Here is a 55,833-nt window from a genome sequence, read left to right on the forward strand (position 1 = left end):
CCGGCAGTCGTCATGGGCTGTCACCCACTGCTGAACACATAGGCAGTGTGGAGGGAACGAGGGGAAGTGAAACATCTCAGTACCCTCAGGAAGAGAAAACAACCGTGATTCCGGGAGTAGTGGCGAGCGAAACCGGATGAGGCCAAACCGTATGTGTGTGATACCCGGCAGGGGTTGCGCATGCGGGGTTGTGGGAATGAGCTTGATCGGTCTGCCGGCCGGTCGGCGAGTCAGAAACCGTTGATGTAGTCGAAGGACATGCGAAAGGTCCGGCGTAGAGGGTAAGACCCCCGTAGACGAAACATCAGCGGCTTGCTTGCTCATCTCCCAAGTAGCACGGGGCCCGAGAAATCCCGTGTGAATCTGGCGGGACCACCCGCTAAGCCTAAATATTCCCTGGTGACCGATAGCGGATAGTACCGTGAGGGAATGGTGAAAAGTACCGCGGGAGCGGAGTGAAATAGTACCTGAAACCGTGTGCCTACAAGCCGTGGGAGCGTCGCGTTGCATGCTTGCATGTAACGTCGTGACTGCGTGCCTTTTGAAGAATGAGCCTGCGAGTTAGCGGTGTGTAGCGAGGTTAACCCGTGTGGGGAAGCCGTAGCGAAAGCGAGTCCGAATAGGGCGTTTGAGTTGCACGCTCTAGACCCGAAGCGGAGTGATCTAGCCATGGGCAGGTTGAAGCGGAGGTAAGACTTCGTGGAGGACCGAACCCACCAGGGTTGAAAACCTGGGGGATGACCTGTGGTTAGGGGTGAAAGGCCAATCAAACTCCGTGATAGCTGGTTCTCCCCGAAATGCATTTAGGTGCAGCGTCGTGTGTTTCTTGCCGGAGGTAGAGCACTGGATAGGCGATGGGCCCTACCGGGTTACTGACCTTAGCCAAACTCCGAATGCCGGTAAGTGAGAGCACGGCAGTGAGACTGTGGGGGATAAGCTCCATGGTCGAGAGGGAAACAGCCCAGAGCATCGACTAAGGCCCCTAAGCGTACGCTAAGTGGGAAAGGATGTGGAGTCGCAGAGACAACCAGGAGGTTGGCTTAGAAGCAGCCACCCTTGAAAGAGTGCGTAATAGCTCACTGGTCAAGTGATTCCGCGCCGACAATGTAGCGGGGCTCAAGCGTACCGCCGAAGTCGTGTCATTGCAGCAATAGGGCCAACGCCCGCTGTGATGGGTAGGGGAGCGTCGTGTGCCGGGTGAAGCAGCAGCGGAAGCTAGTTGTGGACGGTTCACGAGTGAGAATGCAGGCATGAGTAGCGATACACACGTGAGAAACGTGTGCGCCGATTGACTAAGGGTTCCTGGGTCAAGCTGATCTGCCCAGGGTAAGTCGGGACCTAAGGCGAGGCCGACAGGCGTAGTCGATGGACAACCGGTTGATATTCCGGTACCCGCTTTGAAACGCCCAATATCGAATCAGGCGATGCTAAGTCCGTGAAGCCGTTCCGGACCCTTCGGGGAAAGGAAAGTGGTGGAGCCGACGAACCAGACTTGTAGTAGGTAAGCGATGGGGTGACGCAGGAAGGTAGTCCAGCCCGGGCGGTGGTTGTCCCGGGGTAAGGGTGTAGGCCGAGGGGTAGGCAAATCCGTCCCTCATATAAGGCTGAGACCTGATGCCGAGCCGATTGTGGTGAAGTGGATGATCCTATGCTGTCGAGAAAAGCCTCTAGCGAGTTTCATGGCGGCCCGTACCCTAAACCGACTCAGGTGGTCAGGTAGAGAATACCGAGGCGTTCGGGTGAACTATGGTTAAGGAACTCGGCAAAATGCCCCCGTAACTTCGGGAGAAGGGGGGCCATCACTGGTGATCGGACTTGCTCCGTGAGCTGGGGGTGGCCGCAGAGACCAGCGAGAAGCGACTGTTTACTAAAAACACAGGTCCGTGCGAAGCCGTAAGGCGATGTATACGGACTGACGCCTGCCCGGTGCTGGAACGTTAAGGGGACCGGTTAGTGACCTTTCGGGGTTGCGAAGCTGAGAACTTAAGCGCCAGTAAACGGCGGTGGTAACTATAACCATCCTAAGGTAGCGAAATTCCTTGTCGGGTAAGTTCCGACCTGCACGAATGGCGTAACGACTTCTCGACTGTCTCAACCATAGGCCCGGTGAAATTGCACTACGAGTAAAGATGCTCGTTTCGCGCAGCAGGACGGAAAGACCCCGGGACCTTTACTACAGTTTGATATTGGTGTTCGGTTCGGCTTGTGTAGGATAGGTGGGAGACTTTGAAGCCCCAACGCCAGTTGGGGTGGAGTCGCCGTTGAAATACCACTCTGGTCGTGCTGGATGTCTAACCTCGGTCCGTGATCCGGATCAGGGACAGTGTCTGATGGGTAGTTTAACTGGGGCGGTTGCCTCCCAAAGGGTAACGGAGGCGCCCAAAGGTTCCCTCAGCCTGGTTGGCAATCAGGTGTTGAGTGTAAGTGCACAAGGGAGCTTGACTGTGAGACCGACGGGTCGAGCAGGGACGAAAGTCGGGACTAGTGATCCGGCGGTGGCTTGTGGAAGCGCCGTCGCTCAACGGATAAAAGGTACCCCGGGGATAACAGGCTGATCTTCCCCAAGAGTCCATATCGACGGGATGGTTTGGCACCTCGATGTCGGCTCGTCGCATCCTGGGGCTGGAGTCGGTCCCAAGGGTTGGGCTGTTCGCCCATTAAAGCGGTACGCGAGCTGGGTTTAGAACGTCGTGAGACAGTTCGGTCCCTATCCGCTGTGCGCGTAGGAATATTGAGAAGGGCTGTCCCTAGTACGAGAGGACCGGGACGGACGAACCTCTGGTGTGCCAGTTGTCCTGCCAAGGGCATGGCTGGTTGGCTACGTTCGGGAGGGATAACCGCTGAAAGCATCTAAGCGGGAAGCCTGCTTCAAGATGAGTATTCCCACCTCCTTGAGAGGGTAAGGCTCCCAGTAGACGACTGGGTTGATAGGCCAGATGTGGAAGCCCGGTAACGGGTGGAGCTGACTGGTACTAATAGGCCGAGGGCTTGTCCTCAGTTGCTCGCGTCCACTGTGTTAGTTCTGAAATAACGAACAGCTGTGTTGCCGTCCAGTGTTCAAATTTCATAGTGTTTCGGTGGTCATAGCGTTAGGGAAACGCCCGGTTACATTCCGAACCCGGAAGCTAAGCCTTTCAGCGCCGATGGTACTGCAGGGGGGACCCTGTGGGAGAGTAGGACGCCGCCGAACAATCATTGTGGGAAAGCCCCGCACCTTCTGGTGCGGGGCTTTTCTGCGTTCTGGGCCGCTGCGGGGTCCTGTAGGGTCATGGGGCATCGTTCGTACGTTCAACAGTGGAGGCCCCCGGGTGGAGGTCCAGGAGACTCGGGTTCAGACGGACCGAATTTTCACGATTCCGAACATCCTGAGCATGGCTCGCCTCGCCGGCGTGCCCCTGTTCCTCTGGCTGATTCTGGAGAAGCACGACGGATGGGCACTGGCCGTGCTCATGCTGAGTGGGGTCAGTGACTACCTCGACGGCAAGCTGGCGCGGCGCTGGAATCAGATCAGCAACCTCGGCCGGCTGCTGGATCCTGCCGCGGACCGGCTGTACATCCTCTCCACGCTCTTCGGCCTGACCTATCGAGACATTCTGCCGCTGTGGCTCACCGGGGCCCTGGTGGCCCGTGAGCTGATGCTGCTGGTCATGGTCTGGATCCTGCGCCGGCACGGCTATCCGCCGCCGCAGGTCAACTTCCTCGGCAAGGCCGCGACCTTCAACCTGATGTACGCCTTCCCGCTGCTGTTGCTCAGTGACGGTACGGGTTGGTTGGCCTGGATGGGGTCAGTTTTCGGATGGGCGTTCGCCGGATGGGGTACAACGCTCTATTGGTGGGCAGGAATCCTTTACGTGGTGCAAGTCCGTCGGCTTGTGAAGGCGGACGCCACGGCCGATTGAGCTCGCTCGGCGTGGGACTGACGCGGAGGAGTTGCGGAGTCACCGTCCGGGACGGGTGAGGTCGGCGAGAACGTCGTCTCTCAAGGAGGACTCTTCCGACATGAAGGCCGTCGTGATGGCCGGTGGCGAAGGCACCCGTCTTCGCCCCATGACCTCGAGCATGCCCAAGCCGCTCCTGCCGGTGGCCAACCGGCCGATCATGGAGCACGTGCTCAGGCTGCTCAAGCGGCATGGGCTCAGTGAGACCGTTGTTACCGTCCAGTTCTTGGCGTCACTCGTCAAGAACTACTTCGGTGACGGCGAGGAGCTCGGTATGGAGCTCACCTATGCCAATGAGGAGAAGCCACTCGGCACTGCCGGCAGCGTGAAGAACGCCGAGGAGGCCTTGAAGGACGATGCTTTCCTCGTCATTTCCGGCGATGCGCTCACCGACTTCGACCTCACCGATCTCATCCGCTTCCACAAGGAGAAGGGCGCACTCGTCACGGTGTGCCTGACCCGGGTGCCGAACCCGCTGGAATTCGGCATCACCATCGTGGACGAGGAAGGCAAGGTCGAGCGCTTCCTCGAAAAGCCGACGTGGGGCCAGGTGTTCTCGGACACCGTCAACACCGGCATCTACGTGATGGAGCCCGAGGTCTTCAATTACGTCGACCCGGATGTTCCGGTCGACTGGTCCGGCGATGTCTTCCCCCAGCTGATGAAGGAAGGCCGGCCCATCTACGGCTATGTGGCCGAGGGCTACTGGGAGGACGTCGGCACGCACGAGAGCTACGTCAAGGCGCAGGCCGACGTACTCGAGGGCAAGGTCCAGGTCGAGATGGACGGCTTCGAGATCTCGCCCGGCGTGTGGATCGCCGAGGGCGCCGAGGTGAGCCCGGACGCGGTGCTGCGCGGGCCGCTGTACATCGGGGACTACGCCAAGGTCGAGGCCGGCGTGGAGATCCGCGAGCACACGGTGGTCGGCTCGAACGTCGTCGTGAAGAGCGGGGCCTTCCTGCACAAGGCCGTGATCCACGACAACGTCTACATCGGGCCCCACAGCAATCTGCGCGGCTGCGTCATCGGCAAGAACACCGACATCATGCGGGCCGCCCGGATCGAGGACGGCGCCGTCATCGGTGACGAGTGCCTGGTCGGTGAGGAATCGATCATCCAGGGGAACGTGCGCGTCTACCCCTTCAAGACGATCGAGGCCGGCGCCTTCGTCAACACGTCGGTGATCTGGGAGTCCCGCGGTCAGGCGCACCTGTTCGGAGCCCGCGGCGTCACCGGCATCCTGAACGTGGAGATCACCCCCGAGCTGGTGGTCCGCCTCGCCGGCGCGTACGCGACGACCCTGAAGAAGGGGGCCACGGTCACCACGGCCCGTGACCACTCCCGCGGCGCGAGAGCGCTCAAGCGGGCGGTGATCTCGGCGCTGCAGGCCAGCGCGATCAACGTGCGCGACCTGGAGAACGTACCGCTGCCCGTGGCGCGGCAGCAGACCGCCCGCGGTACCGCGGGCGGGATCGTGGTCCGCACCTCCCCCGGAGTGCCGGACTCGGTCGACATCATGTTCCTGGACGAGCGGGGAGCCGACCTCTCGCTGCAGCAGCAGCGCAAGCTGGACCGGGTGTACGCGCGCCAGGAGTACCGGCGGGCGTTCCCGGGCGAGATCGGTGACCTCCAGTTCCCGGGCAGTGTCTTCGACGCCTATACGGGTTCGCTGCTGCGGCGGGTGGACACGAGCGGCGTCGCCGATTCCGGGCTCAAGGTGGTCGTGGACGCCTCCAACGGCAGCGCCGGGCTCGTGCTGCCCAGCCTGCTGGGCCGGCTCGAAGTGGACGCCCTGACGATCAACCCGGGGCTCGACGAGTCCCGGCCCACGGAGACCGCGGAGTCCCGGCGAGCCGGTCTGGTGCGGCTCGGGGAGATCGTGGCCTCGGCGCGGGCCGCCTTCGGAGTGCGCTTCGACCCGGTGGGCGAGCGGATCTCCCTGGTGGACGAGCGCGGGAGGATCATCGAGGACGACCGGGCCCTGCTGGTGCTGCTCGACCTGGTGGCCGCGGAGAAGCGCAGCGGCAAGGTGGCGCTGCCGGTGACCACGACCCGGATCGCCGAGCAGGTGGCGGCGTACCACGGCACGCAGGTGGAGTGGACGACGACCTCGCCCGACGACCTGACGCGCGTGGGCCGGGCGGAGAACACGATCTTCGGCGGAGACGGCCGGGGCGGCTACATCGTTCCGGAGTTCAGCAGCGTCTTCGACGGATCGGCGGCGTTCGTCCAGCTGATCGGGCTGGTGGCGCGGACGCAGCTCACGCTGAGCCAGATCGATGCGCGGATACCGCGAGCCCATGTACTCAAGCGGGACGTGCCGACCCCGTGGGCGGTGAAGGGGCTCGTCATGCGGCGGGTCGTGGAGGCGGCCGGGGACCGGCAGGTGGACACCACCGACGGGGTGCGGGTCGTCGAGGCGGACGGGCGGTGGGCGCTGGTCCTGCCGGACCCGGCGGAGGCGGTCACGCACCTGTGGGCCGAGGGCCCCGACGACGCGTCCGCGCAGGCGCTGCTGGACGAGTGGGCGGCAGTGGTGGACGGCGCCGGGCACTGAGCCCGGGCTCCTGACGAAACGGCTCGGTCCGGTGGGCAGGAAGCGGAGGAGGTTGCTCCCTGTCCACCGGACGGGCGCATTCGGTACGGGCGGCGCCGACATGCGACGATGAGCGGCATGTCGCAGCCGCCCCACAACCGGAGTTCGGCGCCGGCGCCTCCCGCGCGCCCGGACGCGTCCATGTCGCTGCTGACGCACGTGATGGACCACAGTCTCGACGAGGGCTACGCGGAGGCGTCGGCCCGGCGCGAGGCCGACGGAACGGCGGGTCTGCCCCGCACCCTGAAGGCCAAGCTGGCGCTCGCCGCAGGCCTCGTGCTCGCCGCCCTGGTCGTCACGCTGGGTGCCGCCCAGGCGCGGATAGCGGCGCCGGTGCTGGCCAAGGAGCGGCAGGAGCTGATCGACCGGGTGCAGCGGGCCGATGAGCACGCGGACGGCCTGGAGCGGGACATCGAGCGGCTGCGGGCGGACGTCGCGAGCCGCCAGCGCGAGGCGCTCAAACAGCACGGCGGGGACCAGGGCCAGCTCGTGGCGCTGCTGTCGGGCGCGACGGAGGTCCAGGGACCGGGGCTGAAGCTGGTCGTGGACGATGCGAAGGGCTCCTCCTCGGGCGGTGGCGGCAAGCCGCGCGAGAACGCGGGGTTCTCGGACACCGGCCGTCTGCGGGACCGCGACATGCAGAAGATCGTCAACGGGCTGTGGCAGTCCGGGGCCGAGGCCATCTCCATCAACGGGCAGCGGCTGACGGCGTTGTCGGCGATCCGCGCCGCGGGTGACGCGATACTGGTCGACAACAGGCCGCTGGTTCCGCCGTACGAGGTGCTGGCGGTGGGGGACAAGAAGCGGCTGGGGACGGCCTTCCAGGACTCCGCGGACGGTCAGTACCTGCACGCCCTGCAGGAGAACTACGGGATCCGCGCGACTTCGTCCCCGGCGGACGCGCTGCGGCTGCCGGCCGCGTCGAGCCTGACCGTACGTACAGCTACAGCAGAAGAGCCGAAGAAGGGTGCATCGTGATCGCGGTACTGGGCCTGGTGGCCGGAGTGGTGGTCGGACTTCTGGTCCGGCCCGAAGTGCCGGCCGTCGTCGAGCCGTATCTGCCGATCGCCGTGGTGGCGGCGCTGGACGCGGTGTTCGGGGGTCTGCGCGCGATGCTGGACGGCATCTTCGTCGACAAGGTCTTCGTGGTGTCGTTCCTGTCGAACGTGGTGGTGGCGGCGCTGATCGTCTTCCTCGGTGACAAGCTGGGCGTGGGCTCGCAGCTGTCCACGGGTGTGGTCGTGGTCCTGGGCATCCGCATCTTCTCCAACGCCGCGGCCATCCGCCGGCACGTCTTCCGGGCGTGAGGCCGATGAGTACGAACGACAATCCGCCCGAGGAGCCGATGGGCTCGGAGCTGCCGCCGCAGGACGAGCCGGCGAGGTCCGCCGCAGCCCCCGCGGCGGCCGGTGGGGAGGACCGGGCCGCGAAGCCCGCCGCGCCCGCGCGCAGCGGTCGGCAGCGGCTGGCGGAGGCGGTCTGGCCGCCGCGCGCGAGCCGGGCCCAACTGATCGTCGCGCTGCTCCTGTTCGTCCTCGGGCTGGGCCTGGCCATCCAGGTGCGCTCGAACAGCGACTCCAGCGCGCTGCGCGGGGCCCGTCAGGAGGACCTCGTACGGATCCTCGACGAGCTCGACGGGCGGACCAAGCGCCTGGAGGACGAGAAGCAGCGGCTGGAAGACCAGCGCAAGGAGCTGGAGAGCAGCTCGAACCAGGCCGAGGAGGCCCGGCGGCAGACGGTCGAGAAGGAACGCCAACTGGGGATCCTGGCCGGTACGGTGGCAGCGCAGGGACCCGGCATCGTCTTGAAGATCACCGATCCCACGGGCCAGGTGCAGTCGGACCAGCTGCTGGACACCCTCCAGGAGCTGCGGGCGGCCGGGGCCGAGGCGATCCAGGTCAACGGTGTGCGCGTCGTGGCGAGCTCTTTCTTCTCGGAGGAGGGCGGCGGGATCGCGATCGACGGTAAGAAGATCACACAGCCTTATGAGTTCAAGGTGATCGGCAAGCCGCAGGATCTGGAGCCCGCCCTGAACATCCCCGGCGGTGTCGTGCAGACACTGGAGAAGGAACAGGCCACCGTCGCCGTCACACGACCGGCGAAGATCGTTGTGGATGCCTTGCGGGCTGCGAAGCAGCCTGACTACGCTCGGTCGTCATCGTCGTGACGCGGAACCGGGCGCGAACGGGCTCACGCGGGCTGATGCCTGCGGGGGGTCGACGCACCGAAGTCGTGCCGCGTGGTGGAAACTGTCTGGTGGTTACGGACGTTGTGAGAATGTCCGGGTCGGCAGGTGTGTGCATTCGGAGTTCGTCCTGCCCCACGGGCGGGTCTGTTTCGTTCAAGGGGAATCGCCCGTGAAGTTGTTTGAGAAGTTGTTCGGCAAGAAGAACCGTGAGGAAAGCGGTGCGGCCAAGCACCGTGCGGGGCAGGGAGAGGTGGAAGGGCAGGGCGACCGGCCGCTCTTCCGTGACGAGGTCGCCGGCGCGGGGGATGTTTCGGGCGCGCCGGGCGCGTCGTCTGTTGACCCTGCCGGTTCCGGACGCATAGGTTTCGGTGAACCATCAACCTCAAGTTCGGGTGGAGGGTTTGCCCCCGACCCGTATGCCACCAATGCCTCCGCGGGGCAGCCGCGGCGCGAGGAGCCGTCCATGTCGGCCGAGCAGGTTTGCAGCAGGTGCGGACACCGCAGCGATGCGGCCAGCCGGTTCTGCTCCAACTGCGGCGCGCCGCTGCGGGCGGGCCTGACGCCGGAGCGTGCCTCGGAGACCACGTCCACCATCTCGATCTCGGGCCTGGAGGCCTACGAGGCCGAGGTGTCGGGACAACAGCACGTGTCGTCCTCGCTGTCCCCCGAGGCCCAGGCCGCGGTGGAAGCCCTGCCTCCGGGTTCCGCTCTGCTCATCGTGCGGCGCGGCCCGAACTCCGGCAGCCGCTTCCTGCTGGACGGTGAGCTGACCACGGCGGGCCGGCACCCGCAGAGCGACATCTTCCTGGACGACGTGACGGTCTCCCGGCGGCATGTCGAGTTCCGCAGGAGCCAGGACGGTGGCTTCACCGTCTCCGACGTGGGCAGCCTCAACGGCACGTACGTGAACCGTGAGCCCATCGACTCGGTCGCCCTGCACAACGGCGACGAGGTGCAGATCGGCAAGTACCGGTTGGTCTTCTACGCGAGCCTGCGGGGCATCTGACCGTCCCCTGGGCTCCGCCTGGGGGACCCGCACCCCGGACCCCGTCCGGGGGACACCCCCACAGGGAAGGTCCCATGCTGCGTATCCCCACCGGCGGTGCCCCGAAGAGCGGCACCGCCGGCAGCTCCGGCTCGGCCGGGCGGCTGGTGAGCATCGGCACGGTGCTCACGCTGCTGCGCGACGAGTTCCCCGAAGTCACGATCTCGAAGATCCGCTTCCTGGAGGCGGAGGGGCTGGTCGAGCCCAGACGCACACCTTCCGGATACCGCAAGTTCAGTACGGAGGACGTCGAGCGGCTGGCCCGCATCCTGCGATTGCAGCGGGACCACTACCTGCCGCTGAAGGTCATCCGCGAGCAGCTGGACGCGCTCGCCCGGGGTGAGCAGATCCGTATCCCCGCGCCCACGGCGCACGGGGATGGCGCGGATCCCGCGAGCCCGTCCGCCGTCTACGGCGAGGTGGGCCGGGAGCGGGCCGCCTCGGCCCGGGTGGGGCGCGCCGAGCTGCTCGCCGCGGCCGAGGTGGACGAGGCGCAGCTCGCCGAGTGGGAGTCGTACGGACTGGTCGGCGAGGCCCCGGACGGCGGATTCGACGCGGAGACGGTCACCGTGGCCCGCCTGGTGGCGGATCTGGGCCGCTTCGGGCTGGAGCCGCGCCACCTGCGGGCGATGAAGGCCGCCGCGGACCGCGAGGCGGGCCTGGTGGAGCAGGTCGTGGCACCGCTGCGCCGCCACCGCAACCCGCAGACCAGGGCGCATGCGGAGGCCACCTTGAAAGAGCTCGCGGGGCTCTCCGTACGGCTCCACGAGGCCTTGGTGCAGACCGCTCTCGGGGTCCGTCTGCGCTGAGCTCGGGGACCCCCGAGGGGGGCCCGACTACCCAAACCTGCCGGGCAGGTCCTAGGGTTGCTGTGTGAACGAGCTCGACGTTGTGGGTGTCCGGGTGGAAATGCCCTCCAACCAACCGATCGTGCTCCTGCGTGAAGTGGGAGGCGACCGGTACCTCCCCATCTGGATCGGACCAGGGGAGGCGACCGCCATTGCCTTCGCGCAGCAGGGCATGGCCCCTGCCCGGCCGCTGACGCACGACCTGTTCAAGGACGTGCTGGAGGCGATCGGCGAGGAGCTCACCGAGGTCCGGATCACGGATCTGCGGGAGGGCGTCTTCTACGCGGAGCTCGTCTTCGCCAGCGGGGTCGAGGTGAGCGCGCGGCCTTCCGACGCCATAGCGCTGGCCCTGCGCACCGGGACGCCGATCTACGGGAGCGACGGGGTGCTGGACGACGCCGGAATCGCCATTCCGGACGAGCAGGAGGACGAGGTGGAGAAGTTCCGCGAGTTCCTCGACCAGATCTCCCCGGAGGACTTCGGCACCGGCCCGCAATGAGCCGCAGGGCGCGTCCGCCGTGCCGTCAGCGCCGCGTGTCCACGGGGTACATCAGCCCATTCGGGCAGTCCTTCCCCGTTACAGGTCACGGGAAACCACTCTCAGGGTGATTATCACTCGGCGTGCCGAGTGTGGCGATCGTTGACGCACCCCTGGTGACTGCCTACCTTCGAGGGGGCAGGTCAAGGACGGAGGGTCGGCGTGAGAGTCACGGGCGACGGTACGACCGGGGGCATCCCCGTGCGGAGTGACGGTGGGCCGTACCCGCTCCACGGCAGTGCGGCGGGATCCGCGCGCCGTCAGCCGGACAGCACGCCGGTCGCACCGGTGGGCGCGGATCCGGCGCCCGAGCAGGTCGGCTACCGGGGACCGACCGCGTGCGCCGCGGCCGGGATCACCTACCGCCAGCTCGACTACTGGGCGCGCACCGGGCTGGTGGAGCCCACGGTGCGCCCCGCGTGCGGGTCGGGGACGCAGCGCCTGTACAGCTTCCGGGACGTGGTCGTCCTCAAGATCGTCAAGCGTTTCCTGGACACCGGGGTGGCGCTGCAGAACATCCGGACCGCAGTCCAGCACCTGCGTGACCGCGGTTTCTCGGACCTGGAGCGCATGACGCTGATGAGCGACGGCGCCACCGTCTACGAGTGCACCTCGCCGGACCAGGTCGTGAGCCTGCTCCAGGGCGGGCAGGGCGTCTTCGGCATCGCCGTGGGCGTGGTCTGGCGCGACGTGGAGAACGCGCTGTCGCAGCTGCACGGCGAGCGGGTCGACACCGGCGAGACGGTGGTCGGCCACAACCCGACGGACGAACTGGCGGCGCGGCGCAACCGGGCCGGCTGAGTACGCGTCCCGGCGGGGCCGTGATCCGAAGGAGACGGCCCGGCCCCGGCCGGATGTCAGTGGCATGAGGCAGCATCGGGGCTGTGAGAGCAGCCCCGACCATCCTGCATCTGGACATGGACGCCTTCTACGCCTCCGTGGAGCAGGCGTCGAAGCCGAGCCTGCGCGGCAAGGCCGTGATCGTCGGCGGGCTCGGGCCGCGCGGGGTCGTCGCCACCGCTTCGTACGAGGCCCGGCGCTTCGGGGTGCATTCGGCGATGCCGACGGCCCAGGCGCGCCGGCTCTGCCCCAACGGCGCGTACCTGATCCCCCGCTTCCGGCTGTACCAGGCGGTCAGCGAGGTGGTCATGGGGCTGCTGAGGGAGCTGTCCCCGCTGGTGGAGCCGCTCAGCCTGGACGAGGCCTTCGTGGACCTGGAGGCGGGCGGGACCGCGTTCGACTCGGAGAGCGCCCGGGAGACGGGTGAGCGGCTGCGGGCGGACATCCGGGCCGCGACGGGGCTGAGCGGGTCCGTGGGGCTGGCGGGGTCCAAGATGCTGGCCAAGGTGGCGTCCGAGGAGGCCAAGCCGGCCGGGCTGCTGCTGATCGAGCCGGGGACGGAGAGGGAGCTGCTCGCCCCGATGTCGGTGCGGACCCTGCCGGGGGTGGGGCCCGTCACCGGGGAGCACCTGCGGCGGGCCGGGATCACCACGGTCGGGGAGCTGGCCGAGGCCGGCGAGGACGAGCTGGTGCGGATGGTCGGGCGCTCGCACGGGGTGGGGCTGTACCGGATGGCGCTGGGGCTGGACGACCGGCCGGTGGTCGCCGAGCGCGACGCGAAGTCGGTGTCGGTGGAGGACACCTTCGACGTGGACCTGCACGACCGCGTGCGGATCCGGACCGAGGTGCAGCGGCTCGCCGACCGGTGCGTGCAGCGGCTGCGCGGCTCGGGGCACTCGGGGCGGACGATCGTGCTCAAGGTGCGGCGGTACGACTTCTCGACCCTGACGCGCTCCGAGACGCTGCGCGGGCCCACGGACGACCCCGCGGTGGTGCGGGAGGCCGCGGCGAGGCTGCTGGAGGCCGTGGACACCACGGGCGGGGTGCGGCTGCTGGGAGTGGGCGTGACGGGCCTGGCGGACTACACGCAGGAGGACCTGTTCGCGCAGTCCATGGCGGCGGAGGAGGCGGCCGCGGCGGAGGCGGCTGCCGGGGCTGCCGAGGCCGCCGGAGAGGGTGCCGCAGGGGCTGTGGGCCAGGAGGGGGGCGCCGCGACGGGGGCTGGTGCGCCGTCGGGGTCAGCGGGGCCTGGAGGACTTGAAGGGCTTCGAGGGCCCGCCGAGGCCCCTGGGGCCGGGGGGTCGGCCGGGGAGCCCGAGCCGGCCCCGGAGCGGCGCTGGGCGGCCGGGAGTGACGTACTGCACGCCGTCCACGGGCCCGGGTGGGTGCAGGGCAGCGGGGTCGGGAGGGTGACCGTCCGGTTCGAGCAGCCCGGATCGCCGCCGGGCCGGGTGCGCACCTTCCGGGTGGACGACCCCGAGCTGGAGCCCTCCGACCCGCTGCCCCTCGTAGGACAGGAAGATCCGCGGAGGCCCTAGGGGGTGTCCTCCCCGTTCGCCAGGCGGCCGAAGTCGCGCTGGATGTCCGACGGGAGGGAGACGTCCAGGCCGTAGTGGTGGTAGAGCTGGAGTTCCTGCTCGGGGGAGAGGTGGCGGCCGACGCCGAAGTCCGGGGCGTCCTTGATGAGGGCCCGCTCGAAGGGGACCCGCAGGGTGTCGTCGACGACCTCGCTCGGCTCCAGCGGGACGAACGCGTCCCGGCTGAACAGGCCCGTCCGGACGGCCGCCCATTCGGGCACGCCCGTGGCATCGTCGAGGTACACCTCGTCCACGGTGCCGATCTTGGTTCCGTTGCGGTCGAACGCCTTGCGGCCGATCAGGCTGCGCGGATCGATGTCGGTCTGCACGGTCCCTCCATATGGTCGCAACTCCTCCGTAATGACTACAGAAGGGCATTTCCGCAGTGCGGGCCACTCGAAGCGAGGGCCAGAACCTCGCTGGTAGGCTGGGTGACGGCTGTTGACCCTGTGCGGGAGAGTCCTCCGAGTGAGTACGACGGAGGCGCCGAAGGAGCAAATCCTCCCCGGAATCTCTCAGGCATACGTACCGCACGTGACGAGGCCACTCTGGAAAGCAGGGGCGGGTACCGGGCGCGCAGTGCCGGTTCCCCTCCTCACCGACGGTGAAAGCCGGAATCAGCGGGCCACCCCCGCGACTCCGGTGAAGCTCTCAGGTTGAGATGACAGAGGGGGAGGCCGTCCGGGTGCCCGCGCCGTGGTGCCCCTCGCAGGTCGTACGACCCAGGAGGCCTCCGTACATGACCGCCAACCGTATTCCGCTCTCCCAGCTGGAGCGAGGCATCCCCTTCGAGCAGCGCCACATCGGCCCGGATGCCGAGGCGCAGGCGAAGATGCTCGCCCACGTGGGCTACGGCTCGCTGGACGAACTGACCGCCGCCGCGGTACCGGATGTGATCAAGACCGCCGAGGCGCTGAACCTGCCCGAGGCGCGGACCGAGGCCGAGGTACTGGCCGAGCTGCGCTCGCTCGCCGACCGCAACCAGGTCCTCACCCCGATGATCGGTCTCGGCTACTACGGGACCTTCACGCCTCCGGTGATCCTGCGCAACGTCATGGAGAATCCGGCCTGGTACACGGCGTACACGCCCTACCAGCCCGAGATCTCGCAGGGCCGCCTGGAGGCTCTCCTCAACTTCCAGACCGTCGTCGCCGACCTCACCGGCCTGCCGACCTCCGGCGCCTCCCTGCTCGACGAGGGCACCGCGGCCGCCGAGGCCATGACGCTGGCCCGCCGCGTGGGCAAGGCCAAGGGCAACGTCTTCCTCGTCGACGCCGACGCGCTGCCGCAGACCATCGCCGTGATCGAGACCCGCGCCGAGCCGATCGGCATCGAGGTCGTCGTCGCCGACCTGTCCGAGGGCATCCCGGCCGAGGTCGCCGAGCGCGGGGTCTACGGCGTGCTCCTCCAGTACCCGGGCGCCTCCGGTGCCGTACGGGACATCAAGCCGGTCATCGACCAGGCGCACGAGCTCGGCGCGATCGTCGCCGTCGCCGCCGACCTGCTCGCGCTGACCCTGCTGACCTCCCCGGGTGCGCTCGGCGCGGACATCGCCGTGGGCACCACCCAGCGCTTCGGCGTCCCGATGGGCTTCGGCGGCCCGCACGCCGGCTACATGGCCGTCCAGGACAAGCACGCCCGCTCGCTGCCGGGCCGCCTCGTCGGCGTCTCGGTGGACGCGGACGGCAACAAGGCGTACCGCCTCGCCCTGCAGACCCGCGAGCAGCACATCCGCCGCGAGAAGGCCACCAGCAACATCTGCACCGCGCAGGTGCTGCTCGCCGTCATGGCCGGCATGTACGCCGTCTACCACGGCCCCGACGGCCTGCGGACGATCGCCCGCCGCACGCACCGTTACGCGTCCCTCCTCGCGGCCGGTCTCAAGGCCGGCGGGGTGGAGCTCGTGCACGGCTCGTACTTCGACACCCTCACCGCGCGGGTGCCCGGCAAGGCCGCCGAGGTCGTCGCCGCCGCCCGCGAGGGCGGGGTCAACCTGTTCCAGGTCGATGCCGACCACGTCTCCGTCTCCTGTGACGAGACGACGCTGCGCGCCGGCGTCGAGGCCGTCTGGGCCGCCTTCGGCGTCAGCGCCGACATCGAGGCGCTGGACGCGACCACGGCCGACGCGCTGCCCGAGGCCCTGCTGCGCTCGGACGACTACCTCGCGCACCCCGTCTTCCACCAGCACCGCAGCGAGACCGCGATGCTGCGCTACCTGCGCAAGCTGGCGGACAAGGACTACGCGCTGGACCGCGGCATGATCCCGCTGGGCTCCTGCACCATGAAGCTCAACGCGACCACCGAGATGGAGCCGGTCACCTGGCCCGAATTCGGCCAGCTGCACCCGTTCGCCCCGGTCGAGCAGGCCGAGGGGTACCTCACGCTCATCACCGAGCTGGAGGAACGTCTCTGCGAGGTCACCGGCTACGACAAGGTCTCCATCCAGCCGAACGCCGGCTCCCAGGGTGAGCTCGCCGGCCTGCTGGCCGTCCGCGCCTACCACCGGGCCAACGGCGACGAGCAGCGCACCGTCTGCCTCATCCCGTCCTCCGCGCACGGCACCAACGCCGCCAGCGCCGTGATGGCCGGCATGAAGGTCGTCGTGGTCAAGACCGCCGACGACGGCGAGGTGGACGCGGCCGACCTGCGCGCCAAGATCGAGCAGTACCGCGACGAGCTCGCCGTGCTCATGATCACCTACCCCTCGACGCACGGTGTGTTCGAGGAGCACGTCGCCGACATCTGCGCCCAGGTGCACGAGGCCGGCGGTCAGGTGTACGTGGACGGCGCCAACCTGAACGCCCTGGTGGGCCTGGCCAAGCCGGGTCACTTCGGCGGCGACGTCTCGCACCTGAACCTGCACAAGACGTTCTGCATCCCGCACGGCGGCGGCGGCCCGGGCGTCGGCCCGGTCGGTGTCCGGGCGCACCTGGCCCCGTACCTGCCGAACCACCTGCTCCAGCCCACCGCGGGCCCGGAGACGGGCGTCGGCCCGATCTCGGCCGCCCCGTGGGGCTCGGCGGGCATCCTGCCGATCTCCTGGTCGTACGTGCGCCTCATGGGCGGCGAGGGCCTCAAGCGCGCCACCCAGGTGGCCGTGCTCGGCGCGAACTACATCGCCAAGCGCCTGGAGCCGCACTACCCGGTGCTCTACACCGGCCCGGGCAACCTGGTCGCGCACGAGTGCATCATCGACCTGCGCCCGCTGTCGAAGGCGACGGGCGTCAGCGTCGACGACATCGCCAAGCGCCTGATCGACTACGGCTTCCACGCGCCGACGATGTCCTTCCCGGTGGCCGGCACGCTCATGATCGAGCCGACGGAGTCCGAGGACCTCGCCGAGATCGACCGTTTCTGCGACGCGATGATCGCCATCCGCGGCGAGATCGAGCGGGTCGCGGGCGGCGAATGGCCGGTGGACGACAACCCGCTGGCCAACTCCCCGCACACGGCGGCGGCCCTCGGCGGCGAGTGGAACCACCCCTACAGCCGCGACGAGGCCGTCTTCCCGGGCGGGGTCACGGCCGCGGAGAAGTACTGGCCGCCGGTGCGCCGCATCGACGGTGCCTTCGGCGACCGCAACCTGGTCTGCTCCTGCCCGCCGCTGGACGAGTACGACAACTGACACATTCGTATGACGTGACGGCATGACGAAGGGGCCGGTCCGGGAGAATCATTCCCGGGCCGGCCCCTTCGTCGTTCTCTTCTGCTCCGTCCCGTTCAGTGCTGTCGCCGATCAGGCCGCCTTCATCACGTGCGCCGCCGCGAGCGGGCGGTGCGGGGCGATGATCTGGCCGTCCGGCAGCAGCTCACCGGTGTCCTCGAAGAGCAGGACGCCGTTGCACAGCAGGCTCCAGCCCTGTTCCGGGTGGTTGGCCAACGGCTTGGCGGCCTCCCGGTCGGCGGAGTCGGCTGACGGGCACGCTGGCTGGTGCTGGCACATGGATGCGTTCTTTCGCTGCGATGTGGTCTGTGTGCTGCGGCTCGATGCTTTGTTCATGGCCGCCCCCCGTATCAACGTCTTGGTTTGGTCAGGGTCCCAGTGTTGCCCTCCGGAGTTGCGTCCGCAGGGATTTCCCGGCAGCTGTCCTCATAGATTGATGACGCATCACCCGTGCGGGCGGTTCAGCTCAACTCCCCTGTCATTTCGGGTGGTTCGGGTTGGCCCGGGTGGGCTAGGCCGAATGGGTCGTACGGGCCACCGTCGTGGAACGCACCTGCTCAGCGCCGCCGGACGGCGGCCTCGAACCCGCTCAGGCGGCCGGCGCGGCCATCGACGGCGGGACCGGCGGGCTCGGCGGAGTGAGCCGGTGCGTCATCACGGGCAGCAGTTCGGACACCGGGTGCGGCCGGTACGGGGCGATGCCGGGCGGGGCCGGCGCCAGCGGCACCAGCAGGTCCGCGGCGGCCGGCAGCCCGGCGGAGGCGTCGGCGCCCACCGCCCCGTGCAGCCACAGCGTCAGCATGTACAGCTCCGGTACGGACAGCAGCCGCGGCTGGTAGCTCTTGCCGAGGGATTCCGCCTGGCGCAGCGCGCGTTCGGTGGCGGCGACATAGGGGCCCTCGAAGAAATGGGAGAAGACCCAGCCGTCCGGCGTCAACCGGGTGTCCGCGGCCGCGACGTACCGGTCGCCGCTGCGGATCAGGAACCGCCAGGCGGTCAGCCGGGTGCGGGGCGGGCGGCCCCCCGCTGCCAGCTGGGAGATGTTCAGCCGGTCCAGGACGTGGACCGGAAGCGGCAGTTCGGCGGTCATCGGGCCGCCTTGCAGCGCACGCAGGGCCGGAGTGTGCGCCTCGTGGACGGCGGTGGGGGAACCGAGTGCCGCGAGGACGCTGCGCAGGGCGGGCGCGGGAGCCGGAGGGACATGCAGCGGCATGGTGGGTCGCCTCTCACTTGGGAGACCTGTGGAACGGGGCAGGTGCGGACGGCGCTGTCGCATTCTGGGGCCAGAGGGGGGCTGAGGGGCAATGGCCGCGCGCCAACTCTCTGCCTCGTTTGCGGAGTTTATACGACATGTGTTCACGCAGTGTTTCGGCTAGCTGTCCCGCCTATTGCCGACAAGGCGCTTACCGGTCCCGCTGACATGGCTTTCATGCCGGTTGTACACGAACAAGTCGCGTTGACCTCGGAGGTTACCGGACGAGGGCTCGGCTGGAAAGCGTCCATTATCCGGAACCGGCAAAACCCATGCGGAATTTGCGTACGAAGCCATGCCAGGTGAATGTGCCATAGCGCCCTTCGGCCAAACCGGCGCGCGCTCCCCGCCACGCACGCCCCCCGCGGCGTTATCGATCTCGCCTCCGGGGCATCATCGACCGTACACACGCGCCTGGGTGGCATGGGCCGGGCGCTATCGAGGAGGGACGCTCCGATGGGGGAGAAGGTCGTGGCGGGCGGATTCGACCTGTCCGATCGGCAGAAGTATCGGAGGAAGCTCCACGAGTGCCTGGAGGGGCTGGAGCGGCTTCTGGCGGAGAAGAGGTTCGATCGTCCCAAGAACATGATGGGGCTGGAGATCGAGCTGAATCTGGCGGGTTCCGACGGGTTGCCGCGAATGGTGAATGCCCAGGTTCTGGAGCGGATAGCGAGCCAGGATTTCCAGACCGAACTGGGAATGTTCAACCTGGAGGTGAACGTACTCCCGCACCGCCTCGGCGGCCGGGTATTCGACCAGCTCGCCGAGGAACTCAGCGCGGGTCTCGGCTATGCCCACCGGCAGGCCGCGGAGATCGACGCCGGGGTGGTGATGATCGGCATCCTGCCGACCATCACCCGCTCCGACCTGGTCACCGCCAACCTCTCCGCGGTCGACCGCTACTCGCTGTTGAACGAGCAGATCCTGATGATGCGGGGCGAGGACTTCCTGCTCGACATCGACGGGGTGGAGCGGCTCACCTGGAGCACCGGGTCGATCGTCCCGGAGGCCGCCTGCACCTCCGTACAGCTGCACCTGCAGGTGACGCCCGGGCGGTTCGCCGACGTGTGGAACGCGGCGCAGGCGGTGACGGCCGTGCAGATAGCCGTCGGCGCCAACTCGCCGTTCCTGTTCGGGCGCGAGCTGTGGCGCGAGTCGCGGCCACCGCTCTTCACCCAGGCCACCGACACCCGGCCGCCCGAGCTGCAGGCCCAGGGGGTGCGGCCGCGGACCTGGTTCGGCGAGCGCTGGGTGGAGTCGGCGTACGAGCTCTTCGCGGAGAACGTGCGGTACTTCCCGGCCCTGCTGCCGATCTGCGACGAGGAGGAGCCGCTGCGCGTGCTCGCCGAGGGCGGGGTGCCGAGCCTGCAGGAGCTGGTCCTGCACAACGGGACGGTCTACCGCTGGAACCGGCCCGTGTACGGGGTCGCCGACGGGATGCCGCACCTGCGGGTGGAGAACCGGGTGCTGCCGGCCGGGCCGACGGTCGCCGACGTGGTGGCGAACGCCGCCTTCTACTACGGGCTGGTCCGTACGCTCGCCGACGAGCAGCGGCCGGTGTGGACGCGGCTGCCGTTCGCCGAGGCGGAGGCCAACTTCGACGCGGCCTGCCGGTACGGGATCGACGCGCGGCTGCGCTGGCCGCGCCGGGGCCGGGGCGGTGGGCTCGCCAGCGTCCCGGCCGTACGCCTGGTCCTGGACGAGCTGCTGCCGATGGCGGCGGCCGGGCTGGACGCGTGGGGCATCGAGCCCGCCGACCGCGACCACTACCTCGGCATCATCGAGGAGCGCTGCCAGCGGCGGGTCAACGGGGCGACCTGGCAGGTGGACACCTACCACCGGGCGCTGGCCTCCGGGATGGAACGGGACGAGGCGCTGGCGGCCATCACCCGGCGCTACAGCGAGCTCATGCACAAGGGCGACCCGGTGCACACCTGGCCGGTCGGGCTGGCCGACGAGGAGGTGAGCGCCGCGGTGCCGGCACGGCGCTGACACCGGGGGTCCGGCGACCGCCGCGGGTCCGCCCCGGGTCCGCCCCGGGTCCGGTGATCCCCCTCCGCCGCCGAAGGGGCAGTATGGGGTGGACGAAGCGGAACGGCGGGACGGGAGTCGGACGTGCGGGCGGAGCCGGAAGCGGTGGTCAAGACGTTGCACCCCGAGAACGAGCGGGGGATCCTGCGCGCCGAGACGCTGCTCGTGCTGGCGCTGTCGCTCGGCGCGAGCGCCCTCTCCTCGCTGATCAGCTTCATCGGGTCGCTGACCAAGCCCGGCGGCCTCAAGGACCAGGCCGCCACGCTGAACGGCTCGTACGCCCCCGGCCGGCCCTGGCTGGACCTGGCCTGGCAGCTGTTCGGCATCGGCACCGCGCTGGTGCCGGTGCTGCTGGTCGCCCACCTGCTGACGCGCGAGGGTGCGGCGGGACTGCGGGTCCTGGGCTTCGACCGGACCCGGCCCGGCTGGGACCTAGGGCGCGGAGCCCTGGTCGCGGCCGGGATCGGGAGTGCGGGGCTGGCCTTCTACCTGGGGGCGCGGGCGGGCGGGTTCAACCTGACGGTGGTGCCGGAGGCGCTGCCCGACGTGTGGTGGAAGTTCCCCGTACTGATCCTCTCCGCGGTGCAGAACGCCGTGGTGGAGGAGGTCATCGTGCTGGCCTATCTGCTGCGCCGGCTCGACCAGCTGGGCTGGTCGCCGACGGCCGCGCTGCTGGCCAGCTCGGTGCTGCGCGGCTCGTACCACCTCTACCAGGGGATCGGCGGGTTCATCGGCAACATGGTGATGGGCGTCGTCTTCGTCCTCGCCTACCGCCGCTGGGGCCGGGTCATGCCGCTCGTCGTCGCGCACGCGCTGCTCGACATCGTCGCCTTCGGCGGGTACGCGCTGCTGGCGGGCAAGGTGGGCTGGCTGCCGACCCCGTAGCGGGACCTCCCGTCAGGGGCGGGTGAGCAGCTCGCCGTCGATGACGGTGACCGCGTTGCCGGTCAGGAGCGTACGGTCGCCGGCGAGGCGGACCGCGACGAGCCCGGTGCGCGCCCCGCCCTGGAGGCCGACGAGCGAGGCACGGCCCAGCCGGGCGGCCCAGAACGGCGCGAGCGCGGTGTGGGCGCTGCCCGTGACGGGGTCCTCGTCGATCCCGAAGGCCGGGAAGAAGCCGCGGGAGACGAAGTCGTACCCGCGCGAGGGATCCTCGGCGGCCGCGGTGACGATCACCCCGCGGCGCGCGAAGCCGCGCAGAGCGGCGAGGTCGGGGGTGAGCTCTCGTACCGCCCGCTCGTCCGCCAGCTCGACGAGCAGGTCGCCGATGTGCTCGGAGGTGTCGTGGACGGACCGGATCTCGACGCCGAGGGCGCTGCGTACGGCGGGATCCGCCTCGACCGGCGTCAGCGACGAGGTCGGGAAATCCATGGTGATCGTGGAGCCCTCGGCGGCTTCTGCGGCTTCTGCGGCTTCGGCGGCTTCGGCGGTGAGGATGCCGCACCGCGCGGAGAACCGGATCAGCCCCGTGGCCAGGCCGCTGGTCGCGATGACGTGCGCCGTGGCGAGGGTGGCGTGGCCGCACATGTCGACCTCGGCTGTCGGCGTGAACCAGCGCAGGGCCCAGTCGGCGTCCCCGCCGGGCGGCAGCGGGCGGGCGAAGGCGGTCTCGGAGAGGTTGACCTCGGCGGCGACCTGCTGGAGCCAGGCGTCCGGGGGGAACTCGCCGTCGAGGAGGAGGACTCCGGCGGGGTTCCCGCGGAAGGGGCGGTCGGTGAAGGCGTCGACGATTCGGAGGCGCATGGACCGACCGTAGAGCCGTTTCTTGATCGTCGACAAAGGCCAATCGTGGATGACTGGCCTGGTCACGGCCGTGTTCGGTAAGAGTTTCCGATATATCGTTGACGTGTCGCGATGGGTCAGCGATAGTTGAGGCATCGCACGAGCGATGACGTGAAACCGAAAGACGAAAGGAGCGCAGTCATGCGTTCACACGGACAGCACGAACACGAGCACGGCCGGGGCCACGGCCACTGCGGGCCCGATCGTCGGGAGGAGTTCAAGGGGCGGCGCGCCGCCTTCGGCCCGTTCGGACCGCCCTTCGGCGGCGGCCCCTGGGGCGGGCGCGGCGGACGCGGCGGACCGCGCGGCCGGGCCCGGCGCGGGGATGTGCGCGCCTCGATCCTGGCGCTGCTGGGGGACCGGCCGATGCACGGCTACGAGATGATCCAGGAGATCGCCGAGCGCAGTGGCGGGGCGTGGAAGCCCAGCCCGGGGTCGGTCTACCCGACGCTCCAGCTGCTTGAGGACGAGGGGCTCATCTCCAGCGAGAGCGAGGGCGGCAAGAAGCTGTTCACGCTCACCGACGCCGGCCGCACCGAGGCCGAGTCCGGCTCGCAGGCCCCCTGGGCCGATGCCGGGCGGGGGTTCGACTTCGAGGCGATGCACGAGGTCCGGACGGCCGGGATCGGCCTGTTCGAGGCCTTCGGCCAGGTCTTCAAGACCGGCTCGCCCGAGCAGCGCGAGAAGGCCCTCGCGGTCATCAACGACGCCCGCAAGAAGCTCTACCTGATCCTGGCCGACGAGCACTGAGCCGGCCGCACGGAAAAGGCGCGCCCCGCGAGTCCGCTCGCGGGGCGCGCCGCCGTATGCGGGTACCCGCCCGGGAAGGGGCCCGGGCCGGGTCGGCGGTCAGGCGACCAGGCCGGCCAGCTTGCGCAGCGATTCGTTCAGGGCGGCGGTGGCGGAGTCCTTGAGCTTGCCCGCCATCAGGGAGACGGCGGCCCCGTTGAACTCCCCGTCGATGCGGACCCTCGTCGCCGCCCCGTCCGGGACCAGGGTGTAGCGGGTGAGGATGGCCACGCCCATCGGGCCCTTGCCGGTGACGGCGAAGAGGCGCTCGTCCTCCAGCTCCGAGACGGTCCAGGTGACCTCGGCCGGGAAGCCCATCATCTTCATGTTCTCCACGAAGGTGGCCCCGACCGCGAGGGTCTCGGGGCCGCCTTGGGGGAAATTGGTGTGGGTCATGCTCCACTCGCCGTACGCCGCCCAGTCCGTCAGCTGGGCCCAGACCTTCGCGGCGGACGCCTCGATGCGTGATTCCGCGGTCACTTCGGCCATGCGGCCACCCCTTCTCGTCGGGTACGTGCGGCGGAACGTAGCCCCGGCGGGCGGAACATTCAATACTGACGACTTGTCAGAAATCACCGGCCCGGTCACGCCCGGTCTCGGATCCGTCTCAACAGGTGTCACGCCCGTGACGCTCCTGACCGGCCCTGCCATGATGGCCCGATGCAAGCGACAGGGAGAAACGCCGGACTGGGTCTCGCGCTCGTCTCGGCCGTCGCGTTCGGTGGTTCCGGTGTTGCGGCGAAGCCGCTGATCGAGGCGGGTCTCGACCCCCTCCACATGGTCTGGCTCAGGGTGGCCGGGGCGGCGCTGGTGCTGTCCCCGCTGGCCTGGCGCCACCGCCGGCTCCTGGTGCGCAAACCCCTGCTGCTCGCGGGCTTCGGCATCGTCGCCGTCGCGGGCGTGCAGGCCTTCTACTTCGCCTCCCTGTCCCGGATCCCGGTCGGTGTGGCCCTGCTGCTGGAGTACCTCGGCCCGGCCCTGCTGCTCGGCTGGATCCGCTTCGTACAGCGCAAGCCGGTGACGCGGGCCGCCGCGGCCGGCGCCGCCGTCGCGGTCGTGGGGCTGGCCTGCGTCGTGGAGATCTGGTCCGGGCTGAGCCTCGACCCGCTCGGCGTCCTGCTCGGCCTCGCGGCCGCCTGCTGCCAGGCCTTCTACTTCGTCTTCGCGGACCACGGCGCGGACGAGGGGGCCCGGGACGACGTACCCGACCCGATCGGTGTGATCGCGTACGGCATGCTCATCGGCGCGCTGGTGATGACGGTGATCGCCCGGCCCTGGCGGATCGACTGGCAGGTGCTGGGCGGGTTCGCCGCGATGGGGGACCTGAGGGTGCCCGCGTGGGTCCTGCTCGGCTGGGTGGTGCTGATCGCGACCGTCTTCGCGTACCTGACCGGCGTCGTCTCGGTGCGCAGGCTCTCGCCGCAGGTGGCCGGTGTCGTGGCCTGTCTGGAGGCGGTCGTGGCCACCGTGTTCGCCTGGATCCTGCTGAACGAACACCTCTCGACCCCGCAGGTCATCGGCGGTGCGCTGGTGCTGGGCGGGGCGTTCATCGCGCAGTCCGCGCGGCCCACCCCGCCGGGGGCGGCCGATCCGGAGGCGGTCGTTCTGGACCGTGAGACGACGAAAGCCTAAGGTGGCGACCGTGCATTCGACCGTGCTTCCGCCTCCCGCCGCGTAGCCGCGGGCAGCCGCCCCTGTGACGAGGATCCGGCCCGGAGAGTTCCCGGGCGGGTCCGCGCTGCCCGCGGAGCGATGACCTTCCCCCTCATCCCTCACGCATGCGCGGAGCACACACGTGTCGAATCCCGCTTCAGGGCGCAGTCTGCTGTACCTCGTCGTCGCCGGAGCCGCCTGGGGCACCGCCGGGGCGGCTGCCTCCCTCCTCTTCCTGGCCAGTGACCTCGGCCCGCTCGCCCTGTCGTTCTGGCGGTGCGCCGGCGGGCTGGTGGTGCTGCTGGGGGTGCTCGCCGTACGCCGCCCCCGGGGCGCGGCGGTGGCCGCCCGGACCGCGGCGCGGCCGTCGGCGGCCTCGCTGATCGGGACCGGCCTGATGTTCACGCTCTTCCAGGCCGCGTACTTCGGTGCCGTGCGCGAGACCGGCCTGGCCGTCGGCACGGTGGTCACCCTGGGCGCCGGGCCCGTGCTGATCGCGGTCGGGGCCCGGTGCTGGATGGGCGAGCGGCTGGGCCGGGGCGGTGCGGCCGCCGTGGCCGGGGCGCTCGCGGGGCTCGCCGTGCTCGTCCTGGGCGGCGGGGGAGGCGAGGTGCGGCCGCTGGGCGTCGGCTGGGCCCTGCTGTCGGCCGCCGGGTACGCCGGGATGACCCTGCGGGCCCGCTGGCTGGGGCGGCGCGGGGCGGGCGGGGACCCGCTGGTCACCACGGCCTGGTCGGTCGCGGTCGGCACGGTGTGCCTGTTGCCGCTCGCCGTTGCGGAGGGGCTGGTGCCGCACACCGCCGAACTCGGGCGCGTGCTGTGGCTGCTGGTGTACGTGGCCACGGTGCCGACGGCGCTGGCGTACGCGCTGTACTTCACCGGGGCCGCCGCGGTGCGGGCCGCTACGGTGTCCGTGATCATGCTGATCGAGCCGGTCAGCGCCGCCGTGATCGCCGTCCTGGTGCTGGGGGAGCGGCTGACCGGCGCCGTGGTGCTGGGCACCGTACTGCTCCTGACGGCGGTGGGTGCGCTGATCGCGGCCGAGGCGGGGCGGTCCGGGGGCGGCCGCGCGGGCGAGCCGGAGGTGCGACTGCGGCTCGCCCGCGGGCCCCGGGGGACGCACGAGACGGGTGAGTCTCGTGTGCCCGGTGAGCCTGGTGAGCCCTGCGGGGCTCAGAGCGCGGCGAGGTAGTCCGGGGTGGCGATTCCCGGGGCCAGGTCGTCGGCCGGGATCGGGGTGCCGTGCACCGGCGCGACCGGGACCACGCCCGACCAGTAGGGCAGGCCCATGTCCTCGGGCTCGTCGTTGGGGCCGCCCGTACGGATCTTCGCCGACACCTCGTTCAGGTCCAGGCGGATCACCGCGGTGGCGGCGAGCTCCTTGGCGTTGGCGGGCCGGGAGTCGGCCGAGCGGCCGGGAACCACGTGGTCGACGAGGGCGTCGAGGGCCATCCGGCGCTCGGCCTCGTCGGTCACCTGGTGAGCGGTGCCGTGCACGATCACCGAGCGGTAGTTGATCGAGTGGTGGAAGGCGGAGCGCGCCAGCACCAGGCCGTCCACGTGCGTCACGGTCAGGCAGACGGGCAGCCCCGGGTCGGACTGGCCGGCGGCGAGCAGCGGGCGCGAGCCCGTCGAGCCGTGGACGTAGAGGGTCTCGCCGACCCGCCCGTACAGGGTCGGCAGGACCACGGGAGCGCCGTCGCGGACGAAGCCGAGGTGGCAGACGTAGGCCTGGTCGAGTATCGAGTGGACCGTCTCGCGGTCGTAGCGGGCCCGCTCGCGGGAGCGGCTCGGGACGGTGCGGTCGGTGGGCTCGTAGCCGCCGCCGGCCGCCCCGGTCGCCCCGGTCGTCTCAGGGATCTCTTGCGTGTCGGTGGTGGCGGTCATGGTGCGTTCTCCGTTGTACTAGTGCATACTGGGCTTTGTGCTAGGAGAGTATCGGATCACAGGGCGTCGCGCATCGGATATCGCGGCGAGCGTCGAGGCGGGCATCGGATCGGGCGCGCTGGCGCCGGGAGCGCTGCTGCCGCCGATGCGGGAGCTCGCGGGCGTGCTCGGGGTGAACCCGAACACCGTGGCCGCCGCCTACCGGACGCTGCGCGAGCGCGGGGTCATCGAGACCGACGGGCGGCGCGGCAGCCGGGTCCGCGGGCGCCCGGCCAGCGCCCCGCGCGACGAGCTGCGGGTGGCGGTGCCGCCCGGCGTGCGGGACGTGGCGTCCGGCAATCCGGACGTACGGCTGCTGCCCGCGCTGGACGCGGCCCTGGCCGAGGCCGCCCGGCGGTACGCGCGGACCCCCACGCTGTACGGGGACGACCCGGTGGTGCCCGAACTGGAGCGGCTGGCCCGGGCCGACCTCGACGCCGACGGCGTGCCCGCCGGGCCCGTGGGGGTGACCTCGGGCGCGCTGGACGGGATCGAGCGGGTGCTGGCCGCGCACCTGCGGCCGGGGGACGCGGTGGCGATCGAGGATCCGGGCTGGGGGAGCGTCCTGGACCTGGCGGCAGCGCTGGGGCTGCGGGTGCTCCCGGTGGCGGTGGACGACGACGGACCGGTGGTCCCCGCCGTGGAGCGGGCGCTCGCGGAAGGCGCGCGGGCGCTGCTGGTGACGGCGCGGGCCCAGAACCCGACCGGGGCGGCGGTGAGCGCCGGGCGGGCGGCGGAGCTGCGCGCCGTGCTGGCGCGCTACCCGCAGGTGCTGGTGGTCGACGACGACCACGGGCACGCCATCGTGGACCTGCCGCTGCACTCGCTCGGCGGGGTGACCCGGCACTGGGCGCTGGTCCGGTCGACGGCGAAGGCGTACGGGCCCGACCTGCGGCTGGCGGTGCTGACCGGCGACGCCGTCACGCTGGACCGGGTGCGGGGGCGGCAGCGGCTGGGCCCGGGGTGGGTGAGCCGGCTGCTCCAGTACGCGGTGGTCGAGCTGTGGAACTCGGGGGCGGTGGACCGGGCGGCGGTCGCGCGCTCCTACGCGGAGCGGCGGGACGCGCTGGTCGCGGCGCTGCGGGAGCGGGGCGTGCCCGCGCACGGGCGCAGCGGGATGAACGTGTGGGTGCCGGTCGCCGACGAGACGGGGGCGGTGACACGGCTGCTGGCCGCGGGCTGGGCGGCGGCTCCGGGCGGCCGGTTCCGCGTGGAGTCGGGGCCGGGCGTACGGATCACGGTGTCGAGCGTGCAGCCGGGCGAAGTGCCGGGCCTCGCGGCGGCGGTGGCCGCGTCGGTCCGCCGCCCGGCGGGCGGCCGCTTCGACTGACCGCCCGCCGGGGAAGGGCGGGCCCGGGCGAAGGGCACGGCCTAGCGGCGGCGGGTCTGGGTGAGGGCCGCTCCGGCCAGGACGATCGCCGCGCCCACCGGGGTGTTCCAGTGGAGCTGTTCGCCGAGGAGCAGGACGCCCGCCGTGGTGGCGATGACCGGGATGAAGTACGTGACCATCTGGGCCGTGGTCGGCCCGATCTCCGTCACCAGTCCGTACTGCATCTGCAGGGCCATCCCCGTGCCCAGGGCGCCGAGCGCGATCACCGACAGCGTCGGCCAGAGCGGGAACGAGGTGGGGGCCGAGGTGAACGCGGCGCTCATCGCGAGCAGTTGCAGCGTGGACACCATCAGCTGCGCGCCGGTCAGTGCCACCGGCGAGCCCGGGACCGAGGCCAGCGTGCGCCGGACGTAGATCCAGCCGACCGGGTAGCAGAGCGAGGCGAGCAGGGCGAGCGCGGTGCCCTTGGCGTCGATGCCCGAGAAGCCCTGCCAGGCGCCGAGCACGGTCAGGACGCCGAGGAAGCCCAGGCCCAGACCGGCGAAGCGGCGCCGCGTGGGGCGGTCCTCGGAGAGGGCCACCAGCGAGAGCGCCATGCCCCACAGGGGCGAGGTGGCGTTGCAGATCCCGGCCAGGCTCGACGGGATGCTGAGCTCGGCGTACGAGAACAGCGAGAACGGGGCCGTGTTGAGCAGGAGCGCCGCCACGAACAGGTGGGCCCAGGTGCGGCGGCCGCGGGGGAGCGGCTCGCGGCGCACCAGGAGCACGGTCAGCAGCGCGAGCGCTCCGAAGAACACCCGGCCGAGGGCCACCTGGAACGGGGCGTAGGCCTCCGTGCCCACCTTGATCAGCAGGAAGCTGAAGCCCCAGACCACCGAGAGGACCGCGAAGCGGACGCGCCAGTCCACGCGGGCGGCGCGGGCGGTGCCGGCCGGCGGGGAAAGGGTGAGGTCGGGGGCGGGGCGAGGGGTGGCGGGTGCGCTCATGAGGAGAACTCTGCTCCGCTCAACTACGTAGGACAAGCGAGAATTCTTCGCAGTGACGGCGTAGCATCGCTTACATGTTGAACCTGGAGCGCCTGCGCACCCTCGATGCCCTCGCCCGCCACGGCTCGGTCAGCGGTGCGGCCGACGGGCTCCACGTCACCACCTCCGCCGTCTCGCAGCAGATGGCCAAGCTGGAGCGGGAGGTCGGCCAGCCGCTGCTGGCCAAGAACGGCCGCGGGGTCAGGCTCACCGACGCGGGGCGGTTGCTCGCCGATCACGCGGCCCGCATCATCTCCCAGGTCGAGCTCGCCCAGGCCGACGTCGAGGCCCGGCGGGGCTGCGCCGTCGGCGAGCTGCGGATCGGCGCCTTTCCGACCGCCATGCGCGGGCTGCTGCCCCAGGCGCTGACCGCCCTGCGCGCCGACCACCCCGAACTGCGGGCCCTCGTACGGGAGCAGGAGCCGGAGGACAGCATGGCGGCGGTCGTCCGCGGGGACCTCGACCTGGCGCTGGCCATCGACTGGCACAACAAGCGCATGCCCGTGCCCGCCGAGCTCACCCGGGCGCACCTGCTCGACGACTCCTGCGACATCGCCGTCCCGGCCGGCCACCGGCTGGCCGGCCGCGACCGGATCTCCATGGCCGAGTTCGCCGACGACGACTGGATCTCCTGGAACGAGGGGCAGTTCTGCCACGAGTGGCTGGTGTACACGCTGCGCGGTACCGGCATCGAGCCGCGCATCGCGCACATCGCCGAGGAGCACCACACCCAGCTCGCCTTCGTGGAGGCCGGGCTCGGGGTGTGCGTGGCCCCCCGGCTCGGGCGCGGTCCGGTGCCGGCCGGGGTCCGGCTGCTGCCGGTGAGCGATTCCGTCCGGCGCCACGTGTACGTCGTATGGCGGGCGGACGCGGACCGGCGGCCCTCGATCAGGGCCGCCGTGGCGGCGCTCGAACAGGCCGCCGCCACGGTGGTGTAGCCCTCGGCCGGGTCAGAGCTTGCGGAAGTCCCAGGAGACGACCGACTCCGGGGTGAGGCGGATCCAGGCGTGGCGGCCGTCGTGCGGCATCTCCTCGATCCCGAAGTTCTTGGCCGGAAAGAGCCGTTCCGCCTCGGCGAGCTCCGGGCAGGGCTCGCCCGTGCGCGGGGCCTCGCCCACGAAGACGGCGCTGCCGGACAGCTCGACCCCGCGCAACTCGTCGTACGCCTCGCCCGCGTCCACGACGACCGAGATCCGCGGGTCCTTCCGCAGGTCCGACCAGCGGCGGCTGCGGGTGATCGAGTACAGCCACAGCGAGGTGCCGTCCCAGGCGAACCACAGGGCGCCCACGTGCGGGCGGCCGTCCGCGGAGACGGTCGCCACCCGGCAGGTGCGCTGCTCGCGCAGGAAGGCGTCCACTTCCGCGTCGGTCATCATGATGCGGCGGCCCCGCCGCTGTGATCCGTCCATCCGTCCCGCACCCCTTCACATCTGACTGAGTGTCAGGAATCATGCGGGATCGACGGCCGTCACACCAGGGGGAGCCATGCCGGAACTCGATCCCGCCACCACCGCGCTGCTCACCGTCGAGTGCCAGAACGGCGTCGTCGGGGAGGAGAGCGCCCTTCCGGAACTCGCCAAGGAGGCGCGGGACTCGGGGATGCTGGGACGGGTGGCCGCGCTGGTCGGGGCCGCGCACGCGGCCGGCGTACAGGTGCTGCACGCGGTCGCCGAGCGGCGCCCCGACGGACTGGCGGCCAACGACAACGCGCGGCTGTTCCGGGCCGCCGGGAAACTGCCCGTCCGACAGCTGTCGGGGAGTGCGGCGGTGGAGGTGGCGGCCCCCATCGAGGTGGCCGGAAACGACCTGGTGGTCCGCCGGCTGCACGGGCTCTCGCCGATCGCCGGCACCGACGTGGACGCGCTCCTGCGCAACCTCGGCATCCGCACCCTCGTCGTCACCGGGGTCTCCTCGAACATCGCGATCCCGAACACCGTCTTCGACGCCGTGAACCTCGGATACCGGGTCGTGATCCCCTCCGACGCCATCGCGGGGGTGCCCGCCGCGTACACCGCCGAGGTGATCCGCAACGCGCTGGCGCTCGTCGCGACCGTCACCACCACCGAGGCCCTCCTCGCGCAGTGGGCCCCGGCCTGACCGGTGGGATCCCCGCGCCGGCCCCCGTAACCTGGGCTGATGCTGTCCGAAGTGATCGCGACCCGTTACGTCACGCCCTTGCGTGAGGGCGGCTCGCTCCCGGGGATCGTCGAGGCCGACGACCTCGGTACCTACGTCATGAAATTCACCGGAGCCGGCCAGGGGCGCAAGACCCTGGTCGCCGAAGTCGTCTGCGGGCGCCTCGCCCAGCGCCTCGGCCTGCGGGTCCCGCGGCTGGTGCAGATGCAGCTCGACCCCGTGATCGGGCTCGGCGAGCCCGACCAGGAGGTCCAGGAGCTGCTCAAGGCCAGCGGCGGACTCAACCTCGGGATGGACTACCTGCCCGGGTCGATCGGCTTCGACCCGCTCGCCTATCAGGTGGACCCCGCCGAGGCGGGCCGCGTGGTCTGGTTCGACGCGCTGATCAACAACGTCGACCGGTCCTGGCGCAACCCGAACATGCTGGTCTGGCACGGTGACCTCTGGCTCATCGACCACGGCGCCACCATGATCTGGCACCACAACTGGCCCACCGCCCAGAGCGCCGCCGCCAAGCCGTACAACGCCTCCGACCACGTCCTGGCACCCGTCGGACCGGACATCGCGGCGGCCGCCGCCGCGCTCGCGCCCCTGGTGACGCGGGAGCTGCTCGACGAGGTCGTCGCCGACGTGCCCGACGAGTGGCTGGTGGACGAGCCCGGCTTCGACTCCACCGACGCGCTGCGCCGCGCCTACGTGGACGTGCTGCTGCCGCGCGCGGCCACGATCCACGAGAGGATCTCGATGGAGGCCGAGGTGAAGCCCCGGTCGGGTCCCCCCGGCTGGCTCGCCGACCGCCTCGACCCCCGCCCCCGGAAGAACAAGAGCGACAACGAGTGACCAAGCGGGACGTGTTCGAGTACGCGCTGGTGCGCGTGGTGCCCCGGATGGAGCGCGGCGAGTGCTTCAACGCCGGCGTGATCGTCTACTGCCGGGCCCGCTCGTACGTGGCCGCGCGCACCCACCTGGACGAGGCCAAGCTCCTCGCCCTGGACCCGAAGGCCGATGTGCCGGGCGTACGGGCGGCCCTGCGTGCCGTCGAGGGAGTGTGCAGCGGCGGCGAGCTGGCCGGCCAGGCGGCGGGCGACGACGCGGGCCGCCGGTTCCGCTGGCTGATCGCCCCGCGCAGCACGGTGGTGCAGCCGGGCCCGGTGCACACGGGCCTGACGGCCGATCCGGAGGCCGAGGTGGAACGGCTGCTCGACCTGCTGGTCCGGTGATCCGCTGATCGTACGGGGCGCCGGGAGGCGATCCGTACGACGGTAGCCGCCGCCTCGGGGAGCCCTGGAGGCGGCGGCCGTTGACACCGGGTGCCAGGGCTCCTAGCGTCTCCTCAGCTGAAGCTACTAAGCGGTTGCTCACCTACGGGTGGCCGCTGACGAGGATTCCGAGGGCGAGGAGATCCACCATGTCCACCACCGAGCAGCGCGTCGCGATCGTGACCGGGGCGGCCCGGGGCATCGGCGCGGCCACCGCCGTACGCCTGGCCGCAGAGGGCCGGGCGGTCGCCGTACTCGATCTCGACGAGGCGGCCTGCAAGGACACCGTCGAGGCGATCACGGCGGCCGGCGGCAAGGCCCTGGCCGTCGGCTGCGACGTCAGCGACGCGGCGCAGGTGGAGGCGGCCGTCGAGCGGGTCGCGAGCACCCTGGGCGCGCCGACCATCCTGGTCAACAACGCGGGCGTGCTGCGTGACAACCTGCTCTTCAAGATGAGCGAGAACGACTGGGACACCGTCATGAACGTCCACCTGCGCGGTGCGTTCCTGATGTCGAAGGCCTGTCAGAAGTACATGGTGGAGGCCAAGTTCGGCCGCATCGTCAACCTCTCCAGCAGCTCGGCGCTGGGCAACCGCGGTCAGGTCAACTACTCGGCCGCCAAGGCCGGTCTCCAGGGCTTCACCAAGACCCTGGCCATCGAGCTCGGCAAGTTCGGCGTCACCGCCAACGCCGTCGCCCCCGGTTTCATCGTCACCGAGATGACCGCCCAGACGGCCGCGCGCGTGGGCATGGGCTTCGAGGACTTCCAGGCCGCCGCTGCCACCCAGATCCCGGTGCAGCGCGTCGGCCGCCCGGACGACATCGCCAACGCGATCGCCTTCTTCACGGGCGAGGCCGCCGGCTTCGTCTCCGGCCAGGTCATGTACGTGGCCGGCGGCCCGCTCAACTGACGAGAGGCAGGCGCAGCACATGACGGACAGCAGCACGCAGAGGGCGGCGGACAGCGGCAAGGTCGCGCTGATCACCGGAGGCAGCCGGGGCATCGGCTACGGCATCGCCGAGGCGCTCGTCGCCCGCGGGGACCGGGTGTGCATCACGGGGCGCAACGAGGACGCGCTCAAGGAGGCCGTCGAGGCGCTCGGCGCGGACCGGGTGATCGGCGTGGCGGGCAAGGCGCACGACGAGGCCCACCAGGCCGTCGCGGTCGAGCGGACGATGGAGGCCTTCGGGCGCGTCGACTTCCTGGTCAACAACGCGGGCACCAACCCGGTCTTCGGTCCGATCGCGGACCTGGACCTCGGTGTGGCGCGCAAGGTCTTCGAGACCAACGTGATCTCGGCGCTCGGATTCGCCCAGCGGACCTGGCACGCCTGGCAGAAGGACAACGGCGGCGCGATCGTGAACATCGCGTCCATCGCCGGCGTCTCCGCCTCGCCCTTCATCGGCGCGTACGGGATGAGCAAGGCCGCCATGGTCAACCTCACCCTCCAGCTCGCCCACGAGATGGCGCCCGGGGTCAGGGTCAACGCGATCGCCCCCGCGGTGGTCAAGACGAAGTTCGCGCAGGCGCTCTACGAGGGCCGCGAGCAGGAGGCCGCGGCGGCCTACCCGCTCGGCCGTCTGGGGCTCCCGGAGGACATCGGCGGGGCGGCGGCTTTTCTTACATCTGCACAAGCGGAATGGATCACAGGCCAAACTCTCGTCGTTGACGGGGGAATGTTCCTCAATGCCGGAGTGCACTGATCGATAATCGGACGCATTTGCCTCCCGAGGGGAGGCAAATGCGTACCTAACGTGCACGAAATCGGTCAAGTGCCACATGAAACCTGCCCATTGGATTTGTGAGGCACTGAGGTAGGGTCTGCCGCACCCCTGGCTGATCGAGGAGCGTGCACGTGTTCATCCGGACCAGATGCCTGCAGATCACTGCAGCCCTTGCGTCCATATCCCTGCTCGCCGGATGCGGTCTGCTTTCGGACGACAGCAGCGACGCCGCGAAGAGAATCGTCGTCGGCACGACGAGCGCCCCGAGCACCCTCGATCCCGCCGCCGCCTGGGACGGCTCCTGGGAGCTGTACCGGAACGTCTACCAGACCCTGCTGGCATTCCCGACGGGCGCCACCAAGCCCCAGCCCGACGCGGCCCAGAGCTGCGAGTTCACGGATTCCGGGAACGAGTCGTTCCGCTGCGTCCTGAAGAAGGGCCTGAAGTTCTCGAACGGCGAGCCGCTCGACGCCAAGGCGGTCAAGCACTCCCTCGACCGGATCCGGACGATCAACTCGCAGACGGGCCCCAAGGACCTCTTCGGCAGCCTGGACAAGATCGAGACCCCGGACGCGCTGACGGTCGTCTTCCACCTGAAGACCCCGGACGCCACCTTCCCCTTCGTCCTCGGCTCGCCGGCCGCCTCGCTGGTCGCGCCCAAGGAGTACCCGGCCGACAAGGTCCGCGAGGACGGCAAGATCACCGGGTCCGGCCCGTTCGTGCTCGACTCGTACAAGGAGGGCGGCGAGGCGGTCCTCGGCAAGAACGCCTCCTACAACGGCTTCGCGAACCCGCGCAACGACGGCGTCACGATCCGCTACTTCGCGGACTCCACCAAGATGGTCGCCGCGCTCAAGGCCAAGGAGATCGACGCCACCTACCGCGGTCTGTCGGCCCCCGAGATCAAGGACCTCCAGACCCCCGCCTCGCACGCGCAGGGCGTCCAGGTCGTCGAGAACGTCGGCGCCGAGATCCGCTACCTGGTCTTCAACCCCAAGGACCCGCAGGTCGCCAAGCCGGCGGTGCGCCAGGCCATCGCCCAGATCATCGACCGCGGCGCCATCGTCTCCAAGGTCTACCAGGGCACCGCCGAGCCGCTGTACTCGATGGTCCCCAAGGGGGTCGTGGGCCACAAGACGCCGTTCTACGACAAGTACGGCCAGGCCGACGTCAAGAAGGCCCAGAAGATCCTCAAGGACGCCGGGATCACCCAGCCCGTCGAGCTGACCTTCTGGTACACCACCGACCGCTACGGCGCCTCCACCGCCGACGAGTTCACCGAGCTCAAGCGCCAGCTGGACGAGAGCAACCTGTTCAAGGTCACCCTCCGCGGCCAGCCCTGGAAGGTGTTCCAGGTCGGCTACAAGAACGGCGAGTACCCGGTCTTCGGCCGAGGCTGGTTCCCCGACTTCCCGGACCCGGACAACTTCATCGCGCCGTTCGTCGGCAAGGAGAACGCGGTCGGCACCCCGTACGAGCCCAACGAGATCCTCAACGACCTGCTGCCCAAGTCCCGCCGCGAGAGCGACCGCTCGGCCGGCGTGCGCGAGTTCGAGCAGGCCCAGCAGATCTTCGCCGAGGACGTACGGCTGCTCCCGCTGTGGCAGGGCAAGCTGTACGTCGCCGCCCGCGAGGACATCGCGGGCGCCGAGCGGGCGCTCGACCCGCAGACCGCCATGCAGATGTGGGAGCTGTACCGCAAGACCAGCTGGTAGCCCTGCGTACCCCGCCGTACCCACGCCGCATCCGCGGGAGCCTCCGGGCGCCCGCGGATGCGGCGTTGTCAGTGGCCCCCGGTAGGTTCTGAGCTGTTGCACCGCGCAGTCGCGCGACACTTGTACCGGAGGTTGTAGACGTGACCCAGATGCTGCCCGAGTCCTGGCTCCCCGTCCTCGGCGACGAGCTGGAGAAGCCCTACTTCAACGAGCTCACCGAGTTCGTCGAGAAGGAGCGGGCGAACGGGCCGGTCTACCCGCCCCGGGAGCAGGTCTTCGCCGCCCTGGAAGCCACCCCGTTCGACCGGGTGAAGGTCCTCGTCCTCGGCCAGGACCCGTACCACGGCGCCGGCCAGGGCCACGGGCTGTGCTTCTCGGTGCGGCCCGGGGTCAAGACCCCGCCCTCCCTGCGCAACATCTACAAGGAGATGCACGCGGAGCTGGGCACCCCCATCCCGGACAACGGGTACCTGATGCCCTGGGCCGAGCAGGGCGTCCTGCTGCTCAACGCGGTCCTCACCGTCCGTGAGGCCGAGCCCAACTCGCACAAGGGCAAGGGCTGGGAGAAGTTCACCGACGCGGTCATCCGCGCCGTGGCCGACCGCCCCGACCCGGCCGTCTTCGTCCTGTGGGGCGCCTACGCCCAGAAGAAGCTCCCGCTGATCGACGAGGAGCGGCACGTCGTCGTCAAGGGCGCCCACCCCTCCCCGCTGTCGGCCAAGAAGTTCTTCGGCTCCCGGCCCTTCACGCAGATCAACGAGGCCGTCGCGGCGCAGGGCCATGAGCCGATCGACTGGACGATCCCGGACCTGGGCTGACGCCCCACCGCGCCTCGGTGCCAGAACCGGCGCCTCCGGCTAGCGTCGTGACGACCGGACCGGAGCGGGTCCGGCAGAGCGAGCCGGAGGCCGCCGTGACGGAGCAGCAGGAGGCGTCGGAGGACGCCGTCATGACCAGGATCGGCCAGGCCGTCATCCTGCTGCACGCCGGTGACCGCGAGGAGGCCCGCAACCGCCTCGGCGAGATCTGGACCGAGATCGCCGAGGACGGCGACTCCCTCCACCGCTGCACGCTCGCGCACTACATGGCCGACGCGCAGGACGACCCCGCCGACGAACTGGCCTGGGACCTGCGGGCCCTGACCGCCGCCGACGGGGTGGGGCCGGGGTCGCGGGACGGGCTGCCGGCGCAGCACGAGCCCCATCCGGCCGTGCGGGTGTTCTACCCGTCGCTGCACCTCAACCTGGCCGCCGACTACGTCAAGCTCCAGCGGCCCGAGGCGGCGCGACTGCACCTGGCCCGGGCCCGGGCCGCCACCGGGGCGCTGTCCGATGACGGGTACGGGAACGGCGTACGGGCCGCCATCGCCCGGCTGGAGCGGCGCCTGGCCGGGGAGCCGCCCCGGGGCCCCCGGCCGTTCCCGGAGCAGCACCCCTAGGCCGTGCCTTTCGGATCATGACGGGCCCGGGCCGCCCGCCCTGATCCGAAGGACACGACCTAGGGACCGTGCACGCCCGCGCAGATGCGGGCCTCCGGGCTGTCCGGGTGCCAGCGTCCGTGCCGGCGCCCCAGCGCGCAGACGTCGGCGGGCCGGACCGACAGCTCTTTCATCAGCTCGCGCGGAACCTTCGCGTCTGGCCCCGAGGAGTCCGCACGGCCGTCCTTGCCCCCTGGGCGGCGCCGGGCGGGCCGGCGCGGCTCGGGGATGTCCGGAACCGGCGGGACGGCCTGTGCGGCCGCCCCGGCCGCCGGGGCGGCCCCGCCCGTCGCGGGCGCCGCGCCGCGCGCCGCGGACTTCACGCCTTCGGTGGTGGTCTCCGGCCGCCCGGGCCGGCCGGGCACGGCCTTCAGGGCCTCCAGCGCCGGCGCCTGGACCTCCACCGGCACGGCCCCCGGTCCGCCGCGCGGCTCGTGCCGCGGCGGCACCGCGGTGGCACCGGGGGCGGCCGCCGGCTGCATCGGGGCGGGGGTCACATTCACGCACCCGGAGACGGCCGAGACGGCACAGGCGACTCCGAGCAGCAGCTTTGTCGTGGTTCGCGTGGGATGCACCCGCGCAACTCTGCTGTGCGAGGACCCCGTTGTGAAACCCGCAGCCGAAAATGACCCCGCACGGGTGACGGACATCCCCCGGACACCCGCCCGTCACCTGTGCGCAGCGCCCCCGGCACCCGCTCCCCGCGCGGCCGCCGGACGCTCCGCTCGCGTCAGTCGCCCGTCGCGCCGTCGATCTGCTCGCGCAGCAGGTCCGCGTGCCCGTTGTGGCGCGCGTACTCCTCGATCATGTGGGTGTAGACCCAGCGCAGGCTGAACGTCTCGCCGCGGTGGTGGCTCTCGGCGTCCGACAGCAGGTCCAGCGACCGGCCGGCCGCGGCCTGCCGCGCCAGCTCGACCTCGGTCTGCCAGGTCCGCTCGGCCTCGGCCCACGTGTCGCCGGGGCCGAAGTGGAAGTCCCCGTCCGGGTCCTCCCGCGTGCAGTACAGCTCGGGGAGGTCCTCGCCCAGCATGATCTCCCGGAACCAGTACCGCTCCACCTCCGCCATGTGCCGTACGAGGCCCAGCAGGCTCAGCTCGGACGGGGGCAGCGGCGTACGGCCCAGCTGCTCGTCGCCGAGGCCCTCGCACTTCCAGGCGAGTGTGGCGCGGTGGTAGTCGAGCCAGCCGTCCAGCATCTCCCGCTCGGTCGCGGTGGTGGAGGGTTCGGTGCGGTGGGATCCGGTGGTGGTGGTCATGCCGCCATCCTCGGCGAACGCGGCCCCCGCCACCAGGGATTAAGCTGCCCAGGTCCCAGAAGGATCAACCTGGAGGTTCCCGGTGAAGGTCGGCGTCATCGGACTCGGCGACATCGCCCAGAAGGCGTACCTGCCCGTCCTCACCGCCCGCCCGGGCGTGGAACTGCACCTGCAGACCCGGACCCCGGCCACGCTGGAGCGGATCGGGGAGATCCACCACATCCCGGCCGCCCGCCGTCACACCACCCTCGACGGCCTCCTCGCCGAGGGCCTCGACGCGGCATTCGTGCACGCCCCGACGGCCGTTCACCCCGAGATCGTGACGCGGCTGCTCGAAGCGGGCGTACCGACGTACGTGGACAAGCCGCTCGCCTACGAGCTGGAGGACTCGCGGCGGCTCGTGGAACTCGCCGAGGAGCGCGGGGTGTCGCTCGCCGTCGGCTTCAACCGCCGCCACGCGCCCGGCTACGCGCAGTGCGCCGAGCACCCGCGCGACCTGATCGTCATGCAGAAGAACCGCGTCGGGCTGCCCGAGGACCCGCGGACCTTCGTCCTCGACGACTTCATCCACGTCGTCGACACCCTGCGCTTCCTGCTCCCCGGCGAGGCCGACCACATCGACGTCCGCGCCCAGGTCCGGGACGGGCTGATGCACCAGGTCGTCCTCCAGATGTCGGGCCCCGGCTTCACCGCGCTCGGCATCATGAACCGGCTCTCCGGTTCCACCGAGGAGGTCCTGGAGGTCTCCGGGCAGGACACCAAGCGGCAGGTCGTCAACCTCGCCGAGATCATCGACCACCGCGGCCAGCCCACGGTGCGGCGCCGCGGGGACTGGGTGCCGGTCGCCCGCCAGCGCGGCATCGAACAGGTCGTGGACGCCTTCCTGGAGTCCGTGGCGGCGGGCAGCACGCTCAGTGCCCGCGACGCACTGCTCACCCACGAGCTGTGCGAGCGGGTGGTGTCGTCGGCTCTGGAGCAGGAGCGGGCTTCCTGAGCCCGAGGGACCTGGCGCCCTCGGCCGCGCAGTACACCGCCAGCAGCGCCAGGCAGGCCCCCACGGGCCAGTCCCCGAAGCGGACGTAGTACGTCGAGCCGCGGGCGAGCGGGACCTCGTACACCCGGGCCGTGCGGGCGGAGGTGGGCAGGGCCGCTCCGACCCGCTCGCCGGAGGGGCCGTACACCGCGCTGATCCCGGTGAGCGTGGCGTGCACCATCGGGCGGCCGTCCTCCGCCGCCCGCAGGGCGGCGAGCGAGGCGTGCTGCGCCGGGGCCCAGCTGCGCTGGAAGCTGGACGTCGCCGACTGGGCGATCAGCAGGGCGGCCCCGTCGCGGGTGAGGCGGCGGCTCATGTCGGGGAAGGCGGACTCGAAGCAGACCAGCGGGCCGATCCGGACCCCGGGACGTCCCGGCAGGCCCATCAGGACCGGCTCGGCCCCGCGCCGGCGGTCCTCGCCGGCGGCCTTGCCGACCGAGGTGGCCCAGCCGAGCAGGGAGCGGGCCGGTATGTACTCGCCGAAGGGGACCAGGCGCATCTTGTCGTACCGGTCGCCCGTCGGTCCGCGCGGGCCGACGAGGACGGAGCTCTTGTAGATGCCGCCGTCCGCGGTCGCGGCCGCCACGGCGACCGGGGCCGCAAACGCGTCCGCGTACGGGGCCGCGTACGGCGTCGCCACCGGTCCCGCCGGCCGCCGTGCGTCGACGTTGACCAGCAGCGGGGCCCCGATCTGCGCGGACAGCGCGGCCAGTCGCCCGGCGAGGTCCGGGCGCGCGGCCAGATCCGCCCCGACGCTGCTCTCGCCCCACACCACCAGATCCACCCGCTGCCCGGCCAGCGCCCGGGTCAGCCGCTCCCCCGCGGCGAACCGCTGCTCCGTGCTGTCCGGGCCGTCCGCCACCAGACCCGGTTGTACGACGGCCACGCGCAGCGCCCCCGACACCTCGGGCCGCGGCACCCACAGCCACACCGCCCCCGTCAGCACCACGCACCCGGTCACTCCGGCCACCGCGGGCACCCGGGCCCCCGGAACGGCGATCAGCAGCACCAGCCCGCAGTTCACCGCCACCACCAGCAAGCTCACCAGCCACACCCCGCCCACCGAGGCGAGCCGCAGCGCGGGGGGCACCTGCCACTGGCTGGCCCCCAGCAGCCCCCACGGCCCGCCCAGCCCCTGCCACGACCGGGCCAGCTCGGACAGCAGCCAGCCCGCTGGTACGAGGAGGAGCGCGGCCGCCGCGCGGCCCGGGTCGGGGGCCCCGCCCAGGAACTCCCGCACCAGCAGCGCCCAGGGGATCCAGAGCAGCCCCACCAGGGCGGCCAGCGGCAGCAGGAACACGTGCAGGCTGGGCAGCAGCCAGTGGTGGACGGCGACGATGAACCCGGCGCCGCCGAGCCAGCCCTCCAGGGCCGCCCGCCGCCCGGTCGGGGCCGACCTCAGCAGCAGCATCCAGGGCACGAGGGCGACGTACGCGAACCACCAGAGCGCGGGGGCGGGGAAGGCGAGGCACGGCAGCGCCCCGGCGGCGACCGCGGCCGCCGCACGCCGGTACCGGATCCGCTTCGAGCCCATGGCGCGCCTCCGCTTCCAGTGTGGGACCGGGCCGCCGGGGCGGCCGTTCGAACGGGTTCACTCCGGCTAGGCGCTCATGTGCCGCCATTTCTCGTGGACGGTGACGCGGGTGAGCAGCCAGCCGCCGTCGGACCCGCGGGCGAGGCCGAAGGTGTAGCGGCCGGCGGCAACGAAGTTCGGCGCGGTCACCGTCCCGTCGAACTCGGGTCCGGCCAGCCGCATCGGGTTGAGGAAGTCCGCCCGCACCTCGGCCCGGTCGCCCGGCCAGCCGCCGCGGTCCTCCAGCCGGACCAGCCGGTTCACGATGAGGTGCTGGCGCACCGGGAAGAGCTTCATCGTCTGCGCGAGCCAGTCCGCGACCTCCGCGGCCGGGCCCTCGATGCCGCCCGCCGAGCTGTAGTCGGCCCGCCCGGCGGGGGTGAACAGCGCGCGGTACGCCGTCCAGTCGCCGTCGTCCACGGCCACCGCGTACCCCGAAACCACCTCGTCGATCGCCATCCGGTCCATGACCGTGGCCAGGTCCACACGCTGCGTCATCGGGTCAGTGTGGGGGTGCGGGGCGGCGAGGCCAAGGGGCGTGCGCGGCCCGGATCCGCGGGCGGTGGATCAGTGACCGGAATGCGCCTCCCGTTGCCGGACCACGACGAGGAACGCGTCGGTGGCCAGGTCCATCACCACTTCCGCCGGCACGCCCTCGCGCATCCGCTCGGCCGCGTACTCCTCGGCGGGCCAGCTTCCCCGCGGACTTCCGGCCGGAAACCGCTCCAGCACCACTCGACCCATGGGACACCCCTTGTTTGCCTTCCGGTCTCTTCAGGTCTCTTCAGGCACAACGACGCGGAGGCCGCCCGGGAACGTTCCCGAACGGCCTCCGGTTCACGCGAAGCGGTGAGCGGCGGCGGTGTCAGCCGGCCGACTCGGCGGCGAAGGGGCTGAGCACGCCCATGCCGATCAGTACGAACAGCGCGATGCCGAGGGCGATCCGGTAGATCACGAAGGGCATGAAGCTCTTGGAGGAGATGAACTTCATGAACCACGCGATGACGGCGTAGCCCACGAAGAACGCGATGACCGTGGCGAAGATCGTCGGTCCCCAGGTGATGTGCCCCGGGCTCTCGATGACGTCCTTGATCTCGAACGCGCCCGAGGCCAGTACGGCCGGGATGGCGAGCAGGAACGAGTAGCGGGCGGCCGCCTCACGCGTGAAGCCCAGCAGCAGACCGCCGGAGATCGTCGCACCGGAGCGGGAGACGCCCGGGATCAGGGCCATCGCCTGGCACAGACCGAAGATCAGGCCGTCCTTGACGCTCAGTTCCTTGAGGGTCTTGCGCTCGCGGACGGCGCGGTGCCGTCCCCCCTCCTCGTCGCGGGCGGCCAGCCGGTCCGCGACCCCGAGGACGATGCCCATCACGATCAGGGTGGTGGCGGTCAGGCGCAGGTCACGGGCCGGACCCGTGATCTGGTCCTTGAACGCGACACCGAGCACACCGATGGGGATCGATCCGACGATCACCAGCCAGCCCATCTTCGCGTCCTGGTCCGAGCGCAGCGACGCCGTGAACAGAGAACGGAACCAGGTGGAGATGATCCGCGCGATGTCCTTGCGGAAGTAGATCAGCACGGCGGCCTCGGTGCCGATCTGCGTGATCGCGGTGAAGGCCGCGCCCGGGTCCGTCCAGCCGGCGAATGCCGCGGTCAGCCGGAGGTGGGCGCTGGAGGAGATCGGGAGGAACTCCGTAAGCCCCTGGACGAGACCGAGGATTAGGGATTCGAACCAGCTCATGTCGGGGTGCGCTCGTCCTTGTGATCGTCGGGAAGTTCGGGTCCGATGCTAGGGCCCGTGGGGAGCGGCACTGACCACAGGGGGGTGCACCGGCGCCGGATCGTGCGTTTCGCACGCCGGTACGGGCATCAGCCGGTGCCGCCGACGCCACCCGACGGCGGCGGCGGCCACCGCGGAGACGGCGATGAACCCGAAGGAGGCGAGGAAGGCGGGGGAGTCCGGGGAGGAGGCGCTCGCGCCCGCGACCACGTACGCGGCGGTGTTGGGGACCACGCCGATCGCCGTCGCGAGGAGGAAGGGCAGCCAGCCGCAACGGGACACGGCCGCCGCGTAGTTGGCGACCGCGAAGGGCAGTCCCGGGAAGATCCGGACCGCCAGCAAGGAGCGGAAGCCGTGCCGGGCCAGCTGGTCGTCGGCCGCCTGGAGCCAGCGGCCGCGCAGCAGCGGCCGTACGGCGTCGCGGCCCATCATCCGGCCCAGCCCGAAGGAGATCCCGGCGCCGAGGACCGAGCCGGCGACCGCCGCGGCCAGGCCGAAGGGGACGCCGAAGACGGCTCCGGCCGCGAGGTTGAGCAGCGGGCGCGGCACCAGGGCCGCCGTGCCCACCCCGTACGCGGCCGCGAACAGCAGGACCGCCGCGCCGACCGGCAGCCCGGGGGGCCGGCCCTCCGACAGGATGCGCTGCGGCTCGTACAGCACGACGCACACGCCGGCCGCCAGCAGCAGCACGACGAGCAGCGACAGCCGGGTCCACGGCGCGAGGAGGAGGGACATCCGGGGAGACTAGCCGACGAATGCGGCGCCGCGCCGTAATCTGGGCCTCATGCGGCCGAACGACCGGCGACCCCCGAAGGTCCCGCGCAGCGCCCTCGCGGACACCCTCGTGGAGCGCCTCACCACGGCCTACGGGGCGGCGGCCGACCCGGAGCGGGCGGCGGTGATGGACGAGTGGTCCGCGACGGATACCGGGCGCCTCTTCGCCTACTGCCGGCTCCAGAGCGCTCACCCGGACTTCTTCATCCGCAAGGCCATCGGGTGGGCGCTGCGCGAGTACGCGAAGACGGACCCCGAGGCGGTCCGCCCCTTCGTCGCGGCGCAGCGGGACTGGCTCTCCCCGCTGTCGGTGCGCGAGGCACTCAAGAACCTCTGACGGCGCGGTAATTCATTCGACGCGGCCAGGGCGGTCCGGCAGGATCTGTGCCATGTCCCGGTACGCCTTCCTCCTCGCACCGTCCGCAGTCGCGGACGCGCCGAAGGCTGCCGCATTCCTCTTCCAGGCACTCGAAGTCATCGAGGCGACCGCCCTCACCGCATTCGACGGCGCACGAAGCTGACCCTTCCCGGATCGTCCGGCGGACCCCACAGGGGGAGGGTCGGTTCGCTCCAGGGGTCCCGTCTCCACTTCGGAAAGCATGCGGGAAGACATCATGGCCAAGACGGCCTTCGTGCGCACCAAGCCGCACCTCAACATCGGCACCATGGGTCACGTCGACCACGGCAAGACCACCCTCACCGCCGCCATCACCAAGGTCCTCGCCGAGCGCGGCGGCGCCTCCTTCGTGCCGTTCGACCGCATCGACCGGGCCCCCGAGGAGGCCCGGCGCGGCATCACCATCAACCTCACGCACGTCGAGTACGAGACCGACACCCGGCACTACGCCCACGTGGACATGCCCGGGCACGCCGACTACGTCAAGAACATGGTGACCGGCGCCGCCCAGCTCGACGGGGCGATCCTCGTCGTCTCCGCGCTCGACGGGGTCATGCCGCAAACCGCCGAGCACGTGCTCCTCGCCCGGCAGGTCGGCGTAGACCACATCGTCGTCGCGCTCAACAAGGCCGACGCCGGGGACCCCGAGCTCACCGACCTGGTCGAGCTGGAGGTCCGCGAGCTGCTCACCGCCAACGGGTACGGCGGCGACAGCGCCCCGGTCGTACGGGTCTCCGGACTCGGCGCGCTGGAGGGCGACCCGCGCTGGACCGGGGCGATCGAGGCGCTGCTCGACGCCGTGGACACGTACGTGCCGATGCCGGTGCGGTACACGGACGCGCCGTTCCTGCTGCCGGTGGAGAACGTGCTGACCATCACCGGGCGCGGGACGGTCGTCACCGGCGCCGTCGAGCGCGGCAGCGTCCGCACCGGCGACCGCGTCAGCGTCCTGGGCGGCGACGGCGAGCCGGTCGAGACCGTGGTGACCGGCCTGGAGACCTTCGGCAAGCCGATGGAGTCCGCCGAAGCGGGGGACAACGTTGCGCTCCTGCTGCGCGGGGTGCCGCGCGAGGGCGTGCGCCGCGGGCAGGTCGTCGCCGCGCCCGGCAGCGTCGAGCCCAGGCGCCGCTTCACCGCGCAGGTGTACGTGCTCTCCGCGCGGGAGGGCGGTCGCACCACCCCGGTGGCGAGCGGGTACCGGCCGCAGTTCTACATCCGCACCGCGGACGTCGTGGGGGACGTGGACCTGGGGACGGCCGGGGTGGCCCGGCCGGGGGAGACGGTCACGATGACGGTCGAGCTCGGGCGGGACGTACCGCTGGAGCCGGGCCTCGGCTTCGCGATCCGCGAGGGCGGGCGGACGGTGGGCGCGGGGACGGTTTCGGCCGTGCTCGGCTGACGTAGCGCACGCGGAGGCGTCCCCGCCGTGGTGGCGGCGGTCCGGTTGCGCCAGACTGCCGTCACCACGGGCGTACGAAGAGGGGGCGGGCCGGGATGAGCGGCGATACGGCACTGGTGCTGGGCGGCGGGGGACTGACCGGCATCGGCTGGGAGGCGGGGATCCTGTGCGGGCTCGCCGAGGCGGGTGTGGACCTGACCGCCGCCGACCTCGTCGTCGGCACCTCCGCCGGCTCGGTGGTGGGCGCCCAGCTCACCTCCGGGCTGCTCACCCCGCAGGAGCTGTACGAGCGCCAGCTCGGCGAGCCCGCGGGCGAGGCCGTGGCCCGGCTCGGTACGGGGCTCATCGCCCGGTACGCCGTCGCGATGGTGCGCTCGCGGGATCCGGAGAGCTACCGCAGGCGGGTCGGCGCCCTCGCGCTCGCCGCCGACACCGTAGCGGAGGCGGAGCGGCGCAAGGTGCTGGCGGCCCGGCTCCTCTCGCACGCGTGGCCCGAGCGCAGGCTGGTCGTCACCGCCGTCGACGCGCTCACCGGAGAGCTCGCCGCCTTCGACCGGGAGAGCGGGGCCGGGCTGGTCGACGCGGTCTCGGCGAGCTGCGCGGTGCCGGGGGTGTGGCCGCCGGTCACGGTCGGGGGCCGGCGGTTCATCGACGGCGGGATCCGGTCCGCGACCAACGCCGACCTCGCCTCCGGCTACGGGCGGGTGGTGATCCTCGCGCCGATGTCGCTCGGCTCCGGGCTCGTTCCCTCGCCGGCCGCCCAGGCGGCGCGGCTGCGCGAGGCGGGGGCGAAGGTGCTGCTGATCACCCCGTCCGCGCAGGCCCGCAAGGCTTTCGGGCGCAACGTCCTGGACCCGGCGCGGCGGGACCCGGCGGCCCGGGCCGGCCTCGCGCAGGCAGCCGGGCACGCGGCCGAGGCGGCCGCCGTCTGGGCGGGCTGACCCGCCGCCTGCCCGACAATGGTGCGGTGAGCGACGAACAGATCCCGGTCGTCCGGGACGTGGGCCAGGGCACCGCCAAACTGATGCCGGACGTGGACCGGGAGCGGGCCTGGCTGCTGACCGTCGACGGAGCTCCGCAGTCGTACGTGGACCTCGACGATCCCGGGCACCTGGAGTTCGAGTACGTACGCCGGCTCGCGCACGTACTGGACTGCGTGGCGGAGCCGGGGGCTCCGCTGGACCTGCTCCACCTGGGCGGCGGCGCGCTGACCCTGCCCCGCTACGCGGCGCACGCCCGGCCCGGCTCCCGGCAGTCGGTCGTGGAGTTCGACGCCGCCCTGGTGGAGCTGGTCGCGGAGCACCTGCCGCTGCCGGCCGCAGCGGACGTCACCGTGCACGCCGCCGATGCGCGGGCCTGGCTGGAGGGCGCGGCCGCGGACAGCGCGGACGTGCTCGTCGCCGACGTGTTCGGCGGCTCGCGCGTACCGGCGCAGCTGACCTCGGTGGAGTACGCGCGCGCGGCGGCGCGGGTGCTGCGGCCGGGCGGGGTGTACGCGGCGAACCTGGCCGATGGGGCGCCGTTCGCCTTCCTGCGGGCCCAGCTGGCCAATTTCGGGGCGGTGTTCTCGGAGCTCGCGCTCGTCGCGGAGCCGGGGGTGCTGCGCGGGCGACGGTTCGGGAACGCCGTACTGCTCGCCTCGGACGCGCCGTTGCCGGTGGCCGCGCTGTCGCGCAGGTGCGCGGCGGACGCGTTCCCGGCGCGGGTGGAGGAGGGGGCGGCCCTGGCCCGGTTCATGAAGGGGGCGGCGCCCGTGGCGGACGCGGACGCCGTCGCCTCGCCCGAGCCGCCGGAGGGCGCGTTCAGCCTGGGGTGACGCCGGTGGGCGTCTGGGCCGCCGGGTCGGGGGCGGGGGCCGGGACCGAGGCGGCCTTCGGAGGAGCGGGCTTGCGCGTCAGGCGGCGTACGTCCGGTACGAAGAGGACCGCCGCGGTGCCCAACACGACGAGGGCGGCGCAGCCCCACAGGGCGGAGGTGCGGCCGAAGGCCGACTCGACCGGGCCCGCCACGGCGGTCGCCAGCGGGAGCATCGACACCGAGCCGAACCAGTCGTAGGCGGAGACCCGGGAGAACTTGTCCTCCGGGATCTCCTGGTGCATGGTCGTCATCCAGTTCACGCCGAACACCTCGATGGCGGTGCCGCTGACGAACATCACCGCGCACAGACCCCAGACCGGCAGCGGCACCGCCAGCCCCGCCGAGGGCAGGGCCAGCGGGAACACGCACAGGGTGCCGACCAGCAGCAGCCGGCGCGGTTTCCACACCATCATCAGGACGGCCCCGGCGATGGTGCCGATGCCGAAGAAGGCCAGTGCCAGGCCCCAGGGGGCCGCCCCGCCCAACCGGTCCCGGGCGACCAGAGGCCCGTACACCGCCTCGGCCGCGCCGACGACGGCGACGACCACGGAGAACTGGAGCACGATGCTCCACAGCCAGGGCCGGGTCCGGAACTCCACCCAGCCCTCGCGCAGGTCCGCCAGCAGCCCGCCGCCGGGAGCGCGGTCGGCGACGTGGCTGACGTCGAGGAAGGCGCGCAGGGCTCCGGCGAGCGCGAACGCGGCGGCGTCCACGGCCAGGACCCAGCCGGGGCCGATCGCGGCGATCATGGCTCCGCCGAGGGCCGCCCCGCCGATGCCGGCGCCGTTCATGGCCATCCGGAAGAGGGCGAAGGCGCGGTTGGCGTGCTCGCCGGAGACGCTGGAGAGCAGCATGCCCTCGGCGGCCGGGTTGAAGAAGGCCGTGCCGGTGCCGCAGAGCGCGGTGAGCAGCATCATCTGCCACAGCTGCGGGTGTCCGCCCAGTACGAGGACGGCGAAGGCGGCCTGCGAGACGCAGTTGAGGGCGTTGGCCGCCACCATCACGCGGTGGCGCGGCAGCCGGTCGGCGAGTGCGCCGCCTATGAGGAGGAAGAGGACGAGCGGGAGCGTGCGCGCCGCCGCCACCAGACCGACGTCGCCGCCGGACCCGCCCGCCTCCAGGACGGCGAACGCGGAGGCGATGAGGGCTCCGTGGCTGCCGAGGTTCGTGACGACCGCGGCGCCCGTGAGCAGGGTGTAGTTGCGGCCGGCCCAGGCGGGGCGGCGGCGCGGTGCGGTCGTACGGGACGGGGCGAGGGGAGGAGAGCTCACCCCCGGACTATCCCCGCCCCGGGCCGAGAATCCAAACGGATTCGGGACCGGGGCGAGGGACGGGTCAGCTGTTGCTGGGGGTGCCGTTCAGGCGTACCGAGCTGAGGATCTTGTCCATGGTCTCCTGGGGGACCTCGCCCTGGACGCCGGAGGCGGCGAACAGGACCCAGCTGGCGAAGTCACCGTTCGAGGTCTTGAAGCTGAACGCGATCGACTTGCCGTCCGAGGAGCACTTGTTCTCCTTGGGCACGCCGATCGCCGTCGCCGTGGCCATGTGGCCCTTGAGCCCGGAGGTGGTGGTGTACTCCTTCGGGTCCGAGACCTTGACGGTGCCCTTCGGCGCCTTCTGCGCGAAGGCCGCGAACACCCAGTTGCCGGCCTCGTTCTTCACGGCCTCGGCGGTGTCCTTGGCGCCCTGGCCGCCCTTGGTGCCGGTGCCGGCGAGCTCGCTCGTCTCCTCGCGGCCGTCCTTGTCGGAGTCGACCTTGCACCAGTCCTTCTTGAAGAAGGCGGGCGCGGAGAAGCTGACGATCGGGCTGCCGTCCTTCTTGGTGGCGTCCTCGAAGCCGGCGATGACGCCGGAGCTCGACACGTCCCACTCCGGCGGGACGTCGAAGGCGGTGCCGTGCTTGGGGTTGACGACGACCTTCCAGCCGGGGACGACCGGCTTGACCTCGCCGCCGGCGCGCGGGTTGGCGCCGGGCGAGGCGGGGGCCTGGGCGGTGGCCGGGGCCGAGGAGGACGCGGCGGGCTTGCCGTCGGCCTCGTCGTTCTTCTTGTCGTCCCGGGTCAGGACGAACGCGCCGGTGGCGGCCGCCACCACGATGACCGCGGCCGCCGCGACGATGGCCACGGTCTTGGTGGCGTACGGGCTGCCGCCGCCGCCCCGCTGCGGCGCGGTCTGCGGCTGCTGGGGCTGGCCCCAGGGCTGGGTCGGAGGCTGGAGCTGGTAGCCGGCCTGCGGGTATCCGTAGCCGGGCTGCTGCTGGTAGGGGTTCGGCTGCTGTCCCGCCTGCCCGGGCTGTCCCTGCTGCTGGTACGGGTTCTGATGCGCGTCCTGAGGGTTCTGCTGTCCCCCGGGCGGCTGCTGCTGTCCTGGCCACATGGCCGGTAACGATAGTGGGAGTGGATGTCAGGAGGCACGTCCGCCCCTTGTGAAGGTCTGGCCAAGGCCTCCTACTCGTGGGTAACATCGGGTCCCATGAGCGCAGATCAGATGAACGTGGGCGAACTGCTCGCCGCGACGGTGCCTATGGCCCGCACCCTGAACCTCCAGTTCCTGGAGACCACCCCCGAGCGCGCGGTCGTACGGCTGCCGGACCAGCCCGACTTCCACAACCACGTGGGCGGCCCCCACGCCGGCGCCATGTTCACCCTCGCCGAGTCGGCGAGCGGCGCGATCGTCCTGGCCGCCTTCGGCGAGCAGCTCTCGCGCGCCGTGCCGCTGGCCGTCAAGGCCGAGATCGGTTACAAGAAGCTGGCCAAGGGCGTCGTGACGGCCACCGCCACCCTCGGCCGCCCGGCCGCCGAGGTCATCGCCGAACTCGACGCGGGCGGCCGCCCCGAGTTCCCCGTCACCATCGCCATCCAGCGCGAGGACGAGGCCGTGACCGGTGAAATGACGGTCGTCTGGACCCTGCGCCCCAACGCGTAACCGGCTGCCCTGCTCCGGCTGCGAAGCCGCCCGTCGTACGCGGCCGCCCGCGGCACGGCCGCCGGCCGCGGACCCGCCCGAGGACGAGGCGAACCACGTTCCGGGCGGGTCCCGTGTTTTCCGCCTCGCGGGCCCCGTACCGAGGCGCGCGCAGGCTCAGGAAGCGCCCCGCCGCGAGCCCGACGCCCCGGAGCCGCCGCAGGGCTGAAACTCGGGGCGGCGGTGGCGCGTCCGGCCGGGCCCCGGCGCGGCGGCGGCGCACAGTGTGCGGGGGAGCGGTCCGGCGCGGGCCGCTCCCGCAGACCCGAGCCGCAGCCACAGGGAGCGCCCATGAGCGAGGCCGTGTCCAGACGCCGCGCGATCGGGATGCTCGCAGGGGTCGGCGCCGCCCTGGCAGCGGGCGGCTGCGTGGCCGCGCCCCCGCCCCCCGGCGCCGGCGCCCGCAAGCGCTCCCCCTCGGCGGGGGCGACCGGGGCCGGCTCCCGGCCCGGCAGCGCCGCCCGGATCGACGCCCTGCTGGAGCGGCTCACCCTCGACGAGAAGACCGCCCTGCTGCACGGCGGGCCCGACCCCGCCCCGCTCGGCCAGGCCGGGTACGTGCCCGGCGTACCGCGCCTGGGCATCCCGGCGCTGCGCCTCGCCGACGGGCCCGCCGGGGTGCGGGTCGCGAAGCCCGCCACCGCGCTGCCCGCTCCGGTGGTGCTGGCCTCGGCCTTCGATCCGGCGCTGGCCCGCGAGTACGGCAGGGTCATCGGCCGCGAGGGCCGGGCGCTCGGCCAGGACGTCCTCCTCGCCCCGATGGCCAACCTGATCCGCACCCCCCATGCCGGGCGGAACTTCGAGGCCTTCGCCGAGGACCCGCGGCTGACCGCCGACCTCGTCGCGGAGGTGGTCCGGGGCATCCAGGACGAAGGGCTCATCGCCACCGTCAAGCACTTCGCCCTGAACAACCAGGAGCGGGGCCGCGACACCGTCGACGTCGTCGTCGCCGAACAGACCCTCCACGAGACGGAGCTGCGCGGCTTCGAGGCCGCCGTCGCCGCCGGGGCCGGCGCGGTGATGGGCGCGTACAACAAGATCAACGGCACGCACGCCTGCGAGAACAAACCCCTGCTCGACGAAGTGCTGCGGGGGCGCTGGGGATTCGGCGGCTGGGTGATGTCCGACGGGGACGCGGCCCACAGCACCGTCGCCGCGATCGGCGCCGGCCTCGACATGGAGATGCCGGGAGGCATCCGCTTCGGCGGCCCGCTCCGGCAGGCGGTGCGCGGCGGCACCGTCCACGAGGACACCGTGGACCTCGCGGTGCGCCGGATCCTGACCACCATGGACCGCTTCGGGCTGCTCGCGGCCCACCCGCCGGCCCGGCCCGCCCGAGACCCGGACGCCGGGGCCCGGGTCGCCCGCAAGGTCGCGGCCGCCGGCGCCGTACTGCTGCGCAACGAGCACGCCACCCTCCCGCTGACCGGCGCCGCGGCCCGCTCGATCGCCGTGATCGGCCCCACCGGGCACGTGCCCTTCGTCAGCGGGGGCGGCAGTGCGCACGTCGTCCCCGACCGGGCCCCCGCCCCGCTCGACGCCATCAGGCGCCGCGCCGGGAACGGCAGTACGGTCCGCTACGCGCTCGGCGAGGACCTGTACGGGCGTCCGCTCCCCGCGCAGCTGCTCACCCCGGCCGCCGACCTGGCGGACCGGCGGGTGGAGGCCGGACGGAGCTGGAGCCACCAGGGAGAGTTCACGCTCGCCGCGGAAGAGGAATGGACTCTGCTCGTCCACTACTCCGGCAAGCGGCCCGGCGTGCGCCTCGACGGAGAGGAGCTCTTCCCCGTCCGGCAGGGCGTGGCCGAGCAGTTCGCGGGCGGACTCCTCGGCGCGGCCCCCGACGGGCTCACCGTCCGCCGCCGCACCCTCACCCTCGCCGCGGGCACGCACCGGCTCGCCGTCTTCGCCGAGGGCGGGGCCGAGGGCCAGCGGTTCCGGCTGCGCCACACCACGAACGCGACCCGGGCCGCCGATCTCGCCGAGGCCGTGAAGGCCGCCGAGCAGGCCCACAGCGTCGTGCTCTTCGCCTACGAGGACGCCACCGAGGGCACCGACCGGAGCTTCCTGGGGCTGCCCGGCGGCCAGGCCCGCCTGATCGAGGCGGTCACCGCCGTGAACCCCCGCACCACGGTCGTGCTGAACACCTCCTCCAGTACGACCATGCCGTGGCTCTCCCGTACCGGAGCGGTCCTCCAGATGTACTACCCGGGCCAGGAAGGCGCGGCGGCCACCGCCGACGTCCTCTTCGGCGACGTGGACCCGGGCGGCCGGCTCACCCAGACCTTCCCGGCCGACGAGCGGGCGACCCCGGTCGGCGGTGGCCCGCTGCGCTATCCGGGGGTGGGCGGGCGGCAGGAGTACGGCGAGGGCGTCCACGTCGGGTACCGCTGGTACGACGCGCAGCGGGTGGCCCCGCTCTTCCCGTTCGGGCACGGGCTCTCGTACACGACCTGGGAGTACGAGAACCTCGGCGTGCGGCCGGCGCGCGACGGACTGCGGGCGGAGTTCACGGTCCGCAACACCGGGCGCCGCAAGGGCACCGAGGTGGCCCAGGTGTACGTCGGCCCCTCCGCGGAGCTCAAGCTCGACCAGCCGGTACGCGCGTTGGCCGGCTACCGGCGGCTGACCATGGAACCCGGCGAGTCGCAGCGGGTGGTCCTCGACATCGATGCCCGCGCGCTGTCCTCCTGGGATCCCGAGGCGCACGCCTGGGTGCTGGGTTCAGGCCGCCGTGAAGTGTTCGCGGGCCGTTCCTCTCGCGAACTCCACCTGAAGGCAAAGGCTGTGGTCAACAGCAGATAGGCTGCCCGTTCGGCGTGTCACAGGCACGCGCGGCCGCGATTCGGGAGGACGTACCGGTGCACATCCAGGAATGGCTGGAGACGATTCCGGCGGTCAGCATCTATCTCCTGGTGGGTCTGGTCATCGGGCTGGAGAGCCTCGGCATCCCGCTGCCGGGGGAGATCATCCTGGTCAGCTCGGCGCTGCTGGCCTCGCAGCACGGCGAGATCGACCCCGTGGTCCTGGGGATCTGCGCGTCCACCGGGGCGATCGTCGGCGATTCGATCGGCTACGCGATCGGGCGCCGGGGCGGCAAGCCGCTGCTGGAGCGCCTCGGCCGGCGCTTCCCCAAGCACTTCGGCCCGCAGCACGTGGCCCAGGCGGAGCGCGCCTTCGAGAAGTGGGGCATGTGGGCCGTCTTCTTCGGGCGGTTCGTGGCCCTGCTGCGGATCTTCGCCGGACCACTGGCCGGTGTCCTGCACATGCCGTACTGGAAGTTCCTCGTCGCCAACATCCTCGGCGGGATCCTGTGGGCCGGTGGCACCACGGCCGTCATCTACTCGATCGGCATCGTCGCGGAGCCGTGGCTGAAGGGCTTCTCCTGGGTGGCGCTGCTGCTCGCCCTGGTGATCGGCCTCGCCGTGACGCTGGTGCTGCGCAGCCGGATGAAGAAGGCCGCCGCCGCGGCCGACGCGACGCAGACGGCGGCAGCCGCGGCCGAGTAGCCGGCCGCGGGCGCCGGCGCACGACGGGGACGGCTACTGCGGGGGCCGGACGGCGGCGCGGTGCTGCTCGGCCAGGTCCGCGTACATCAGGGCGTTGACCTTGATGCCCTCGCGCTCCTCCGCGGTCAGCTCGCGCCGCACCTTGGCGGGCACGCCGGCGACCAGCGAACCGGGCGGGACCACCATGCCCTGCGGGACCAGCGCCTGCGCGGCCACCAGCGAGCCGGCGCCGATCACCGCGCCGTTGAGGACGGTGGCGCCCATGCCGATGAGGCAGTCGTCCTCGACGGTGCAGCCGTGCACCACCGCGTTGTGGCCGATGGAGACGCGCTCGCCGATCGAGACCGGGAACCCGGGGTCCACGTGCAGCGTGCAGTTGTCCTGCACGTTGCTGTCCGCGCCGAGCGTGATCGGACCGCAGTCGGCGCGCAGCACCGCCGAGTACCAGATGCTGGAGTTGGGGGCCATCGTGACGTCGCCGACCACGACCGAGGTCGGTGCGGTGAAGGCGGTGGGGTCGATCTGCGGGCTCTTGCCGCCCACGCCCGCGACGAGTGCCTGGCCCCGGTCCGCGTGATACGTCATGTTCTCTTCCTCAGTCCTGTGTGCTGGAGTGCCGAGCGTGTCGCGCTACCGGCACGGTAGGGCACGGGCCCGCCCCGGCCGTCGATGGGGTGAAGATCACGGCGCGCTCGGGGCACCCGGCGCGCTACGGTGACCCGGTGCCGAAGAACCAGAACACGTTCTCATCGCCGACGGCCCTGACCACCCTGCGCCGCAGGCTCGCCAACCGCGTCGTCCACGCGGGCTGGCGCTGGATGCAGCAGGCCGGTGCGGTCACCGCGCAGACCCCCGGCAGGCTGCGCTTCGGCGCGATCGGGCACGGCACCCGCCTGGCGTTCCCCCAGGGCACGGTCTTCGGGGAGCCGTGGATCCGCCTCGGCGACCACTGCATCATCGGCGAGCAGGTCACGCTGACGGCCGGGATGATGCCGGGCCTCGACCTCGGGACCGAGCCGGTGCTGGTCCTCGGCAACGGCGTCGTGCTCGGCCGGGACACCCACGTCATAGCCGACACCCGGATCACCATCGGGGACGACACCTTCTGCGGGCCCGGGGTGTACATCACCTCCACGAACCACAGCTACGACGATCCGCACGAGCCCGTCGGCAAGCAGTGGCCGCGCAGCGCCCCGGTGGAGATCGGCCCCGGCTGCTGGCTCGGCACGGGCGCGGTGATCCTGCCCGGCGCGAAGCTGGGCCGCAACGTGGTGGTCGCCGCGGGGGCCGTCGTACGGGGCGAGGTGCCTGACCACGCGGTGGTGGCCGGGGCGCCCGCGCGGATCGTACGCCGGTGGCAGCCGGAGACGGGCTGGCAGCCGCCGCTGCGGACCCCGGCGCCGGTGCCGATCCCGGAAGGGGTGACGCCGCAGCAGCTGCGCGCGGTCGCGCTGCTGACGGAGGCCGAGGAGCGGGCCGCGGAGCCGCGCTAGCCGGCGGCGAGCAGAACCGTTCCGGCGAGGGCCAGCCCGGCCCCTGCGGCCTGGACGGTCCGCAGCCGCTCCTTGAGGACGACGAACGCGGCCAGCGCCGTGATCACCGGGTAGAGCGAGGAGAGTACGGCGGCCACGGTCACCGGACCGCTCTGGGCGGCGACGGAGTACGTGCCGTTCGCCGCCACGTCGGCCAGGCCGACGAAGGCCAGCGCGGGCAGCAGTCCCCACAGGATCCGCGGGCCGCTCCCGGCCGGCAGGGCCGGGGCGCCGCGCCGGGCACGGACCCACAGGGCCGCGCCGCCCGCGGCCACGTTGGTGACGCGCTGGACGAACAGGGCGAGGAAGAGCCCGGTGACGCTGCTGGACGCCTGCGCGATCAGGGCCATCACCGCACCGAATCCGAAGGCCGCGGTCAGCGTGAGCACGACCGCCCGGCGCTGTACGGGCGCACCGCGAAGC

The 55,833-nt window shown here is 71.5% G+C and carries 54 protein-coding genes, 2 rRNA genes, 1 pseudogene and 1 riboswitch (2 of these 58 running past the window's edge); of the genes and pseudogenes, 38 read left to right on the top strand and 19 right to left on the bottom strand.

What is annotated here, in order from left to right; translation table 11 throughout:
- The 12 genes from CP980_RS27975 to CP980_RS28030 all read left to right on the top strand — a co-directional run.
- Positions 1-2,996, top strand: a 23S ribosomal RNA gene (locus CP980_RS27975); it begins 128 nt to the left of the window's first position.
- Positions 2,997-3,073: 77 nt separating this feature from the next.
- Positions 3,074-3,190, top strand: a 5S ribosomal RNA gene (rrf, locus tag CP980_RS27980).
- Positions 3,191-3,308: 118 nt separating this feature from the next.
- Entirely contained in the window at positions 3,309-3,899 is a 591-nt protein-coding gene (gene clsA, locus CP980_RS27985; RefSeq protein WP_099893875.1) for a cardiolipin synthase ClsA, read from the top strand.
- Between the two features lie 100 nt (positions 3,900-3,999).
- Positions 4,000-6,495 carry a mannose-1-phosphate guanyltransferase gene (locus CP980_RS27990; RefSeq protein ID WP_099893876.1) on the top strand — a complete coding sequence of 832 codons (2,496 nt, stop codon included), beginning with the start codon at positions 4,000-4,002 and terminating at the stop codon, positions 6,493-6,495.
- Positions 6,496-6,603: 108 nt separating this feature from the next.
- Entirely contained in the window at positions 6,604-7,512 is a 909-nt protein-coding gene (locus CP980_RS27995) for a DUF881 domain-containing protein (protein WP_189999266.1), read from the top strand.
- Positions 7,509-7,841, top strand: coding sequence for a small basic family protein (locus CP980_RS28000; protein ID WP_030158423.1), 333 nt, complete (start codon positions 7,509-7,511; stop codon positions 7,839-7,841). The genes CP980_RS27995 and CP980_RS28000 overlap by 4 nt, the downstream gene beginning before the upstream one ends.
- 5 nt (positions 7,842-7,846) lie before the next feature.
- Positions 7,847-8,701 carry a DUF881 domain-containing protein gene (locus CP980_RS28005; RefSeq protein WP_132758610.1) on the top strand — a complete coding sequence of 285 codons (855 nt, stop codon included), beginning with the start codon at positions 7,847-7,849 and terminating at the stop codon, positions 8,699-8,701.
- A 130-nt stretch (positions 8,702-8,831) separates the two neighbouring features.
- A complete protein-coding gene (locus CP980_RS28010; protein WP_132758612.1) occupies positions 8,832-9,728 on the top strand; it encodes an FHA domain-containing protein in 897 nt (298 codons plus the stop codon).
- A 74-nt stretch (positions 9,729-9,802) separates the two neighbouring features.
- A complete protein-coding gene (gene ftsR / locus CP980_RS28015) occupies positions 9,803-10,576 on the top strand; it encodes a transcriptional regulator FtsR (protein ID WP_189999267.1) in 774 nt (257 codons plus the stop codon).
- 64 nt (positions 10,577-10,640) lie between these two features.
- A complete protein-coding gene (locus CP980_RS28020; RefSeq protein WP_030009777.1) occupies positions 10,641-11,114 on the top strand; it encodes a bifunctional nuclease family protein in 474 nt (157 codons plus the stop codon).
- A 201-nt stretch (positions 11,115-11,315) separates the two neighbouring features.
- A complete protein-coding gene (locus CP980_RS28025; protein WP_132758614.1) occupies positions 11,316-11,954 on the top strand; it encodes a MerR family transcriptional regulator in 639 nt (212 codons plus the stop codon).
- 83 nt (positions 11,955-12,037) lie between these two features.
- A complete protein-coding gene (locus CP980_RS28030) occupies positions 12,038-13,531 on the top strand; it encodes a DNA polymerase IV (RefSeq protein ID WP_150529314.1) in 1,494 nt (497 codons plus the stop codon).
- Here the strand turns inward: CP980_RS28030 and CP980_RS28035 are convergent.
- Positions 13,528-13,899: a PRC-barrel domain-containing protein gene (locus CP980_RS28035; protein WP_189999269.1), complete on the bottom strand. Its 372-nt coding sequence runs from the start codon at positions 13,897-13,899 to the stop codon at positions 13,528-13,530. The two genes, CP980_RS28030 and CP980_RS28035, sit on opposite strands and share 4 nt — an antisense overlap.
- A gap of 113 nt (positions 13,900-14,012) precedes the next feature.
- Positions 14,013-14,111: riboswitch (glycine riboswitch) on the top strand.
- Positions 14,112-14,309: 198 nt separating this feature from the next.
- Between CP980_RS28035 and gcvP the strand changes: the two genes are divergently transcribed.
- Positions 14,310-17,195, top strand: coding sequence for an aminomethyl-transferring glycine dehydrogenase (gcvP, locus tag CP980_RS28040; protein ID WP_150529315.1), 2,886 nt, complete (start codon positions 14,310-14,312; stop codon positions 17,193-17,195).
- Between the two features lie 111 nt (positions 17,196-17,306).
- Here gcvP and CP980_RS28045 read toward each other — a convergent pair whose 3' ends face one another.
- Positions 17,307-17,513 carry a DUF5999 family protein gene (locus tag CP980_RS28045; protein WP_030158404.1) on the bottom strand — a complete coding sequence of 69 codons (207 nt, stop codon included), beginning with the start codon at positions 17,511-17,513 and terminating at the stop codon, positions 17,307-17,309.
- A gap of 310 nt (positions 17,514-17,823) precedes the next feature.
- Positions 17,824-18,447: a hypothetical protein gene (locus CP980_RS28050; protein ID WP_099893882.1), complete on the bottom strand. Its 624-nt coding sequence runs from the start codon at positions 18,445-18,447 to the stop codon at positions 17,824-17,826.
- A 495-nt stretch (positions 18,448-18,942) separates the two neighbouring features.
- Between CP980_RS28050 and CP980_RS28055 the strand changes: the two genes are divergently transcribed.
- Together CP980_RS28055 and CP980_RS28060 are read left to right on the top strand one after the other, a co-directional pair.
- On the top strand, positions 18,943-20,478 hold the full coding sequence (locus CP980_RS28055; RefSeq protein ID WP_099893883.1) for a glutamate-cysteine ligase family protein: 1,536 nt from the start codon (positions 18,943-18,945) through the stop codon (positions 20,476-20,478).
- A gap of 123 nt (positions 20,479-20,601) precedes the next feature.
- Complete coding sequence (locus tag CP980_RS28060) at positions 20,602-21,402, top strand: CPBP family intramembrane glutamic endopeptidase (protein WP_132758624.1); 801 nt, start codon at positions 20,602-20,604, stop codon at positions 21,400-21,402.
- A gap of 12 nt (positions 21,403-21,414) precedes the next feature.
- Here the strand turns inward: CP980_RS28060 and CP980_RS28065 are convergent, their stop codons facing one another.
- Complete coding sequence (locus CP980_RS28065) at positions 21,415-22,260, bottom strand: PhzF family phenazine biosynthesis protein (protein ID WP_150529316.1); 846 nt, start codon at positions 22,258-22,260, stop codon at positions 21,415-21,417.
- Positions 22,261-22,440: 180 nt separating this feature from the next.
- On the opposite strand from CP980_RS28065, the gene CP980_RS28070 reads away from it, so the two are divergent.
- Positions 22,441-23,049, top strand: a complete 609-nt coding sequence (locus CP980_RS28070; protein ID WP_132758628.1) for a PadR family transcriptional regulator — start codon at positions 22,441-22,443, stop codon at positions 23,047-23,049.
- A 99-nt stretch (positions 23,050-23,148) separates the two neighbouring features.
- Here CP980_RS28070 and CP980_RS28075 read toward each other — a convergent pair whose 3' ends face one another.
- Positions 23,149-23,577 (bottom strand): type II toxin-antitoxin system Rv0910 family toxin, encoded by a 429-nt coding sequence (locus CP980_RS28075; RefSeq protein WP_150529317.1) that lies wholly within the window; start codon positions 23,575-23,577, stop codon positions 23,149-23,151.
- A gap of 171 nt (positions 23,578-23,748) precedes the next feature.
- Between CP980_RS28075 and CP980_RS28080 the strand changes: the two genes are divergently transcribed.
- Both CP980_RS28080 and CP980_RS28085 read left to right on the top strand, forming a co-directional pair.
- Positions 23,749-24,720, top strand: coding sequence for an EamA family transporter (locus tag CP980_RS28080; protein ID WP_150529318.1), 972 nt, complete (start codon positions 23,749-23,751; stop codon positions 24,718-24,720).
- A 163-nt stretch (positions 24,721-24,883) separates the two neighbouring features.
- The gene (locus CP980_RS28085) at positions 24,884-25,933 is read left to right on the top strand and encodes a DMT family transporter (protein WP_229907481.1); all 1,050 of its coding nucleotides are present in this window, start codon (positions 24,884-24,886) and stop codon (positions 25,931-25,933) included.
- On the opposite strand, the gene CP980_RS28090 is transcribed toward CP980_RS28085, so the two are convergent.
- Positions 25,915-26,628, bottom strand: a complete 714-nt coding sequence (locus tag CP980_RS28090) for a pyridoxamine 5'-phosphate oxidase family protein (protein ID WP_150529319.1) — start codon at positions 26,626-26,628, stop codon at positions 25,915-25,917. The two genes, CP980_RS28085 and CP980_RS28090, sit on opposite strands and share 19 nt — an antisense overlap.
- Before the next feature lie 37 nt (positions 26,629-26,665).
- On the opposite strand from CP980_RS28090, the gene CP980_RS28095 reads away from it, so the two are divergent.
- The gene (locus tag CP980_RS28095; protein ID WP_150529320.1) at positions 26,666-27,997 is read left to right on the top strand and encodes an aminotransferase class I/II-fold pyridoxal phosphate-dependent enzyme; all 1,332 of its coding nucleotides are present in this window, start codon (positions 26,666-26,668) and stop codon (positions 27,995-27,997) included.
- A 41-nt stretch (positions 27,998-28,038) separates the two neighbouring features.
- On the opposite strand, the gene CP980_RS28100 is transcribed toward CP980_RS28095, so the two are convergent.
- Positions 28,039-29,019, bottom strand: a complete 981-nt coding sequence (locus tag CP980_RS28100; protein ID WP_165937332.1) for a DMT family transporter — start codon at positions 29,017-29,019, stop codon at positions 28,039-28,041.
- Positions 29,020-29,057: 38 nt separating this feature from the next.
- On the opposite strand from CP980_RS28100, the gene CP980_RS28105 reads away from it, so the two are divergent.
- Positions 29,058-29,960, top strand: a complete 903-nt coding sequence (locus tag CP980_RS28105) for a LysR family transcriptional regulator (RefSeq protein WP_150529321.1) — start codon at positions 29,058-29,060, stop codon at positions 29,958-29,960.
- 12 nt (positions 29,961-29,972) lie between these two features.
- On the opposite strand, the gene CP980_RS28110 is transcribed toward CP980_RS28105, so the two are convergent.
- A complete protein-coding gene (locus tag CP980_RS28110; RefSeq protein WP_123515477.1) occupies positions 29,973-30,431 on the bottom strand; it encodes a pyridoxamine 5'-phosphate oxidase family protein in 459 nt (152 codons plus the stop codon).
- Positions 30,432-30,507: 76 nt separating this feature from the next.
- Between CP980_RS28110 and CP980_RS28115 the strand changes: the two genes are divergently transcribed.
- The 8 genes from CP980_RS28115 (at position 30,508) to CP980_RS28150 (ending at position 37,295) form a co-directional block, all read left to right on the top strand.
- Entirely contained in the window at positions 30,508-31,119 is a 612-nt protein-coding gene (locus tag CP980_RS28115) for an isochorismatase family protein (RefSeq protein ID WP_132758642.1), read from the top strand.
- Positions 31,120-31,158: 39 nt separating this feature from the next.
- Complete coding sequence (locus CP980_RS28120; RefSeq protein WP_132758644.1) at positions 31,159-31,998, top strand: HipA family kinase; 840 nt, start codon at positions 31,159-31,161, stop codon at positions 31,996-31,998.
- Positions 31,995-32,378, top strand: coding sequence for a DUF3037 domain-containing protein (locus CP980_RS28125; RefSeq protein WP_132758646.1), 384 nt, complete (start codon positions 31,995-31,997; stop codon positions 32,376-32,378). Before CP980_RS28120 ends, CP980_RS28125 begins: the two co-directional genes overlap by 4 nt.
- Before the next feature lie 188 nt (positions 32,379-32,566).
- Positions 32,567-33,328 (top strand): 3-oxoacyl-ACP reductase FabG, encoded by a 762-nt coding sequence (gene fabG / locus CP980_RS28130; protein ID WP_053789712.1) that lies wholly within the window; start codon positions 32,567-32,569, stop codon positions 33,326-33,328.
- A 19-nt stretch (positions 33,329-33,347) separates the two neighbouring features.
- Positions 33,348-34,121 (top strand): SDR family oxidoreductase, encoded by a 774-nt coding sequence (locus tag CP980_RS28135; RefSeq protein WP_132758648.1) that lies wholly within the window; start codon positions 33,348-33,350, stop codon positions 34,119-34,121.
- A gap of 152 nt (positions 34,122-34,273) precedes the next feature.
- On the top strand, positions 34,274-35,857 hold the full coding sequence (locus CP980_RS28140) for an ABC transporter substrate-binding protein (protein WP_132758650.1): 1,584 nt from the start codon (positions 34,274-34,276) through the stop codon (positions 35,855-35,857).
- 149 nt (positions 35,858-36,006) lie between these two features.
- The gene (locus tag CP980_RS28145) at positions 36,007-36,675 is read left to right on the top strand and encodes a uracil-DNA glycosylase (protein ID WP_132758989.1); all 669 of its coding nucleotides are present in this window, start codon (positions 36,007-36,009) and stop codon (positions 36,673-36,675) included.
- A gap of 95 nt (positions 36,676-36,770) precedes the next feature.
- Complete coding sequence (locus CP980_RS28150) at positions 36,771-37,295, top strand: hypothetical protein (protein ID WP_132758990.1); 525 nt, start codon at positions 36,771-36,773, stop codon at positions 37,293-37,295.
- Between the two features lie 59 nt (positions 37,296-37,354).
- Here CP980_RS28150 and CP980_RS28155 read toward each other — a convergent pair whose 3' ends face one another.
- Both CP980_RS28155 and CP980_RS28160 read right to left on the bottom strand, forming a co-directional pair.
- On the bottom strand, positions 37,355-37,909 hold the full coding sequence (locus CP980_RS28155; protein WP_229907482.1) for a hypothetical protein: 555 nt from the start codon (positions 37,907-37,909) through the stop codon (positions 37,355-37,357).
- Positions 37,910-38,064: 155 nt separating this feature from the next.
- Entirely contained in the window at positions 38,065-38,589 is a 525-nt protein-coding gene (locus tag CP980_RS28160) for a DinB family protein (RefSeq protein WP_099893900.1), read from the bottom strand.
- Between the two features lie 82 nt (positions 38,590-38,671).
- Here CP980_RS28160 and CP980_RS28165 point away from each other — a divergent pair, with 82 nt between their 5' ends.
- Positions 38,672-39,583 (top strand): Gfo/Idh/MocA family protein, encoded by a 912-nt coding sequence (locus CP980_RS28165; protein ID WP_132758656.1) that lies wholly within the window; start codon positions 38,672-38,674, stop codon positions 39,581-39,583.
- On the opposite strand, the gene lnt is transcribed toward CP980_RS28165, so the two are convergent.
- The 5 genes from lnt to CP980_RS28190 form a co-directional block, all read right to left on the bottom strand.
- Entirely contained in the window at positions 39,522-41,156 is a 1,635-nt protein-coding gene (lnt, locus tag CP980_RS28170) for an apolipoprotein N-acyltransferase (protein WP_132758658.1), read from the bottom strand. The genes CP980_RS28165 and lnt overlap by 62 nt on opposite strands.
- A 66-nt stretch (positions 41,157-41,222) precedes the next feature.
- Positions 41,223-41,693 (bottom strand): nuclear transport factor 2 family protein, encoded by a 471-nt coding sequence (locus CP980_RS28175; RefSeq protein WP_189999271.1) that lies wholly within the window; start codon positions 41,691-41,693, stop codon positions 41,223-41,225.
- 69 nt (positions 41,694-41,762) lie between these two features.
- Complete coding sequence (locus tag CP980_RS28180; protein ID WP_099893904.1) at positions 41,763-41,939, bottom strand: hypothetical protein; 177 nt, start codon at positions 41,937-41,939, stop codon at positions 41,763-41,765.
- A 121-nt stretch (positions 41,940-42,060) separates the two neighbouring features.
- Complete coding sequence (locus tag CP980_RS28185) at positions 42,061-42,939, bottom strand: undecaprenyl-diphosphate phosphatase (RefSeq protein ID WP_150529323.1); 879 nt, start codon at positions 42,937-42,939, stop codon at positions 42,061-42,063.
- A gap of 48 nt (positions 42,940-42,987) precedes the next feature.
- Complete coding sequence (locus tag CP980_RS28190; protein ID WP_150529324.1) at positions 42,988-43,713, bottom strand: TVP38/TMEM64 family protein; 726 nt, start codon at positions 43,711-43,713, stop codon at positions 42,988-42,990.
- A 139-nt stretch (positions 43,714-43,852) separates the two neighbouring features.
- Here CP980_RS28190 and CP980_RS36005 point away from each other — a divergent pair.
- The 5 genes and pseudogenes from CP980_RS36005 to CP980_RS28210 form a co-directional block, all read left to right on the top strand.
- Positions 43,853-44,089: pseudogene (locus CP980_RS36005) on the top strand (DNA alkylation repair protein); the annotation flags it as partial.
- Positions 44,090-44,141: 52 nt separating this feature from the next.
- A complete protein-coding gene (locus CP980_RS36425; protein ID WP_268257485.1) occupies positions 44,142-44,273 on the top strand; it encodes a hypothetical protein in 132 nt (43 codons plus the stop codon).
- Positions 44,274-44,366: 93 nt separating this feature from the next.
- Positions 44,367-45,548, top strand: a complete 1,182-nt coding sequence (gene tuf, locus CP980_RS28200) for an elongation factor Tu (protein WP_150530379.1) — start codon at positions 44,367-44,369, stop codon at positions 45,546-45,548.
- Between the two features lie 95 nt (positions 45,549-45,643).
- On the top strand, positions 45,644-46,489 hold the full coding sequence (locus CP980_RS28205; protein WP_132758665.1) for a patatin-like phospholipase family protein: 846 nt from the start codon (positions 45,644-45,646) through the stop codon (positions 46,487-46,489).
- Between the two features lie 83 nt (positions 46,490-46,572).
- Entirely contained in the window at positions 46,573-47,364 is a 792-nt protein-coding gene (locus CP980_RS28210; protein WP_150530380.1) for a spermidine synthase, read from the top strand.
- On the opposite strand, the gene CP980_RS28215 is transcribed toward CP980_RS28210, so the two are convergent.
- Positions 47,351-48,676, bottom strand: a complete 1,326-nt coding sequence (locus CP980_RS28215; RefSeq protein ID WP_132758667.1) for an MFS transporter — start codon at positions 48,674-48,676, stop codon at positions 47,351-47,353. The genes CP980_RS28210 and CP980_RS28215 overlap by 14 nt on opposite strands.
- A 64-nt stretch (positions 48,677-48,740) precedes the next feature.
- Positions 48,741-49,781, bottom strand: coding sequence for a DUF8017 domain-containing protein (locus CP980_RS28220; RefSeq protein WP_150529325.1), 1,041 nt, complete (start codon positions 49,779-49,781; stop codon positions 48,741-48,743).
- Between the two features lie 96 nt (positions 49,782-49,877).
- Here CP980_RS28220 and CP980_RS28225 point away from each other — a divergent pair, with 96 nt between their 5' ends.
- The 3 genes from CP980_RS28225 (at position 49,878) to CP980_RS28235 (ending at position 53,878) form a co-directional block, all read left to right on the top strand.
- Complete coding sequence (locus CP980_RS28225; RefSeq protein ID WP_180291172.1) at positions 49,878-50,330, top strand: DUF4442 domain-containing protein; 453 nt, start codon at positions 49,878-49,880, stop codon at positions 50,328-50,330.
- Positions 50,331-50,660: 330 nt separating this feature from the next.
- On the top strand, positions 50,661-53,174 hold the full coding sequence (locus CP980_RS28230; RefSeq protein ID WP_150529326.1) for a glycoside hydrolase family 3 protein: 2,514 nt from the start codon (positions 50,661-50,663) through the stop codon (positions 53,172-53,174).
- Positions 53,175-53,230: 56 nt separating this feature from the next.
- Positions 53,231-53,878, top strand: coding sequence for a DedA family protein (locus CP980_RS28235; RefSeq protein WP_132758673.1), 648 nt, complete (start codon positions 53,231-53,233; stop codon positions 53,876-53,878).
- Positions 53,879-53,911: 33 nt separating this feature from the next.
- On the opposite strand, the gene CP980_RS28240 is transcribed toward CP980_RS28235, so the two are convergent.
- On the bottom strand, positions 53,912-54,463 hold the full coding sequence (locus CP980_RS28240; RefSeq protein ID WP_150529327.1) for a gamma carbonic anhydrase family protein: 552 nt from the start codon (positions 54,461-54,463) through the stop codon (positions 53,912-53,914).
- A 137-nt stretch (positions 54,464-54,600) separates the two neighbouring features.
- Here CP980_RS28240 and CP980_RS28245 point away from each other — a divergent pair, with 137 nt between their 5' ends.
- A complete protein-coding gene (locus CP980_RS28245) occupies positions 54,601-55,371 on the top strand; it encodes an acyltransferase (protein ID WP_132758677.1) in 771 nt (256 codons plus the stop codon).
- On the opposite strand, the gene CP980_RS28250 is transcribed toward CP980_RS28245, so the two are convergent.
- Positions 55,368-55,833: the 3' portion of a DMT family transporter gene (locus CP980_RS28250; RefSeq protein ID WP_150529328.1), read on the bottom strand. The gene runs 401 nt beyond the window's last position; the window shows 466 of its 867 coding nt (coding positions 402-867); the start codon falls outside the window, past its right edge — the gene reads right to left on this strand; its stop codon occupies positions 55,368-55,370. The genes CP980_RS28245 and CP980_RS28250 overlap by 4 nt on opposite strands.

It is taken from the genome of Streptomyces vinaceus (assembly GCF_008704935.1).
GTDB lineage: Bacteria > Actinomycetota > Actinomycetes > Streptomycetales > Streptomycetaceae > Streptomyces > Streptomyces vinaceus.

What these genes read in the sequence shown, in the direction of transcription:
- CP980_RS27990 (WP_099893876.1), top strand. Translation starts at nt 4,000, where the DNA reads ATGAAGGCCGTCGTGATGGCCGGTGGCGAAGGCACCCGTCTTCGCCCC.
- CP980_RS27995 (WP_189999266.1), top strand. Translation starts at nt 6,604, where the DNA reads ATGAGCGGCATGTCGCAGCCGCCCCACAACCGGAGTTCGGCGCCGGCG.
- CP980_RS28005 (WP_132758610.1), top strand. Translation starts at nt 7,847, where the DNA reads ATGAGTACGAACGACAATCCGCCCGAGGAGCCGATGGGCTCGGAGCTG.
- ftsR (WP_189999267.1), top strand. Translation starts at nt 9,803, where the DNA reads ATGCTGCGTATCCCCACCGGCGGTGCCCCGAAGAGCGGCACCGCCGGC.
- gcvP (WP_150529315.1), top strand. Translation starts at nt 14,310, where the DNA reads ATGACCGCCAACCGTATTCCGCTCTCCCAGCTGGAGCGAGGCATCCCC.
- CP980_RS28045 (WP_030158404.1), bottom strand. Translation starts at nt 17,513, where the DNA reads ATGTGCCAGCACCAGCCAGCGTGCCCGTCAGCCGACTCCGCCGACCGG.
- CP980_RS28050 (WP_099893882.1), bottom strand. Translation starts at nt 18,447, where the DNA reads ATGCCGCTGCATGTCCCTCCGGCTCCCGCGCCCGCCCTGCGCAGCGTC.
- CP980_RS28055 (WP_099893883.1), top strand. Translation starts at nt 18,943, where the DNA reads ATGGGGGAGAAGGTCGTGGCGGGCGGATTCGACCTGTCCGATCGGCAG.
- CP980_RS28065 (WP_150529316.1), bottom strand. Translation starts at nt 22,260, where the DNA reads ATGCGCCTCCGAATCGTCGACGCCTTCACCGACCGCCCCTTCCGCGGG.
- CP980_RS28070 (WP_132758628.1), top strand. Translation starts at nt 22,441, where the DNA reads ATGCGTTCACACGGACAGCACGAACACGAGCACGGCCGGGGCCACGGC.
- CP980_RS28075 (WP_150529317.1), bottom strand. Translation starts at nt 23,577, where the DNA reads ATGGCCGAAGTGACCGCGGAATCACGCATCGAGGCGTCCGCCGCGAAG.
- CP980_RS28080 (WP_150529318.1), top strand. Translation starts at nt 23,749, where the DNA reads ATGCAAGCGACAGGGAGAAACGCCGGACTGGGTCTCGCGCTCGTCTCG.
- CP980_RS28090 (WP_150529319.1), bottom strand. Translation starts at nt 26,628, where the DNA reads ATGACCGCCACCACCGACACGCAAGAGATCCCTGAGACGACCGGGGCG.
- CP980_RS28105 (WP_150529321.1), top strand. Translation starts at nt 29,058, where the DNA reads ATGTTGAACCTGGAGCGCCTGCGCACCCTCGATGCCCTCGCCCGCCAC.
- CP980_RS28110 (WP_123515477.1), bottom strand. Translation starts at nt 30,431, where the DNA reads ATGGACGGATCACAGCGGCGGGGCCGCCGCATCATGATGACCGACGCG.
- CP980_RS28115 (WP_132758642.1), top strand. Translation starts at nt 30,508, where the DNA reads ATGCCGGAACTCGATCCCGCCACCACCGCGCTGCTCACCGTCGAGTGC.
- CP980_RS28120 (WP_132758644.1), top strand. Translation starts at nt 31,159, where the DNA reads ATGCTGTCCGAAGTGATCGCGACCCGTTACGTCACGCCCTTGCGTGAG.
- fabG (WP_053789712.1), top strand. Translation starts at nt 32,567, where the DNA reads ATGTCCACCACCGAGCAGCGCGTCGCGATCGTGACCGGGGCGGCCCGG.
- CP980_RS28135 (WP_132758648.1), top strand. Translation starts at nt 33,348, where the DNA reads ATGACGGACAGCAGCACGCAGAGGGCGGCGGACAGCGGCAAGGTCGCG.
- CP980_RS28145 (WP_132758989.1), top strand. Translation starts at nt 36,007, where the DNA reads ATGCTGCCCGAGTCCTGGCTCCCCGTCCTCGGCGACGAGCTGGAGAAG.
- CP980_RS28160 (WP_099893900.1), bottom strand. Translation starts at nt 38,589, where the DNA reads ATGACCACCACCACCGGATCCCACCGCACCGAACCCTCCACCACCGCG.
- lnt (WP_132758658.1), bottom strand. Translation starts at nt 41,156, where the DNA reads ATGGGCTCGAAGCGGATCCGGTACCGGCGTGCGGCGGCCGCGGTCGCC.
- CP980_RS28175 (WP_189999271.1), bottom strand. Translation starts at nt 41,693, where the DNA reads ATGACGCAGCGTGTGGACCTGGCCACGGTCATGGACCGGATGGCGATC.
- CP980_RS28180 (WP_099893904.1), bottom strand. Translation starts at nt 41,939, where the DNA reads ATGGGTCGAGTGGTGCTGGAGCGGTTTCCGGCCGGAAGTCCGCGGGGA.
- CP980_RS28185 (WP_150529323.1), bottom strand. Translation starts at nt 42,939, where the DNA reads ATGAGCTGGTTCGAATCCCTAATCCTCGGTCTCGTCCAGGGGCTTACG.
- CP980_RS28190 (WP_150529324.1), bottom strand. Translation starts at nt 43,713, where the DNA reads ATGTCCCTCCTCCTCGCGCCGTGGACCCGGCTGTCGCTGCTCGTCGTG.
- CP980_RS36425 (WP_268257485.1), top strand. Translation starts at nt 44,142, where the DNA reads ATGTCCCGGTACGCCTTCCTCCTCGCACCGTCCGCAGTCGCGGACGCG.
- tuf (WP_150530379.1), top strand. Translation starts at nt 44,367, where the DNA reads ATGGCCAAGACGGCCTTCGTGCGCACCAAGCCGCACCTCAACATCGGC.
- CP980_RS28205 (WP_132758665.1), top strand. Translation starts at nt 45,644, where the DNA reads ATGAGCGGCGATACGGCACTGGTGCTGGGCGGCGGGGGACTGACCGGC.
- CP980_RS28210 (WP_150530380.1), top strand. Translation starts at nt 46,573, where the DNA reads ATGCCGGACGTGGACCGGGAGCGGGCCTGGCTGCTGACCGTCGACGGA.
- CP980_RS28220 (WP_150529325.1), bottom strand. Translation starts at nt 49,781, where the DNA reads ATGTGGCCAGGACAGCAGCAGCCGCCCGGGGGACAGCAGAACCCTCAG.
- CP980_RS28225 (WP_180291172.1), top strand. Translation starts at nt 49,878, where the DNA reads ATGAGCGCAGATCAGATGAACGTGGGCGAACTGCTCGCCGCGACGGTG.
- CP980_RS28230 (WP_150529326.1), top strand. Translation starts at nt 50,661, where the DNA reads ATGAGCGAGGCCGTGTCCAGACGCCGCGCGATCGGGATGCTCGCAGGG.
- CP980_RS28240 (WP_150529327.1), bottom strand. Translation starts at nt 54,463, where the DNA reads ATGACGTATCACGCGGACCGGGGCCAGGCACTCGTCGCGGGCGTGGGC.